This is a genomic window from Dolichospermum sp. UHCC 0260 (genome assembly GCF_009711985.1).
Lineage (GTDB): Bacteria > Cyanobacteriota > Cyanobacteriia > Cyanobacteriales > Nostocaceae > Dolichospermum > Dolichospermum lemmermannii.
In genome coordinates, this window is sequence record NZ_VIKZ01000017.1 from 1 (window position 1) to 57,671 (window position 57,671).

The following is a 57,671-nucleotide window of genomic DNA, read 5'->3' on the forward strand; positions in this document are numbered from 1 at the left end:
GTTAGTTTTATGACTATCGGTTAAGTAATTGCTTAACCCTTAAACAAACTATCATCTAATTTTCATGATGTAAAGTAAAATTCTGTCAAGAAATGTAAAGTTTATGAGTCACAGAAAATGAGAGAAAAATGAAATTAAGTGAAAATATACATCATGCTAAATCATCAATACGTACAAAATCTGGATAGCATAATATTTTTTCAAACTTAGAGACTGCTAAGAAAGTTACACAATAATGAGTTTATAGAATAACGCTTGTTTATTGCATATGATTATTATTATTATTATTTAATATCCGTAAAATTATTACTGTGTAAGGGTTTCATGTATAACATTTAACGCCACTCTAGGATCTATTAGCAAATCCTAAGTGGTAAAATTATCCATTAAAAATTACCTTGAAATATCTAAAAAGCACATTATATATTTTGTCTATATGACTACTATTGTATTTTTTCTATGACTACTATTGTATTTTCCATAGGATTACTATTGTATTTTCCATATGATTACTATTGTATTTTTCATAGCATACGTGGCCATACAAAACTAAGTATTTTAGCGTGATCAGATGGAATCTTGAATGCATAAAATCTTTGATAATGGTGCTTTGGAATGTCGCTAACACACCCTACGTATCCTTTCCTTTTAAAGATCAAACTGGATCTTTATATATACAGCCTAAATTACGTGAACTTTTACAAATTGTTTTAATGAAAAAAAGCTACACAAATAAGTATTAATACTCAATAATAGACGGGCAGGAAAAAACGCAGTATCTTATGTAACGAAAAGTAAACTAGTTCGTGATGGCTACTCCAATCAAATTCCTATAGATATAAGTAATGAGACAAAATTAATTACACAAATATTTGGACTGAAATCCTTAATGGACTGAAATCCTTAATGGACAAAGGATTGGTAAATAAATAATAGTAATTAATTCTATCCAGGTACTTACCTCATCCATCTTGAAACCTAAAGTGAAGTTTTTGTCAGTTTAAAACCCCTTCCCTCAATCCCCTCTCCTTAGGTAAGGGGAGGGTAGGTTTTGCTTTAGCAAAACCGGGGTGGGGTAATTCGATAAACTACAGGTTTCATCTTGAACGTGGTTTAAATTAAAATGGCCTGTGAATTTTATTTTTTTCAGAAATTATGTCTACAGAAGGGACTCCTGTTAATATTCCACAGACAGCTTTAGCCGCTTTGGTGGATGTTTTTGTGCAGCAAGGTCATCCACGTCAATATGCTGAAGCGATGGCGACTTCAATCATTTTTCAGACTGATTTAGATTTACGGAATGCTCAGATTGCCAATCTCTTAGCCTGGCTGAAACAGGAGCATAATGATATCTATCCCTCAGCCTTAGATGTAGTTGGCAAAACTTCCGAAGAATTTGAACGTCGAGTTCAAGAAGGTTAAGTGTCTAGACTCGATTTGGTGAATTTCAAAAAATAGGGTCAAAAATTAGCTGTTTCAGCTAATTTTTTCCTCAAAGGTTTCCCACTTACCAGGTATTCTTATGACTAATTTCAAAATTATTTCTCCTCTATCTGCGATACCTACTACCAGCGAAGCTATCGCTCAACAAACCCGTCAAGCTGCTAGTAAGCTGGCAGTTCTCTCCTCTGAGGCCAAAAATCAAACTATTGAAGCGATCGCTCAAGCTTTAGAATTGGCAAAAGATGATATTCTGCAAGCAAACCTGGCTGATTGTCACGCAGCAACAGCGGCAGGAATCGCTAAACCCCTTTATAAACGGTTGCAGTTAGATGAACATAAATTAAGGGATGCGATCGCTGGTGTGCGAGATGTTGGTAAACTAGAAGATCCTATTGGTAAAGTCCAAATTCATCGAGAAATTGACACTGGTTTAATTCTCAAACGCATTACCTGTCCTTTAGGCGTTTTAGGCATCATTTTTGAAGCCCGTCCCGAAGCCGCAATTCAAATAGTTTCCTTAGCAATTAAATCCGGTAATGGTGTCATTCTCAAAGGTGGTAAAGAAGCAATACATTCTTGTACAGCCATAGTTAAAGCCATTAAACAAGGATTATCTCACACAGCAGTTAATCCTGATGTGGTGCAATTGTTAACCACGAGAGAAGAAATATTAGAACTTTTGCAATTAGATAAATATGTAGATTTAATTATTCCCAGAGGTTCTAATGCTTTTGTGAAATTTGTCCAAGATAATACCCGCATTCCCGTATTAGGTCATGCTGATGGCATTTGTCATCTTTATGTAGATCAAGCCGCTGATATTGCCAAAGCTATTAGTATTACTGTAGATTCTAAAATTCAATATCCCGCTGCTTGTAATGCCATTGAAACTTTGCTAGTTCATAGTAGCATTGCTGCCGAATTTCTCCCCCAAGTTGCCACAGCTTTACAAGCACAAAATGTAGAATTAAAAGGTGATGAACGGACTATACAAATTTTATCTGATATTGCCACAGCCACAGAAATAGACTGGCAAACAGAATACAGCGATTTAATTTTAGCCATTAAAATTGTTGATTCTTTAAATGAAGCAATATCCCATATTGAAAATTATGGTTCTCGGCACACAGAAGCAATCATTACTGAAGATATTACAGCCGCAGAAACATTTCAAGGCTTAGTCAATGCAGCAGGAGTTTATCATAATTGTTCTACTCGTTTTGCTGATGGTTTCCGTTATGGATTTGGTGCTGAAGTGGGAATTAGTACCCAACAAATGCCACCTCGTGGACCAGTTGGGTTAGAAGGTTTAATCACATATAAATATCAAATGTCTGGGAATGGACATATTGTCAAAAGCTACACAGGTGCAAATGCAAAATCATTTAGTCACCGTGATTTGTAATCATATTATTAATCTCGTTCCCAGTCTCTGACTGGGAATGCTGAATTGCGGCTCTGCCGCTAGTGATAGAGGAGGCAGAGCCTCATAGCTGGCATTCCTAGTCGGAGTACAAGGAAATATATTTGACGGGAGGCAGAGCCTCATAGCTGGCATTCCTAGCCGGAGTCTAGGAACGAGGGAAAGTCTTTAAACTAAGGCTTTTAATAAAGCTTGTAGTTTAAGTTGCACTTCGGCAAATTCCTTTTGAGGATCTGAACCAGCAACAATACCCGCACCTGCATACAGTCTGGCATAATTACCATCAATTAAAGCCGAACGAATCCCCACAATAAATTCACAATTTCCTTCTCCGTCTACCCAACCTAAAGGGGCTGCATATAAACCCCTTTCAAAACTTTCATAACGGCGAATTTCTGCACAAGCAATATCTCGTGCTGCCCCGGCAACTGCTGGAGTAGGATGCAGTTTAGCGACGATTTGTAAAGGGTGAATATTATTGGGAACTACTGCACTAATTGGTGTCCATAAATGTTGGATATTAGATAATTGTCGCAGTCTGGGGGCTAAAACTTGGGGGAATAAACCCAGTTGAGATAAATGTTGAGTAATAAAATCTAGAACCAGTTTATGTTCGTGTTTTTCTTTGGTACTATTAACTAAATTGTTAGCATTTGTAGCATCTTCTGTGGGTGTTTTTCCCCTTGGTGCAGAACCTGCCAAAGCATCAGTAATTAACTGTCGTTTGTGAATACTAATTAATCGTTCTGGACTAGCACCAATAAAGTTTTGTCCTTGACCATTACTGGTGGAAAATACATTGCAATTAGGATGTATTTGGCGGAGATTATTTAAAGATTGTAATAAGTTAAAATCATGATTAGCACTGACATCTAAGATATCAGCTAAAACAATTTTTCTTAACTGGTTAGCATGAATTATTTCTAAAACTGAGGAAACAGAAGTTTTAAATTTTTCACCGTTATTAGTGATTTTTTTATATAAGTTTAAGGGAAATTTATCAATATTTAGAGAATGGGTATGCAAAGATCTAATAATTTCTAAATGGCGTTGTAAATTATCCAATATTCTGCTAATCTTAATCCTAGAATTGATAATTGTATTCATTACTAATGTGCAGCGATTATTTTTTAAAGCTATTTGCCAACAAGGTAGGAAAACCGTAGCAGAAGGAAATGGACAATCTACTTTTTTATGCTGATCAAAAAAACTGAAAGTACAAAAAAATCGAGGTAGGGAAAAAGTCTGATTTTCGTGAGAAATAGGAATTATATTTTTCAGACAATTTTTAATAAATTCTTCTGATTCTGTAAACCTATCTTTACCAGAAATTTCTATTTTATCTAAAGTATCAATTGCTGCTATTGCTTCACCATTACTTTTATTTTCAAAATAAAAGTTTATGGTATTTTTCTGATTAAATTGATCAAAAACCAGCAAAGGATCAACTAAGCCAATTTCTAGGGGAATACTCACAATTTTACTATAATTATGGCGACGGCAATTTTCCTGAATCTCTAATAGTAATTGATTAAGGTATTTGTAGTCTACAAAGGTGTGGCTGCGACATGGTGAAATTGTCATGGATGTATAAGTTAATTTTTATTAAGTTATCTTCCTAAAATGTAATAAATCATGGTGGTATTTTTATAGGTAACATAATTCAGTCACCATTAACCAGCATAAACTTAGCTTGATTATGGGGTTTATCCTGTTTTGGCGGCAAGATAGCAGGTTTCATGGCAGGATATTCGCCTATAATCATAAAACTAGCATTTTTTGGTAATTTACCAAAGTTAAACAATTTTAGATTGATTGTACCCATAAGTGATCAACAATCCTAAATCTAAAATAGCTAGTACCGCAGTGCGGAATTAAAAATTAAAAATTAAAAATTAAAAAAGCAGATTACACAAGCTTTTGTCAAATTTTTAATGGTTGATTAACTTACGCCGTTGTGTACTAGTCAAGTATCATGCAAAATTATAAAATTTAACTGATAACTAAAGTTCTGGTAATTTAATTAATCACAACTGATGACTTCAACTCAGATTTCACCACCTCAAGCTAAACTATGGATGGCGGCTATTAAACCGCCAATGTACAGTGTTGCTATTATGCCGATTTGGGTAGGTTCGGCGGTAGCATTTAGGGAAATAAAGATTTTTAATCCCATAATATTCTCCTTGTTTATTGCTGCGGCAATTTTGATTTTAGCTTGGGAAAATATTAGTAATGATGTCTTTGATGCCGAAACAGGAATTGATCAGAATAAACATCATTCATTGGTGAATTTAACTGGTAACAAAACCTTAATGTTTTGGATAGGAAACCTGTGTTTAGGTTTGGGTTTGTTGGGAATAATAGCGATCGCTATTTTGCAAAAAGACCCCACAGTTATTGCTATAATCCTCTTATGCTGCTGTTTGGGCTATATGTACCAAGGTCCCCCTTTCCGTCTAGGATACCAAGGTTTAGGGGAAATTCTCTGCTTTTTTGCCTTTGGTCCTTTGGGTATGAGTGCGGCTTATTATAGTCAAACTCAAACCTGGTCTATGACCAATTTAGCAGCTTCGGTAATTTTGGGCATTGTTACCAGTTTAGTGTTATTTTGTTCCCATTTTCATCAAGTTGTAGATGACATAGCCGCAGGAAAGAAATCTCCTATTGTGCGTCTAGGAACTCACACTGGTGCAAAGGTTTTAGTGGGTTTTACTGCGAGTATTTATCCTCTAATTTTGTTATTTGTGATTTTGAATATTTTCCCAATTTGGACATTACTTAGTTTTCTGAGTTTACCTTTTGCGGTGAAATTATGTCGTCATGTTTTAGAAAATCACAACCAACCAGATAAAGTCAGCAATTCTAAATTCATCGCTATCAGAGTTCAGTTTGTGAGTTGCTTATTTTTGGGTTTAGGATTTATGCTTGGTTAAGTTACATTAAGAATAAACGAACCACAGAGGCACAGAGGACACAGAGGAATGAGAGTTTGAATGTTTTTTATTTGGAAGTCCTTCATGGTTTATCAATTTTCCTTCCGTTACTTTAGTCAAAAATTCACAAATCCCATTATTACTAATCATGGGGTTTGGGAAACCCGCGAATGTATCATTATTCGCTTGATTGATGCAAAAAATAATGTTAGTTGGGGGGAGATTTCTCCCATTTCTTGGTTTGGTTCAGAAACTATCAAACAAGCTTTAGATTTTTGTTATCAACTTCCAAAAGCAATTACTCAAGAGATAATTTTAGCGATTCCAGATAATTTACCAGCCTGTCAATTTGCTTTTGAATCTGCTTTGGTTATGGAAAAAGCTACTAATTTTAATCTCACCTACAGCGGCTTATTATCAGCGGGAAAATTAGCTTTAAATCAATGGGGTAATTTATGGGAACAAGGATATAAAACATTTAAATGGAAAATTGCTGTTGATGATATAAATCAAGAATTAGAAATATTTGATTTACTAATTTCTAGTTTACCAATATCAGCAAAATTACGTTTAGATGCTAATGGGGGACTTACTTATCAAGAAGCTGAATTATGGTTACAAAAATGTGATCAATTCTTACCGAAAATTGAATTTATCGAACAACCTTTACCTGTAGATAAATTTACAGAAATGCAAGAATTAAGTAATTCATATTTTACAACAATAGCCTTAGATGAATCTATCGCCAATCTTCACCAATTAGAATTATGTTTTCAGAAAGGTTGGCGGGAAATTTTTGTGATTAAACCGGGAATAGTCGGTTCACCATTTCGGTTAAGGGAGTTTTGGAAAAAACATCAAATTGATGTTGTATTTTCATCGGTATTTGAAACCGAAATTGGGAGACAAGCTGCATTACAATTAGCAGCAGAATTATCTGGTAATAACCGCGCTGTTGGTTTTGGAATTAACCACTTTTTTCAACTACAAGAATCAAACTGGCTAGAAAGTCTATGGAAAACCTTTTAGATAATATACAAAATTATGATTGGCTAATTTGTGATCATAGTCAAGAATTACCACAAATAGCCACAGAATTATATTTAAAATTAACTCAGTTATCAACCCCAAAAATTATTATTGCAGAAAGATCACCAGTGAGATTTTTAGCCAGTTTTATTGCAGCTTGTGCGGCTAAATGTCCGGTTTTTCTCTGTAACCCAGATTGGAGTCAAGCTGAATGGGAACAAGTCTTTAATTTAGTGCAACCAGATATAGTTTTAGGAATAGATTATCACTTTTCAAAATCACCAATTATCAATTATGAATTACCAATTACTAATACTATCATGATTCCTACGGGTGGTTCATCAGGAAAGATAAAATTTGCTATCCATACATGGCAAACATTAACTACTTCAGTGCAAGGATTTACAGAATATTTTCAAATCAATGCAGTTAATTCATTTTGTGTATTGCCATTATATCATGTGAGTGGGTTAATGCAATTTATGCGTTCCTTCACAACAGGAGGTAAATTAGTCATAACCTCATCTAAAACCTTAGAAAATTCTCAATTACCAAATATTAATCCCCACGATTTCTTTATATCTTTAGTTCCTACCCAATTACAAAAATTCCTCCAAAATCCCGAATTAACCCAATGGCTATCAAAATTTTCTACAGTTCTGTTAGGAGGTGCGCCACCGTGGGATGAACTATTAGAAAAAGCGAGATTTCATCAGATTAGATTAGCACCTACCTATGGAATGACAGAAACCGCTTCTCAAATAGCAACTCTTAAACCTGATGAATTTTTACAAGGTAAATTTAATAGTGGAAAAATTCTTCCCCATGCTAAAATCATCATTGATAATCAACCAGGAAATATAAATATTCAAAGTCAATCTTTAGCATTAGGTTATTATCCCCAAATGTGGGAAAATAGAGATAACTTTGTAGTTGATGATATTGGTTTTTTAGACAATTACGGCTACTTACATATTATTGGCCGCAACAGTGACAAAATCATTACAGGTGGTGAAAACGTTTACCCAACAGAAATAGAATCAGCGATTAGAAAAACAAACATGGTCATAGATGTCTGTGTAATTGGTATAACTGATAAACATTGGGGACAAGCATTAACAGCCATTTATATTCCCAAAGATAGAAATATCTCCCCCAGAGAAATTCAAACCCAAATAAAAAATCAACTGAGTAAATTCAAAATTCCCAAACATTGGATTTCCCTACCAAACCTACCCCGTAACGCCCAAGGTAAAATCAACCGTCAACAACTCCAACAAATCGCCGCAGATTTTCTAATCAGATCCCCGACTTCTTTAAGAAGTCGGGGATCTATATCCTCTATATCCTGAAATCACATAACCTCCTCCCTCGACCTTCTTCTCTCTGCGCCCTCTGCGTCTCTGTGGTTCGTTTCTAACCAATGATTCATATAATCTGGTAATTCCTGCTTAATTTTACTACTGGCATCAATACAAACGTGCCTAGTAATTGCCTTAGCAATCATTACTTCATCTCCTGTCATTTCATAGGTAATTTCAAACTTATCCGAACCTATTTTTTCCGGTAACAAACTAATTACTAAATTGTCACCACAATACATAGGACGAAAAAAATCTACATTAGCATGAACAATAGGAAAACCTACAGATGGATTAGTAAAAAATGATTTAAGATTAATACCAGAAGCTGCTAATGAAACCTCATAAGCTTCATGACAAATTCTGAAAATATTGGCGAAATAAACGACTCCAGCCGCATCAGTATCTTGAAATCGGACAGTGTAGTAATATGTAAAAGCCATGTTGAAAATTTCCTCAATTCAAATTTACTATCACACATCATTTTATTTCATATTAACTATTAATAATTAATAAAAACTAACCTATGGTTATTCGATATCTTTTGTAACAGCAAGTTTTTTATGCAATAATCACTAATGCAGTGTGATTTTGCACACTTGTTTTTTCAGCAACATAATACAACAATAATTACAGCAAATAGTTGACTATGAATATGATACAGCTTGGTTCATTGGTGCATTCTCAGACAAATAATTTAGGAGTAGCAAAGGTAGTTGATATATCTGATACAAAAGCAACAGTTGAGTATTTCTGTTCTGTTAGTCAACGCATATCCGAAACTTTCCTATTAAATGCCCTATCTCAAACCAAGCTACAACGTCAAACTCGATGCTATATCTGGCTAGAAAGCCAAGCTGTCTGGATAATAGGTAGAGTCTGGGCTTGGGATGAAGAAATTGAAGAATATGAAGTTCACTTACCTGATAAGAAAGTGATTTTTGTCAGCGAAGAGGAAATTTATGTGCGCTGCAATATTCCTCAAGCAAACCCCATGGAAACTTTGTCCATCAAAGCTCATGAAACACCCTACTTTTATCATAGACGATTGACTTTTGTGCAAGCCCTGATTTCCCAACGTGCTGTTTGTCGCGGAATGACAGGATTAATATCTGCAAATATTCAGCTTTATCCTCATCAAGTTGAAGTTGTGCGGCGGGTGCTAGAAGACCCTATACAACGCTATTTGTTAGCAGATGAGGTGGGACTGGGAAAAACCATTGAAGCTGGTGTAATTCTGCGCCAATACCTGTTAGATGAACCAAAAGGGCGGGCAGTAATTATAGTTCCCCAATATTTAGTAGCGCAATGGCGACAAGAATTAGAACAAAAATTTTATCTTTCCCATTTTCCTAAGCGAGTAGCCATCATTACTATTGATGAACTTCAGAAAATTAATCCCAGAGTAAAAGTTGATTTTGTGATTATAGATGAAGCTCATCATATTGCAGCTTTGGCAAATTCTCAAAATTCTGGAGAACGTCAAATATTTGAACTTTGTAAACATATTGCCCATAAAAGCGATCGCTTACTTTTATTATCTGCAACTCCTGTACTCAGTAATGAGAGAGATTTTTTGGCAATGTTACATCTACTTGATCCTGACACCTATCACCTCAATGATTTAGTTGGGTTTCGCGCCAGAGTGGAAAATCGTCAACAGATTGGTAAACTTCTTTTCTCTTTTAAAGAAGGTGTAAATCCTTTTGTGATCAAATCTAATATTAAGCTGCTGCGTAGCCTATTTGCAGAAGATAAATATTTATTAAGTTTGGCGAATGATTTGGAAAATTGTTTACAAACAAAAGCCACGGAAACAGATGCAATTATTCAGTCTATTCGCATCCATATCAGCGAAACCTATCGTTTACATCGGCGAATGTTACGTAACCGTCGGGCTTCGGTAGAAGATGTTATTTTTGACAGAAATATTGTTCCTCAAGAAGAATATGATTTAGACGAGCGAGCAATTGATATTCACGAACTTCTTGATCAATGGCGTTCTCTTGCACCTCATCAACAGGAATATCAGCGGATTTATCTACTATTTTTCCTAGCATCTGGGACTTGGTTAGGAATCTTAGAACAGGTAATTACAGCACGTCAAGGTAATAAGAACCAGTTACAAAAACTTGTGCAGGAGTTTGGAGAAAAAGATATCAATATCTTGATGCAGACACAAAAGTTTGCAGGTGAAGAGGAGATTTTAACATCCTTACTGAAAACGATTCAACAACGTGCAGAAGAAGGAGAAAGGATCGATCATTTACAAACAATGCTGTTAAATCAGTTGGGTATTTATTTCAAACTACCGCCATCTGTGCGTCGAAATAAGCAAGATCTACTCACAAAAATACAGCAGAGAATTCGTAGACCTGTTTCTGATGATATTCTCCCTAAATTTGTTATCTTTACAAGTTTTGGACAAACCTGTACAGAAATTGTTCGCTATTTAATTCAGACCTTTGGAGAAACAGCAGTAGTTAGTCATCAAATTGGGGAATCAAGAGCAAAGCTAGAGAAGAATTTAACTGATTTCCAGAATAACCCAAATTGCTTTATTCTTGTATGCGATCGCTCTGGGGAAGAAGGACATAATCTTCAGTTTGCAGACTGGTTAATTCACTTTGATATTCCCTTATCAACTAACCGTTTAGAACAAAGAATCGGCAGACTTGATCGCATTGGGAGTAAAATCAATTTCCAATCTTGTGTATTTCTGGGTATTTATTCAGAAGACAGTCCTCATAATGCTTGGTTTCAACTATTAAAAAATGGTTTTAATATCTTTCAGCAATCAATTGCGAGTTTGCAGTTTTATATAGATAAAAAACTGCCAGAATTAGAAACAACCTTGTTTGAATTGAGTGCTGCGGGAATATTAGCAATGGTTGAGCCACTCCAGGAACAAATCCAAGGAGAATTATTGAAGATTAATGAACAATATGCAATTGATGAAATTGATGCCCTTGATGATAATGCAACAGAATATTTTCAAACATTAGATGATGATGATGCTTGTCATCAACGAATGCAGCAAGCAACTGAAGCTTGGATTTGCCAAACCATCAACTTTCGGCGGAGTTTAGATGTGAATAAAGAAGGAGTAATTAGCTATTATCCTGATAAAAATACCTTGATATCATTAGATGAACTAAAAACTCATTTCGCAGCTTGTACAAATAATATCGGCACTTTCAACCGCAGAGTTGCTAACAGAAGTACCGAAGTTAATCTTTATCGAATTGGTGAAAGATTTATTGACTCCCTATCATCTTATATTCATTGGGATGATCGAGGACAATGCTTTGCAATGTGGAGATTTGCACCATCTTGGGATGCTAGTCCAGGGAGGGAATGGTTTGGTTTTCAATTCAACTATGTCATCGAAACCAACTTAGCCAAATGTGTTAAAAACCCCGCTCAATTAAAAACCATCCAAAGATTAGCAGACGGACTATTTGCACCCAGTTTAGAAACCATATTTATTGATGCTCGTCATGAACCTATGAGCATTGTCGAAGACGTAGAACTACTGGAAATATTACAAACTCCTTATCAAGCTAAAGGTAGTCCCTATCGAGATTACAACTTAGCTAAAAATCGCCTATCTATTCTTGATGATTTTGTTGAATCTAGTCAATGGGCTGATTTTTGTTGTCGTGCTAGTAATTCCAGTTTAAATCTCTTATCTCAACGTCCAGATTTTCAAGAATTGTGCGAAAAAAGTGCTAAACGTGCCGAAGAAAAGCTTGGTAAAAGATTAGAACAACTTCGTTTAAGGATTAATAGATTTAATCAAGAACAGCAAATTAATGATCCACTATTACAGCAAGAACTTTTGCAAGAAACAGCATTAAACCAAGAAATTATTGCCGGAATTAGACAACCACATATTCGCTTAGATTCTGTGGGTTTTATCATTGTTTCTGGACAAAATTTACAGCTAAATCAGGAAGGTGAATAATGACAGATTGATTTGTGATAACTTAAATACTCCATTGGTTAATAACCCTTTTCTGTCACTCTCCGAGTATAATGAATAAAAGGATCAGCAAATAAAACTCTACAAGGCAGGTGGAGCAATGGATGTAGAATTACAAATCTTAAAGCATTTGGCAAGAGATGCCCAGCCAACAGTGAGAGTTATAGATGAATATTGTGCAGAGTATAAGGACCTTTACTGCTTGGATTTAATCAGCTTATTGATGCAATGAATGGATTTCTTCCCTTTTATTCTTCTGGATAATTTAGTTCATTTACTACTTGTTTAATTCGGAGAGTGACAGAAGAGGGTTAGTCAGTCTTTCGCAATTCTCAATCTAAAATGCTATAATCTTTCAGCGATCGCCTTAGGAGCTTGGCAAACCTAAATTTTGTAAATATTCCTAATTGGCACACTTTCCGGTTAGGATAGTATATCCGTTCTATTAAAACTCCCGTCCCAGTAATTTTGAAAAATCCTATACTTAGAGGCAAGAATGGCAGCTAATACCGAGACTTCTGGCAAGCAAAAAGCGTTAAATATCGTCCTGGGACAAATTGAGCGCAGCTTCGGGAAAGGAGCAATTATGCGCCTGGGTGATGCCACCCGCATGAAGGTAGAAACAATATCCACCGGGGCGCTCACCCTAGATTTAGCTTTAGGTGGTGGTTTACCTAAAGGACGGGTAATCGAAATCTACGGACCAGAAAGTTCTGGGAAAACTACCGTCGCCCTTCATGCCCTCGCAGAAGTGCAGCGAAATGGCGGTATTGCCGCATTTGTAGATGCTGAACACGCCCTAGATCCTACCTATGCCGCTGCGTTGGGTGTAGATATTGACAACTTACTTGTTTCCCAACCAGACAATGGCGAATCAGCATTAGAAATAGTTGACCAACTTGTGCGTTCTGCGGCTGTTGATATTGTTGTTATTGACTCCGTTGCCGCTTTAGTTCCCCGCGCTGAAATTGAAGGGGATATGGGGGATATTCACGTAGGTTTACAAGCTCGGTTAATGAGTCAAGCCCTACGGAAAATTACTGGTAATATTGGTAAATCTGGATGCACAGTTATTTTTATTAACCAGTTGCGGCAAAAAATCGGTGTCACCTATGGTAGTCCAGAAACTACAACGGGTGGTAATGCGCTGAAATTTTACGCTTCCGTGCGCTTGGATATTCGCAGAATTCAAACTTTAAAAAAAGGAACTGATGAATTTGGCAACCGGGTCAAAGTCAAAGTAGCGAAAAATAAAGTTGCACCACCTTTTAGAATTGCCGAATTTGACATTATCTTTGGCAAAGGAGTTTCTACCATTGGTTGTTTAGTGGATATAGCCGAAGAAACTGGTGTTCTTCTTCGTAAAGGTGCTTGGTATAGCTACAGTGGTGAAAATATTTCCCAAGGTCGAGATAACGCGATTAAATATTTAGAAGAAAAACCCGAATTTGCGGCCAAAGTTAAGGAACAAGTTCTGGAAAAACTCGATAAGGGGGCGGTAGTTTCTGCTAATTCTGTAGTTCAACCTCATGACGTTGAAGAGGAAGAAGAAACTGATTTAGAAGAAGAATAAACATAGGAGAATTCAGGAGTCAGGAGAAAAAGTAGAGACGTTCCATGGAACATCTCTACAATAATATGATCTAAAAAGATCCTCTTAACAGCTTTTAATTACATCCAATAATTCACGAGGATGATGAATTAAGAAATCTGGGTTTTGCTTACCTAGGGCTTCGGAAGAATTAAACCCCCAACTGACTGCAACCACTTTGATATTAGCTTTTTTGGCAGATTCTACATCTCTAGTTTCATCTCCTACATAAATTACTACTTCTGGTTTGAACTGTTTTTGCCGTAACACATTATTAATAATTGTGGCTTTACCAAAAATAGTTACTCCTGAATAAATAAAGTCAAACAAATAATCTAAATTATGGCACTTGAGAAATTGATTGACATTTTCTTGAGAGTTAGAAGTAATGATTCCCAGGTGATAACCTTGATTATGGAGTTCTATTAATGCGGCATTAATTCCCTCAATAGGTGTTAATTCTGGGATTTTATGTTTTAATTCTCCTTTGACTTTTTTAACCATAAAAGGAATTTTGAATAGGGAAACACCAGAATATTTAATAATTTCTCTGGCTGTTAAATTTCTCAGGAGAACTAGTTCTTGCGAATTAATTGGCACATATCCAAATTCCAGGGCTAAACGATTGGCAATAGTTACAAGAGCATCTACTGTATCCGCAATCGTCCCATCAAAATCAAAAATTATTACTTTCTGGGTCATTATTATGCCTGGATTTGTCAAGATTAGCGCGAGCATTACGTCGTAACATTTCTGGTTTAATGCGTCGCAAGGCTGATGCGGTGAATCTTTTATCCCACTCCTCGTTTGATATTTGGGCTAATTCTACCAGCTTGGGGGCTAAATTGCCAGGATAGGGTTGAAAATCAGTGACATCAGTTGCTTGAGCAAATCGCTGATTCCAAGGACAAACATCTTGACAAATATCACAACCTGCTACCCATCCTTGTAAATGAGGTGTAATGTTTGCGGGTAATTCCTCTGCCCGGTTTTCAATTGTATGATAGGCAATACAGCGATTAGCATCTACTACAAATGGTTCAGTAATTGCACCTGTAGGACAAGCTTGCAAACAACGAGTACAAGTTCCGCAATGTTGGGTAGATGGGCGATCGCATTCTAGTGCCAAATTGGTTAATATTTCTGCCAAAAACACCCAAGAGCCATATTTCCTGGTAATAACGTTCCCATTTTTAGCAATCCAACCAATGCCGGCTTTTTGCGCCCAAACTTTATCTTGGACTGGCCCTGTATCTGCATAATAACGGGCTTTGACATTTTCGCCCAGGGATTCTAGCCAAATAGCCAATTCCTTCAGCTTTTTGTGCATCACTCGATGATAATCCCGTCCCCAGGCATAACGGGAAATTTTCCCGTATTCATCCCCCTGAGGCCGTTCCTGGGGAGTATAATAATTCAATGCTACAGATATGAGCGATCGCACTTCTGGCATAACTAAACTAATATCCTCACGTTTGGGATTTTTCATCCATTCCATGTCAGCGTGATAACCCATTTTTAGCCAAGCTTGCAATTTTTCTGTCTCTGTTCTCTCTAAATTACCGACAGCAGCAATACCCACTTCGTGAAATCCCAACTCTTTGGCTTTTGCTTTCACTACTGCGCTGCTAATTGATGTACATTCATTCATTTTTTTAGGGGAAATTTAGCTCAAACTCCAGAAATTGCCAACACATTGTTTGGTAACACATTTCTCAATATGGGACAGGACAATTGGTAATTTATTTGTGGCTACACATAAAATTTTAATTGATTGGGGATTAAAAAATCCCTAAACCAATCAATTTTGTAGGGGGACAACCCCCTGTGGTTGCCCCAAATACTGGGGTAGGCACAGGGGCGCTACCCCTACTGAGTCGGAAATTTCACAACCACACCACCAATTTGCTCAACTTTGTATTTAATGGTGCTGCGTAACATTCCCGAACCGATATCAAGAATTGACTTGTTGATGATCCTGATCTTGACGCTGACGGAAAAACCTGTAACCTTTAGTGCATTAGTGGTGATATAACTATAATAAATCAGGCAAAAATGTTGGATTTATTGCTAATAATGGAGGAATCAGCACTGTGTCAAACAACTCAGGGTTGTATATTTTACTCGTCAGCGTTCATGGTTTAATTCGCGGTAATAATCTAGAGTTAGGCAAAGATGCTGATACTGGTGGGCAAACCAAATACGCAGTTGAACTTGCTTGCACATTAGCTAAAAATCCCCAAGTAGCAAGAGTTGACTTAGTAACGCGGTTGGTAAATGACCCAAAAGTTAGCCCTGATTATGCTCAACCAGTAGAAATTCTCGCAGATAAAGTCCAAATTGTTCGTATTGCCTGTGGTCCCAAACGCTACCTCCGCAAAGAAGTTCTCTGGCCACATTTAGATACCTTTGCAGATGAATTGCTCAGACATATTCGCAAAGTTGGCAAAATTCCCCATATTATTCATACACATTATGCTGATGCCGGATACGTGGGTTCTAGAGTTGCCGGTTGGCTAGGCATCCCTCTAGTCCATACAGGTCACTCTCTGGGACGCATCAAGCAACAAAGATTATTAGAACATGGTACTAAACAGAAAACTATTGAAGATAATTTTCATATTAGTACCAGAATTGAAGCTGAAGAAATTACCCTTGGTAGTGCAGCTTTAGTTATAGCCAGCACTCATCAAGAGGTTGAAGAACAATACAGCGTTTACGATCACTATCAACCAGAACGGATGGTCGTTATCCCCCCAGGTGTCACCTTAGAGCGTTTTTACCCAGCCCCGGATAATTGGCAAAATCCACCTATTCAAAAGGAATTAGAAAAGTTTCTCAAAGACCTGCAAAAGCCGATAATTATGGCGATTTCTCGCCCGGCTATCCGGAAAAATGTCAGTAGTCTCATTAAGGCTTATGGCGAAGATCCCGAATTGCGCCAATTAGCCAATCTGGTACTAATACTAGGCAAACGAGAGGATATTTTGGCGATGGAATCGGGTCCGCGTCAGGTATTTGTGGAGATATTACAGTTAATAGATCGCTACGATCTTTATGGTCATATTGCTTATCCTAAACACCATAATGCTGATGATGTGCCAGATTTATACCGGCTCACGGCAAAAACCCAGGGAGTATTTATCAACCCAGCCCTGACAGAGCCATTTGGACTGACATTAATTGAGGCTAGTGCCTGTGGTGTTCCCATAATTGCTACGGCTGATGGTGGTCCGCGGGATATTCTCGCTGCTTGTCAGAATGGATTATTGATTGATCCTTTGAATATTCAAGATATCCAAAATGCTTTGCGAGCATCTCTCACCAATCCAGAACAATGGCAACAATGGTCTAAAAATGGCATGATTAATGTTTGTCAACATTTCTCTTGGGATAGTCACGTAGAGCAGTATTTAGAGCAAGTCCGTCAATTATTGCCCCAAAAACGCATTCAATCTCTGTTGAGTCCTCTGGTTAAATCTCCCGCAGATGAACATCCAGATTGGAATGTACCGGATACCAATCATTTACCAACGGCTGATCGGTTTCTAGTTTGCGAAATTGACCATACTCTATTAGGTGATGAGGAAGCTTTAGAAAAGTTAATTCAGAGAATTCGTGATCAAGGGAATACAACTGGAGTGGGTATTGCCACCGGGCGCAGTCTCAAAAGTACATTAAGTATGTTAGAGGAATGGCGTTTCCCTCTGCCAGATTTGTTGATTACATCAGCGGGAAGTGAGATTTACTACGGTCCCCAGATAGTCACAGATACAAGTTGGCAAAGGCACATTGCCTATAATTGGCGACGGTCAGATATTCGCAAAGTCATGCAGGATATACCTGGGGTGGAATTGCAACCTCCTGATGCTCAGGGTAAGTTTAAGATTAGCTATTTTGTGGATGAGACGAAATCACCTAGTTTTCGAGAAATTACCCGCCGTCTGCGCCAACATCGCCTCCATGTCAAAGGATTTTATAGCCATAATATGTATCTAGACTTAGTACCTATTCGCGCTTCTAAAGGAGATGCTATCCGTTATGCTGCTTTGAAATGGGGTTTACCTGTTCACCGTTTCTTGGTTGCCGGGGCTTCAGGTAATGATGAATCAATGTTAGCTGGTAATACTCTGGCTGTTGTGGTGGGAAATCACAGCCAAGAAATTGAGAAGCTGCGAGGTTTGCCACAAATTTACTTTGCTGGGGGAAATTATGCTTGGGGGATTTTAGAAGCTTTAGATCATTATGACTTTTTCGGTAACTTATCACCAACACCATAACCGTCTTGGTACTTATTTCATCCATATTTATCGGCGTTTATCGGCGTTTATCAGCGTTCGATAATTCTGAAAATCTAATTAATTTGGATCCCACGGTTTTTTTGTGAAAATAAAATTTCCCGTAGCAATACAATATAAAATCTAAAATTTAAAATCGAAATAGCACCATGACAAATCTTACTCCTAATTCTAGTTTTAGTGTTACCCTGCGGTTACAGATTCCCAATCGAGTGGGGATGTTAGCATCTGTTACCCAAGCGATCGCTGCCACTGGTGGTAATCTCGGACAAATTGATTTAATTGAACAAAGCCGTCAAGAATCTACCCGTGATATTACAGTTGATGCCGCGAGTACGGAACACGCGGAAACCATTGTCCAAGCGGTAAAGGAATTACCAGATATTCAGGTAATTGATGTTTATGACCGCACCTTTAATTTACATCGCGGTGGTAAAATCAGTATTGTCAGTAGAATTCCGCTCAAAAGTGTTTCTGATTTAGCAATGGCTTACACTCCAGGAGTGGGGCGGATTTGTAAAGCGATCGCTGAAAATCCCGAAGAAGTGTACAATCTAACAATCAAACAGAACACGGTGGCGATCGTCACTGATGGCAGTGCAGTCCTCGGTTTGGGCAATTTGGGACCAGCAGCCGCTTTACCAGTCATGGAAGGAAAAGCCATGCTGTTTAAGGAGTTTGCTGGACTGGATGCTTTTCCCATCTGTTTAGATACTCAAAATACAGATGAGATTGTCAAAGCAGTTAAAAATATTGCCCCCGTATTTGGTGGTGTGAATTTAGAAGATATCGCTGCACCGCGCTGTTTTGAAATTGAAAAAAGACTGCGAGCCGAATTAAATATCCCCATTTTTCACGATGACCAACATGGGACAGCCATTGTCACCTTAGCAGCATTATTTAATTCTCTCAAACTTATCCAAAAATCCATTGCAGATATCCGCATTGTGATTAATGGTGCTGGTGCGGCGGGGATTGCGATCGCTCGGTTACTCCGCAAAGCCGGTGCAGAAACCATTTTAATGTGCGATTCTCAGGGGATTATTTCCACCAATCGTCCTGATTTGACCGCTGAAAAACTGGAATTTGCTGTTAAAGCCCAAGGAACTTTAGCCGGTGCAGTCCAAGGTGCAGATGTCTTCATTGGTGTCAGCGCACCGGGAGTTTTAACACCAGAAATGGTTCAGGGAATGACGAAGGATGCAATTGTGTTTGCAATGGCTAATCCCATTCCCGAAATTCAGCCAGAATTAGTGCCTAAAAACGTCACTGTTATGGCTACGGGTCGAAGTGACTACCCCAACCAAATCAATAACGTCCTGGCGTTTCCTGGGGTGTTTCGTGGGGCTTTAGATTGTCGGGCTAGGACGATTACTACTAATATGTGTTTACAAGCTGCCAGTGCGATCGCTTCTTTAGTTAAACCTGCGGATTTGAATCGAGAGCATATTATCCCTTCTGTCTTTGATAAGCGGGTGGCTACTGCTGTGGCTGCTGCTGTCCAACAAGCCGCACGGGAAGAAGGTATTGCTCAAAATTAATTAATTTGTGGAATGGCCAGCGTTCGACGGTTCGACTCAGACTGCGACATCATCTAAGTTGAACGCTTCACCGAACGCCTGACGGTTCTAGGAATGTAATAAAACGCGCCTAACTAGGGATTGCTGAAAAAGTCTTTTCGTGAGGGCTAGGAGTCAGGAGTCACCGAGTCAGGAGTCACCGAGTCAGGAGTCACCGAGTCAGGAGGAAGAATTAGAAGGAGAGAAGAATAGTCTCAAATTTCAGAAAGTGATAGGTTTTTAATGGTTTCAATCCTTATTCCTTGCACCTAATTCACTTTTTTAACCGGGAAACTCTTAATCTATCTAGGTTTTCGGTTTATTCAGCAAGCCTTAACTATTACCTATTGCTATGGAAGCACAGTTAGTTTTGTTTTATCGTGCTGACATTAGTTCAACAAACAAGAATAGGAAGACTCAGGAGTATATAACCAGCGATGATAGTTTTTCCGTTTCGCTAATTCCTTACCTTGACGGCCAAGTTTTTCCCGTAACTGTGAATCTTGGCACATCCGATTGAAAGTTTGCAAAACTTCATAACCAGAATCTTGATTTACTAATAAGCCATTTTCTTCATGATGAACCGCATCTAAAACACTACCCAAGCGGGAAGCAATGACAGGTTTACCAAAGTAACCAGCTTCTAAATAAACTACACCAAAGTTATCTGTGGTTGCATCTTCATAATTATCGGAATTCAACATCGCAAAAATATCACAGGCTGCATAATAACCAGCTAAATCGCGTTCTCGTACATAACCAGCGAAATGTACCCGTTTATCTATTCGTAACCTTTCCGCTTGAGATTTTAGCTGAGTTTCACAATTTCCTTCACCACAAATAATGCAATGAACATCCACACCAATAGTTAGTAATACGGGAATATTGTCTATTACTCGATCAAAGTTTTTATATTTAACCAAGTTACCAACAGAAAGAATTACAATTGCTGTTTCCGAAATATTGTAAGTCTGACGGATGCGGTTACGTAAATCATTAATATGACTAAGACTAGTAGGATTACCAAATCTTTCTGGCCTCACTACCGGATTAATTACATGAGTAGGTGTATCTAAACGAAAAGTATTTCTTAAAGAATTCCGAATATAAGAACTATTACAAACAATTCCATCAGCACGTGTGAGAGTTAATTTTAACAGCCATCTCCACAACGGGTTATTAACTGTACGTGATAAATCATTACCATGTAAATAGATAAAAAAGCGAATTGGTAAAATATAACTGAGTACCAACACCGCTGGGAAATCATAACCATGACACCATTCAATGTAGCGGTAATGATAGCGAAAATATAATTTAATAGCTAGTAGCAAAGAGCAAATAATATTGAAACCAGATTGACAAATATCTCCTAACCAGTTATCACACCAAGCCGGAAAATGAAACCAACGATAAACTGGAAATTGCTGAGATTTATCAAATTTTTTATCTCCATTACAACCACCAGCTAAGACAATTACCCGATCTGGATCTTGTAAACAACGATTATAGACATATTCACCAATTACAGCCTCTTCTGGGCGGAATATTCGGGAAATAACGAGAATATCTGGGTAAGCTGTTTTATCTCTAACTTGTGACCCTAGTTGTGATATATTTTCCATAATTAAGCTTGATAAATTAACTGGAATTAGGGCATTATCTTAAATTCAATAAAAGGCTTTTACTTCTGTATGGGTTTAGCACTGGTAAATCCCCACTGGATTCTGCTGTATATAGAAATAGGATTTTTAGATTCTGTTGATTCAAAAAAAATCTCATCCCTCTCTTAAATATTAAATTTGTGAGCATTCAGATTTGTCAGAATAATCACGGATTTTAGAGTTAGCTTGAGTTATTTTTCTAAAATCTCACTTCTCTCTATTCTTGATTTAATAAGTATTCTGAGTTCTTCTAGAAATGATCCAACACATGGTTAACAAAACTATCAAATTATCACTTATTTTGCTGCCAATTATCGGTTAATTTTCTGGAATTTATCAGTGATAGATGAGTTATCTACATAATCAAATATAGTCATAATTTATCAATTATCTTCCCAAGAGATTACTCAGAAACTACTCGGAAAATTGTTAAATCTAACTATTCTCTCTAGAATACTCTAAATATGGGCTATTTTTGTGCCAAATCGCCAGAAAATATGAGTAATTTGGGAATCTGAGTCATAGCATTTATTTCCATTATTTTCACCGTTGTTACTGACATATTTTTTATCATTTGTTAAGGTATCAATTATTGCATTTACTTCATGTTAAATTTGAATACCTCTAACTGGTAATCATAGATATATAGAATCTTTCAGCTATCAGTAAAAAGTAAAACCCCCTAAGAGGATGTTTGAAAAGTTTTGGATAGACTGACCCCTCTCCAAACCTCTCCCCTGCAAGGGGAGAGGCTTTAAAACCCCCATTCCCTTGCAGGGAAGGGGGGTAGGGGGGTTAGGTTTTTGGAGATTACGGGTTTGATATAATACTTTTCAAACAACCTCTAAAATATAGGTGCTAAATATTCCAACTCTATCCGGAAAAATCTGTTAGCAACAAAATTATTCATAGAAAAAATTTGGATTGGTTCAAACAATCTTGTTTAGATGATTATCAACTGTTTAGGTAGGTAACAGGGAGATAAAAAATATTCAGGGTGCGTCAGGAAAACCCAACACACCCATGACTAATTAGCAACTTCAGCCATTTCAATGACGCGCCCTTCATAATCCTTAACTAAAAAATTCAAAGGCTTTTGGTTGCGAATTTTAAACTTTAAACCCCTGACTTCTACCCGCATTAAAATTAATTCTAGACAATCATGATCAAAGCAAACATGACGATGCTGATCTTTTTTGCCTAAACTTGCACCAGTGATAATATGTAATTGAGTATTTTTCTTGAGTTGATACCACAGCCCGTCATTACCATTATTCATGGTGTTATTAGACCAACTGGGACTAGCAGACATATATAGCGGATCAATACCTGTTGCACCGATAGTTTGCTCGTAGTTGTAATAATAGTGCAAAGGGACTTCCGCCACTGGCAAATCTAGCAAACCTGCATATAACTGTCGGGCAACTTCTAAATCTGATACCATGACAGTATAAACTTTAGGTGCGCTACTCAAAAACATCCACATAGCGCCCGCGTAAGCTGCCAGCAGCATAATCATAATCCCCTGGGTGGAGAACAGGCTATCCAAGGGCAGGGAAGGCAAAAACGAGCCGAAAGTTAGTGGACTTGGCAGGAACATTAGGGAACTAGCTTCTATAACCATGAACAAACAAGATCACAATAAAGGAGACGCTTTTAGTTGTCAGTTAAGACTAACATTAAGTCCTAGTTTCTAGTTTATCAATAGTCTGGTTGTCTGACATTGACAAATTAACTGACTTGCAAATATTGTTAGCTATCACATCACCATTCCCTGGTATATTTTAACTTACCTTTGGGGGTTAAAGTCCCCTGCTTCTACAAGCAGCGGGTTTTGCGTCGGGGTAAAATCCCCGTTGCAAAACGTAATTCTAAATTCTAAATTCTGCATTCTTTTAACAGTTATCTAGTCCAGAGATTGTGCAAATTCCCCACTTTCCCGAAGCTAATCACCCATTAGTGAAGTCGCTATTTCACCACAGTGATCAAGAACTACTGAGTCTATTTCAGCAATATCCTGATTATGGCAAGTATTTTACGGTGATTTTCTGCCGTTATAGCCCCATAGTTTACACCTTAATTCGGCATTCAGCGCGATCGCCTGTGCAAGCTAATTATTTGTTTGCTCTGATTTGGCGCAATATATATTATGAACTAGGTGGACTGAATTTAAACCAAGCAGCGACAGAGACGGAATCCTTAACCTTACAAAATTGGTTAATTAATATCACGGCATTCCATATTAACGAGATTAAACTACCACCCACAGAAGCTATTCATTATTCTCTCAAGGATACATCACCACCGCTATGGTGCTATGTAGAACGGGCATTAGATCAACTCCCACCAATATCACGATTAATCGTCTTAATGGCACAAACTTTCCACTGGAGTGAAACCAGAATTGCTGCATATTTGCAAGCTGAAGGAGAACAAATTTCCCCCGCTGAAGTAGCAAATTCTCTCCAAGAAGGTTATCTGATGCTAGAAGATAAATTACCTGCTGATATTCGGGCTATTTACTTAGGCGAGGCTGGGATTTAGTCCTAACTTTAGCTATAATAATTACAATAGCTCATCTACTGTCCAAAACCAAAGGGAAAATGCTAGGGCTGAATTTCTTAGATAATGTTACAAAACCGTGTCGCAATTACAGAAGTAAATAGAAATCCCGCAGAAGATTTAAAATATTTAGTCGTCTCTGGGGAAATCTCTGAAAACATGGATAACTTTACCAAAGCCAAGGCTTTATATAAACAAGCTATTTCCATAGCCCAGAAATTAGAAGATAGCAAGCAACAAAGTTTATTAGTTTATAAAATTAATAGTCAAAATCCCAGATACCCGACTTCTTGAAGAAGTGGGGGAGCTAGAAGTCGGGGAATTAAATTAAAAAATAGGAAATAAGTCATGATCACGAATCAAAGAGAAATATGATAGTATAACTAGGAGAGAGATAGAAATTTATAAAATAGAAATTGAAAATTCACGTAATCAGGTGATGAATTAGATAAATCAAATGATTATCATAGATTCTCAACTATAGAATATTCTTGCTAACTTCTATTCCTAACCTTTTTTGATCATGATTTTTTACATAGAAATTCCCTTTATTGGCAAAAAAGTTAAATATCCATTCCGTTGGTTAATGGGTTTAATAGCTAGTGGTGTTTTAATTGTGGGAACAACAGCCACTATTCAAACCATCCAGCAAAAAAATAAACCGCTAGATGTGACTAAATTAACTGTTCCTGTAGAGGCAAAAAGTGTAACTGTCCGCATTACTGCTAGTGGTAAAGTTCAACCAGTTCAAAGTGTAAATATTAGTCCTAAAAGTCCAGGACTTTTGGCAGATTTAAATGTGGAACAGGGAGATACTGTCAAGCAAGGACAAATAATTGCTCGCATGGATAATTCGGAAATTAAAATGCGAATTCTCCAGTACCAAGCTAATTTAGCACAAGCAAAGGCACAATTAGCAGAAAGCGAAGCCGGCAGTCGTCCCGAAGAAATTGCCCAAGCAAAAGCCCGTGTAGACCAAGCACAGGCACAATTAGCGATTATTCGAGATGGTAATCGGTTACAAGAAATTCAACAAGCACAGGCTCAAGTTGACTCGGCAAAAGCTTCTGTAGCACTTACCCAATCCAGAGTTAAACGTTATCAAGATTTAGCTAAAGATGGGGCTATTTCCCAAGATAGTTTAGAACAATATGTCAGTGAAAATAGTAAGGCCAAGGCTAATTTAGAAGAAGCACAACGCCGATTATCTTTACTGAAAGTGGGCAACCGCAACCAAGATATTCAAAAGCAAGCAGCAATTGTTAATCAGGAAAAGGAAGGATTACGAAAATTAGAAAATGGTAATCGTCCCCAAGAAATTGCTAGATTAAAAGCAGCAGTAGCTAGTGCGGAAGCTCAGTTAAAACAACAACAAGTTCAATTAGAAGATACCATTATTCGCGCTCCTTTTTCGGGAATTGTCACTCAGAGATATGCGACGGTGGGAGGTTATGTTAGTCCAGCAATTTCCGCTTCTAGTAATGCTTCTGCCACTTCAACTTCTATAGTAGCTTTGGCAAAAGGTTTAGAAGTTTTAGCAAATGTTCCTGAAGTAGATATATCCCAAATTAAACAGCAACAAAAAGTGGAAATTACCATTGATGCCTATCCTGAAGAAGTTTTTCAGGGACAGGTACGTTTGATTGCTCCCGAAGCGGTAGTTGATCAAAATGTCACATCATTTCAGGTGCGCGTGGCGATTAACACGGGGGCTGAAAAACTGCGTTCAGGGATGAATGTCAGTGAAGTCACATTTCTTGGCAATAATATCAAAGATGCGCTGCTAATACCCCAGGAATTAATTGTTACCCAAAAGGGAAAAACTGGCGTGTGGTTATTAGGTGAAAAAAATAAACCTCAATTTCGTCTTGTGACAATTGGCGCGAATATTGATAACCAAATTCAGGTTTTAGATGGTCTTAAAGCCGGAGATCGGGTATTTATTGATCTGCCTAAAACGAAGGAAAAAGAGAAAATAGAACAGGGAAAAGAAAATAAAAAGTAAGCACAAATTATGGACATTTTAGAAAGTGTAAAAATGGCAACTACTACCTTATTAGCTAATAAGTTGCGAAGTAGTTTAACTATGTTGGGAATTATTATTGGCAATGCTTCAGTAATTGCCATGATTGGCATTGGAGAAGGCGCACAAACACTGGCAACTAAGCAATTTGCATCATTAGGACCGAATACCTTATTTATTATCCCTGGGAGTCCAGGTAGTCGGGGAAGGGTGACAACAATGCCCAGAACTTTAGTTTTACAAGATGCTAAAGCGATCGCTAAACAAGTCCGTGCAGTTAAAGAAGTTGCCCCAGAAATTAATAACAGAACTACAATTACTTATAGAAATAGAAATACAACTAGTACAGTTATTGGCACTACTCCTAATTATATAACAGTTCGTAGTTTGGAAATTAAAGAAGGCAGGTTTTTTAATGACTTCGATATTAAACGTAATAAGAGAGTAGCAGTATTAGCTCCAGATTTAGCCAACAAACTCTTTGATAATCAAAATCCTGTTGGTCAAAAAATCCGCATTCAAAATACTACTTTTCAGGTGATTGGCTTAACAGTAGCTAAAGGTTCTTCCTTTGGCACTAACAGTGATGATACAGTTTTTATTCCTATTAATACCATGTTTAGTCGGTTAGTAGGGAGAACATCCCCATTTGGTATTAATGTTTCTGTAATTTCTGTATCTGCTCAAGATGAAAATAGCATCTCAGCAGCAGAATTTCAAATGACAAATTTACTCCGTCGTCGGCACAAAATTGTCCGTGAAGATGATTTTACCATTCAAACCCAAAAGAACCTTTTAGAAATCACCAATACAATTACTGGAGCATTGACAATCATGTTAGCTGCAATTGCCAGTATTTCCTTATTTGTGGGTGGGATTGGGATTATGAATATTATGCTAGTTTCTGTAACTGAACGTACTCAAGAAATTGGACTGCGTAAAGCTATTGGTGCAACTCAAGAAGATATTCTTTTGCAATTCATGATTGAAGCCGTGATATTATCAGTAGCTGGTGGTGTAATCGGCATTGCTTTAGGCGGTGGTAGTATTATTTTAGTGGGTATCCTTACCCCATTACAGGCGGCAATTTCACCAACTGCAGTTTTATTAGCTGCTAGTGTTTCTGGTGGGATTGGTTTATTTTTTGGTGTAGTTCCTGCCCGTCGTGCCGCTCAACTTGACCCAATGGTGGCACTGAGAACCGCGTAAAAAAATTTAAAATTAATGAACATTCGCTACAATTATACTTTGACATGAGGATAAATTTCCGTGGATAATACTTTTACGATAACTGACACAAGTATTCCCCAATCTGCATCGCCATCAGGAATTATTCGGCTGGAAAATATTTTCAAAGTTTATGGAATTGGAGAAATAGAAGTTAAAGCACTGAATAATGTAAATTTAGTCATAGAAGTAGGTGAATACTGTTCGATCATGGGTCCTTCTGGTTCGGGTAAATCCACAGCCATGAATATTATCGGTTGTTTGGATCGTCCCAGTGACGGAAATTATTATTTAGATAATTTGAATGTCGCCCAAATGAGTGATACTGAATTGGCGCATATTCGTAATAAAAAACTAGGTTTTGTCTTTCAACAATTCCATTTATTAAATCAATTAACGGCTCTAGAAAATGTCATGTTACCAATGGTGTATGCTGGCGTTAAACCTGGGGAAAGAAAAGATCGCGCGACATCTGCATTAATCAAAGTTGGGTTAGAAAAACGCCTCAATAACAAACCTACCCAATTATCAGGAGGACAACAACAAAGAGTAGCAATTGCCCGCGCCATTGTCAACAATCCCGTCGTTCTCCTCGCAGATGAACCCACCGGCGCACTTGATTCTCACACCACCCAGGAAGTATTAGACTTGTTTAATGAACTTAATAGCAGTGGTATCACCGTTGTTATTGTCACCCATGAATCAGAGGTTGCGCGTCAAACTAAGCGGATTGTTTGGTTTCGTGATGGTGAAGTGGTTCATTCTCACCTTACCCCCAATGAATTACATCAAGTTGTTATATCTTAATTTCTCAAGTTGCTATAGCAATCCTATTTGATTTGTGTATCCTTGAGGGTATTTTTTTAATGAACCACAGAGGCACAGAGATCACAGAGGAAGAGAAAAAGAGATTTTCTCCTCTTATTTAGAATCGCTATAATTATTTAAAATTACACTGGTAATGGGTAAAATTTTTCTCTATTCCCTATTCGCTGTTCCCTAATCCTAATGAATACTATACCCGAATCCATCCCCAATTGGGAAAAAGAACTAGATAACGTCATTTTTACCTTTGATGATATTCAAGCCGAACTTAACTATAAACAAGCCAAAACCGCACTCAAAAACTTAGTGAATAATCTGGATCTTTCTGCTGCGGAAAAATCAGGTTTAGAAGCAGAAATTAATGATTTAGAAATCATGCTAGATAAACTGGAAAGCATGGTAGTACAAATTGCAGCTTTTGGGATGGTAGGACGGGGTAAATCTTCCCTTCTTAATGCTTTGGTTGGTCAAGAAGTCTTTATTACTGGTCCCTTACATGGTGTTACTCGTGATGCACAAACAGTAAATTGGAGTATTAGTGAAGAAGCTTTAGGAACTTTAAAAGCCACATTACCCAGCAATGGCCAATCCCAAGTCGAATTAATTGATACTCCTGGATTAGATGAAGTAGACGGTGAAACTCGCGCAGCTTTAGCTGAACAAATCGCTAAACAAGCCGATTTAATTCTCTTTGTTATTTCTGGAGACATGACCAAGATTGAAAAAATAGCTTTATCGCAATTACGAGAAGTCGGTAAACCGATAATTTTAGTATTTAATAAAGTTGACCAATATCCCGAAACTGACCGCATGACAATTTACGAAAAAATTCGAGATGATAGAGTGCGGGAATTACTTTCACCCGCAGAAATAGTCATGTCCGCAGCTTCACCATTGGTCAAAATTGCTGAACAAAATCCTGATGGTTCTAGGAGTGTGAAATTGCAAAAAGGTAAATCCCAAGTTGATGAATTAAAATTGAAAATATTGGAAATTCTCCACCATGAAGGGAAGGCTTTAGTGGCTTTGAATACGATGCTTTATGCTGATAATGTCAATCAGCAGTTGGTACAGCGTAAACTAATAATTAGGGAAGAAAATGCTAATCAGTTAATTTGGAAAGCAGTCATCACAAAAGCATTGGCGATCGCTCTCAATCCTGTTACAGTAGTTGATATATTAAGTGCCGTAATTATAGATATCTCCTTAATCTTAGGTTTATCCAAACTTTACGGTATCCCTATGACCGAAACCGGTGCTGTGAAATTACTCCAAAAAATCGCCCTGAGTATGGGTGGTATCGGTGCTAGTGAACTATTAGCAAATTTGGGTTTAAGTGGTTTAAAAACCCTCCTTGGTGTCTCTACAACAGCAACAGCAGGAATGACAATTGGACCCTATTTATCCATAGCCATAACTCAAGCAGGAGTAGCTGGTGTCTCTTCCTACAGTATTGGCCAAGTTACCAAAGCCTATTTAGCCAATGGTGCAACCTGGGGACCAGATGGACCAAAAGCAGTAGTTAGTCAAATTTTATCAACTTTAAATGAAACTTCTATTTTAAACCGCATTAAAGATGAATTACTGATTAAAGTTAGACGCAGAAAAAAATCTGAAATCTGATTAAATTTTTAGTAACATACCATCTTCATCTATACTCTAGACTTAGGGCATAAAATCTGCATTGAGAACCTGAATTAAAGAAAAAGATGGCTGTTCAGGGAATAAAGTTGAAGGAAGTTGATATTTATTTATTGTATCATTTCTAGCATCTGTATAACAATCTAGAAATACATCATTTAAAATACCTTTTAAACTAGGACTATCTGCTAGAGTATAGGCTATTTGTCGTCTTTGTTCAACAACAGTATTACGCCAGCCCCTAGCATTATAATCTTTTTCTTGGGTCCAATATTGTAGTTTTAATAAGTGTTCAATTAAGACAACTAGACGAGTTTTTAGTTCTTTCTTTTCACTCCTTCCCATACTATCAATTTCTTCAATTAAATTCTCAATATCTAATTGTTCTAATTTTCTTTCTCTCAAGATTGCAAGTGTAGTTTGTATCCACAGATAAAAATCTTGCTCATATAATGTTTTATTAGTATCAATGGTCAGCATAACAACTTCTCCTCACTCGATAGACTCTTGATAAGATTATACAACTAACTAATTTAACTTAGCAAGTAATTGACGAATAACATCGGCATCTTTAGCATCAGGAACTTTAATTAAATAAATTTGTAAATCTTCCATAGCTTGAGAAAACTGCCCCAGTTGATAATACAACAAACCCCTATCTCTTAATTCAAAACTTGCTTCTGGAAATAACATTAAAACTCGTTCTACTATTGCCAAACTTCTTTCTAAATCCTGCTGCTGAAGATAAATATATTTTAAATTAGTCAACATTCTAGCTAAAAATTGCCGATTACTCACAACTGCTAAAAATTCAGGTTTTAGCATTACCTCTTGTTGATAAATTTGTGAAAGCCTTTCTTGACAGTCTTGGGCAAACATCACCTCTCCACCATTAAAAGCATCCACAAAAATGCCTATATCTTCCACATCTGGACGAATCAGGAAATGTCCCGGCATTCCTACCCCTACCATGGGAAAATCAATCCGTTTTGCCACCTCTATATAAACTAATGCCAAAGTAATGGGAATTCCCATTTTCCGTTCAATGACATCATTAAAAAAACTATTGCGCGGGTCGTAATAATCAATTTTATTACCATAAAAACCCAATTCTTCGTATAAATATTGATTAATACTTTGAATAATCCGCAGGGGATAGCGAGAAGAAGGCAAACGTTCCTCTAACTCCATTGCCATTGTATCAAGAGCATTTAAATATTCTTCAGGATCAATATCTGGATATTCTTCCTGGGCAATATATAAAGCTGCCTTTGCGAGATTGATATCCTCGTCAGGTTGTTGAATCTCCTGGTAAAAATACTGTCGTGCTAACGAGAAATTCATAAGCAATAAGGATGAAGCGACTGGAGGGAAAGTACAGAGTTTTTTGTACCTGCTCTTATTTTAGAGTATTCAGGCGTTTTATGGAACATGGTCTGGATCTATTCTCTCTTTTCCAATTCCTCGTTTCTCGTTTTCTCGTTCCCAGTCTCCAGATTGGGAATGTTATCTTAGAGGTTTTCTCGTTCCCAGTCTCCAGACTGGTAATGTTATCTTAGAGGTTCTTTCTAGTAGTTTGTCAAGATAAAAATGATGGACTGTAGTGTGAGCGTCTCGCTCACGCGGGCAAGACTTGTACTGAGCAAGCGATGCCCTGAGCCTGTCGAAGGGTCGAAGTATGCCCGCACTACCAAAAACCCGTCAAAATAAATTTGACAGACTACTAGTACCGCAGTGCGGAATTAAAAATTAAAAATTAAAAATTAAAAAAGCAGATTACACAAGCTTTTGTCAAATTTTTAATGGTTGATTGACTTACGCCGTTGTGTACTAGTTCCCAGTCTCCAGACTGGGAATGTTATCTTAGAGGTTCTACCTCCAATAAAAAACAAGAGAAAAAAGAATTATGAAATTACCTGACTTAGATGCTGAAAGCATAGATCGTATTATCGAAATGGCTTGGGAAGATCGGACACCATTTGATGTGATAGAAAAACAATTTGGACTCTTAGAAAAACAGGTAATTGCTCTCATGAGAAGAGAAATGAAATCATCGAGTTTCCGAATGTGGAGAGAAAGAGTTACCAAACGCCAAACCAAACATTTAGAAAAGAGAGAATTTATTGCCGGTAGATTTAAATCCCAAAATCAGAAAACATAAATTCACATAAAATTGAAAATTATCTATGATGGGAATTTGGATATTAGGATATCAACTGTCGCTACGACAAGCTACCTGACAAAGCTTTCATCATCACCTGCAAACGTTTGTAAGCAGGATTGAGTCCTAGATAGCGTTTTTGCATCTGATACCAGAAATTTCCAACTGCTTTTAAAAAATCAAGGATCTGGTCTTAATAATGAATTTAAGGCGAAGGTGGAGTCGTTAAGTGCTAACCTAAAAGATGATATCGCTTGATCTGGGGTCTTAAACGACCCACTTGTGAAAACTAGCTTCAATCATTTAGGCGCAGCATGGTCACCACCGCAGAAAAAACAAACATAGGTTACATTACCCAAGTAATTGGTCCGGTTGTAGACGTTAAGTTCCCCGGCGGTAAATTACCCCAAATCTACAACGCTTTAACCATCACAGGCACAAATGAAGCTGGACAAAACATCAGCTTAACCGTTGAAGTACAGCAACTTCTAGGCGACAACCAAGTACGGGCGGTGGCTATGAGTACCACCGACGGTTTAGTTCGTGGGTTAGAAGTAGTTGATACTGGCGCTCCGATTACAGTACCCGTTGGTAAAGCCACACTGGGACGGATTTTCAATGTTTTAGGCGAACCTGTAGATCAGCAAGGTCCCGTAAACGCCGAAGCATATCTACCTATTCACCGTGACGCTCCTAAATTCACAGATTTAGAAACCAAACCTTCTGTGTTTGAAACTGGGATTAAAGTTGTTGACTTGCTCACTCCCTACAAACGCGGTGGTAAAATCGGTCTGTTCGGCGGGGCTGGTGTTGGTAAAACCGTGATCATGATGGAATTGATCAACAACATCGCTACCCAACACGGTGGTGTGTCTGTATTTGCGGGTGTGGGTGAACGCACACGGGAAGGAAATGACCTCTACAACGAAATGATGGAATCTGGAGTTATCAATAAAGATAACCTCAACGAATCCAAAATTGCTCTAGTTTATGGTCAAATGAACGAGCCACCCGGAGCAAGAATGCGGGTTGGTTTGTCTGGTTTGACAATGGCTGAGTACTTCCGTGATGTCAACAAGCAAGACGTATTACTGTTTGTTGATAACATCTTCCGGTTCGTACAAGCTGGTTCTGAAGTATCCGCGCTATTGGGTCGGATGCCTTCTGCGGTAGGATATCAGCCTACTCTGGGTACTGACGTGGGTGCTTTGCAAGAACGGATTACTTCCACCACCGAAGGTTCTATTACTTCTATTCAAGCTGTATATGTACCTGCCGATGACTTGACCGACCCCGCACCTGCAACCACATTTGCTCACTTAGACGGTACAACAGTATTGTCTCGTGGTTTGGCTTCTAAAGGTATCTATCCTGCGGTTGATCCTTTGGGTTCTACTTCCACCATGTTGCAACCCAACATTGTTGGTAGTGATCACTACGATACTGCACGGGCTGTACAATCCACCCTGCAACGTTACAAAGAACTTCAAGACATCATCGCCATTTTGGGTTTAGATGAATTGTCTGAAGAAGATCGTTTGATTGTGGCACGGGCGCGGAAAGTTGAGCGGTTCTTGTCTCAGCCTTTCTTTGTAGCTGAAGTATTTACTGGTTCTCCTGGTAAGTATGTGAAGTTGGAAGACACCATTAAAGGATTCCAACAAATTCTTTCTGGTGAATTAGATGCTTTACCTGAGCAAGCTTTCTACTTGGTAGGCGATATCACTGAAGCTAAAGCTAAAGCTGAAAAGCTGAAAGGCTAATGGGTAATGGGTAATGGGTAATGGGTGATGGGTAAGAAATTTCTCCCAATTACCAATTACCAATTACCAATCACCAATCACCAATCACCAATTAAGAATTATGACTCTGACCGTTCGTGTAATTTCTCCAGACAAAACCGTTTGGGATGCTGAAGCTGATGAAGTAGTTTTACCTAGCACTACTGGTCAATTAGGTATCTTGAGTGGACACGCTCCAATGTTGACAGCTTTGGATATAGGTGTCATGCGTGTTCGTGCTTCTAAAAATGCCCCTTGGCAAGCGATCGCTCTTTTAGGTGGTTTTGCTGAAGTTGATGAAAATGAAGTCACAATTTTAGTCAACGGTGCTGAACGTGGAGATAAAATTCAACTTGAAGAAGCCCGCACTGCTTTTAATGCAGCACAGACTAGCCTAAATCAAGTTAAACCAGAAGATCGTCAAGCACAAATCCAGGCAACAAAAGCATTTAAACGCGCTCGCGCTCGTTTTCAAGCTGCCGGCGGTTCGGTATAAATCGTATACTGCATCAAAAACTAATGAGGGTGGGCAAATTGCCTACCCTTATTTTATTGGTATTTTAAATAGCTTTATCTTTTAGCTCCCCTACTTCTTAAAGAAGTCGGAGAGCTGGGATTTGTGGTATTTATTCTTCTATAATTTTTATCTCTTCTGCGGTTAATTCGTAAAGTTGATAAACTAACTGATCTATTTCTGTTTCTAATGCGGTTGTATCTGCTTTTGAATCTGATTTTTTAGCGGTGAGAATTTGATTAACTATTTTTTCTAATAACAATTCTTCAGTTTCCGTAGGTTCTTTAATGGGTAACATTTCAATTTTATACTTTTTCCATCTATTTGTACCCATTCCTGTGGTAGTTGAAATCTGGTTAAAATACCATTCTGATAGTTTTGAATTTAAAATTGCTAACAAATATTTAAGTTTTTCACCAGTCATTAAAAAAGCAGTAGCTTCAACATAATAATTAGAATCATCAAACGCAAATTTAGGTTGATCAGAAATTTCACCCCAAACAATTTTAGGTTTATTAAAATCTTCTAAATAAGCGCAATTTCTAAGATTTGTCCAATCTTTACCTTGATCTTGTCGTTGTTCTATTTGAGGAAGAAAAGAAAGCAGATAATTATAGATAAATGGATAATTTTCTTTAACTTTTATTCTCTCGATGTTATTTTTTGCCACTCCATTATGTGTATTAATTAGATAAAATCCAGAAAATTCATAACTATATTTTTTTAAGTCTCTACCTCTTAAAATTGGCTGAATTATTTCAGCAGAATTAGAACTTTCAGCAATTAATTGATTTTTAGTTTCCTCATTGATAATAAAAGCTGCATTTAGTCCAGTAAGTAAACCTCTATTAATATTAATATCAAATTCTTTTAAAAGCTTAGAAGATTGCTCTATTTTTTGTTTCAAACTTACAGTTTCTTTATTACCTATAATCCATTCTGATGTATTAGGTATTATAAATTGAAAACAATTTTTATCGAAATACTCATCTAATGAAGAACCGACAAGATAATTATTATTGAGACTAGCAACATCAAAAAATTCATTAACTTTATCTTTTTTCAAGATGATAATATTTGATTCTACAGTAGCTTCCTCAAAAATTTGCATATCTTCAATATTTAATAAAGTCTGAGGTTGCAGATTTTCAATTAAATATTTTTTCAGCGAATCACCATAAATAGTTTTTAACCAAGAATTGGAAGTAATGTAAGTTAAAAATCCTGCTTTTCTTAACAAAAAACTTCCTTTTTCGTAAAACAAGCAATAAATATCTGAACCCTTTGTATAAGTTTGATAATTATTTTCAAAATAAGCAGTTTGAGATTTTTCTTTAATTTTAGATAGTGAAATATAAGGAGGATTACCAATCATGACATCAAAACCAATAAAATCACCTTCATTATTCAAAACTTCAGGAAATTCAAACCGCCATTCAAAAGCATTTTGATACAATTTACCACTTTTTTTCTCTTCAATTTCAGCATTGAGTTCATTAATTTGCTGTTCTAACTCTTCCTGCTTTTTTTGACGACTTTTTGCTTCTGCTTTACCTTCTGCAAATAATGACTTTTGATCTCGTAAATGACGAAGTTCTGCAATTTTTTGATTTCGCTTTTCTATATTCGGATCATTGCTACTAATTTCTGTACGTATATTACCTTTAATATCATTAATTAACCTCTCCATTTCCTGTTTTTGATCTTTGTTATCAGGGTGGAGATAGGTTTTTATAGCATTTCGATAACTTTCGATATTCCAATCACTTTTTTTCAAAATTGTCCGTAAATTCCAATTTAAAGGAAAACGACTGATTAAAGAATTTCCAATTTTAATATTAATATCAATATTTGGTAAAGTTTCCAATTCTCCTATATTCCCCTCTCCTGGTAGGGGTGAGACTTTATAATAAGCATTCTTTAAAAGCTCAATCCACAAACGTAACCGACAAATTTTTACTGAATTGGGATTTATATCTACACCAAATAAACAATTTTCAATAATTGTCTGTTTTTCATGGAAAATTGTTTCTTGTATGCGTCTACTTTCTGAGTTGTTAGGATTATATGTGAAAAATTGTCCGTCATCATCTGTAATAATTAACTCATCATTTTCAATTTTTATATCATAATCTCTTAAAGTTTTTCCCTGTCTATCAAGTAAAACTTTCAAATCACTTTTAATAGTAATAATTTCATTTAAAGCTGAAACTAAAAAATGTCCAGAACCTACTGCTGGATCACAAATTTTTAAACTATTAATAATCTGATTAGCTTCTTTTTTATCTGTAATTCTATCATATAATTCGTCAATATTTTCACAGTTCCAACCTTTAATTTCTTTGAACTTCTGTAAAACTGCTCTGCGAATAGTTTCCCGACACATATACATAGTAATAAAACCAGGAGTAAAGAAAGAACCATCTTTATAACCGTTAATTTTCTCAAAAATCAAACCTAAAACAGAAGCATTAATTAAAGTTTTATTTTCTTCTTGGATTTCTTCTGCACCTTCACTGCTAAAATCGTAAGCATCAAGAAATGCAAAAATATATTCTAGTGCTTTTAATTTTCCTGTCCGTATATTACCATTATCTTTAATAACTGTTTTATTGAAAATAGAAAGTTTTTCATCATTGATTAAATTACTAATAACTATTGTTTTATGTTCAATTTCTGATACTTCAAATAAAGAACTATTCAAATAAGGAATATTAGCAACAATATTTTTTATATGTTCGTCTCTTTCATCTGGTTTATGAGATAAAACACCAAAAAATAACCGATTGAGATTACCAAAATCTTGAATTTTTGCTGTATTGAGAAATGCAAAAGATTTATTACCTTGACGATAGTTAATTAGTTGGGATTCTAATAGTTTCAAAAAGAGAATGCGATTAATCCAAGTAATAACTAATTCTAAACTAACATTAAAAAGTTTCTCTTCGGTATTTTCTCCAAATTGTTCGGAATTTGATAATCTATCAATCTTGTGTAATTCTTGCAACCGAGTGATAGTATTTTCAATTAATGAACCCTGTTCCCTTTCATTAATTGGTTTACGCTGAATTAATTTTTTGCCACCTTCTTTGATTTCCGTTAAACCCAGAATGTGTAGTAATTCACTATAAAAGTTTCTATTTAAACTATTGCTATCATTAATAGTAGGTAACTTTAATAAATGTTGTGGTGAAAACAGCTTAAATAAAGGAATCAGTTTTTGATCATTTTCAGGATTTTGATTAATTAAATACTGTTGATAATCTTTAATATCAAAATGTGTAAAAATTAGTTCATTTTGAATTTTATCTATTGCAGGTTGAGCAATTTCTTTATAAAAAAAGTCTGTGCGAGAATTAGATAGACGTTTTTCTTCAAAATCAGTAAATTGCTTGACTAATTGTTTATTCTGAACAAACAGATTCTCAAAAAGTGTTGCATCAAAAATGAACCATTCATAAATATTAGTAGCAATTAAATATTTAATTTCTGAATTTTTATTTGTAATCCGTTCTCGTAAAAAGTATAAAACTAATTGTTGTAGTGCTTTAGTATTTAAATTATCAACCTTGAGCATTTCATTATTATTTACCTTTTTAGCTTCTAAAATCACACCAACATTGCTTTTAGTATCTTTGCCATTATAAATCACCAAGTCATTACTTGCTTTAATATTGATCAAATAATCAGCACCGTAATAGGTATTTTTCAAGAAATCAGTCAGAATATTCTTATGAAATTCCTCTCTTTCGTTTTCATCAATTTGATTAAGTAGTGTAATCAGATTCCTTTTAAATATCTCAAACTCATTTCTAATTGGTTTAATTCTCAGAAATGCTTTGCTTAATGCTTGTCTAGGTTTAATTTTATTGTTAATCATCAAAAATTATAATTTTATTGTTAATATTCGGCATCCCATTCTAGCATCGAATTAAAATTAAGAAATATATTGTAATATTTGTTAACAAAATTTAAACCTTAAAAAAATCGGAAGTCTGGTAAAAAAATTACATTAAGTTTCAGAAAAATCATTCCATCCTGATGAAGTGATACCTTAGATGATTAATCGCCCAAAGAGGCAGATATATGAAAAGCTTTCCATTTTCTCTTGATAAAAGTAAGCAAAATAAATTTGTCAGCTTGGCTACATCTGCAATTGCAGCCTTAGCCTTAGCAGCTGGTGTTAATGCTGTTAATGCCACTCCCATAAAAACACTGACAGCCAAAGAATTAACTTCTGTCTCAATCCCCTCTACCCAAACCCAACAATCAGTTACTCAGTCTGTAACTGGCCAAATCCCCTATCAAGCCATGGGGATTGAACCTTTAATCATTATTCCTGTGATCATTATTGGTGGTTGTTTCTTCTTTGGTGGACTGGTAGTTATCGGTGAACGGGAAGTTGGTATTGTTGTCAAAAAATTCACCCTTTCCGGTAAAGGACTACCTCCTGGTAGATTAATCGCTTTGAATGGTGAAGCGGGTTTACAAGCGGACACCCTCGCCCCTGGTTGGCACTGGGGTTATTGGCCTTGGCAATATGCAGTTAAGAAAGAATCAGTAATTGTTGTCCCCCAAGGTCAAATCGCTCTGATTGTCGCCGCAGATGGCGCTTCTAACCCTCCAGAACGGATTTTGGGCAAAATTGTCGAATGTGATAATTTCCAAGATGCGCGCAAATTCTTGACCAAAGGTGGGGAGAAAGGACGACAGATTGCTTTTATCACCGCAGGTAGTTACCGCATCAATACAGCGCTGTTTAAAGTGATTACAGCCGGAAATGCCAGTCTAGAGGGTATGCGTCCAGAACAGTTGCAAATCTATGAAATAGCCGCAGAAAAAGTTGGGATTGTGACTACTTTGGATGGTTCACCAATTGCTGCCGGTGAAATTGCTGGGCGTGCTATTACTGGACATAATAATTTTCAGAATGGTCAAAAGTTTATTGACGCTGGGGGACAACGGGGTTTACAAGAACAGGTATTATTGTCGGGTTCGTGGAATCTGAATCCTTGGTTGGTCAATATTGAACAAGTACCGATGACTGAAATCCCTATCGGTTATGTAGGTGTGGTGATTTCTTTTGTCGGTGAAGAACAGGAAGATGTGAGCGGGGCATCTTTCACTCACGGAAATTTGGTCAATCAAGGACATAAGGGTGTTTGGGTTGAGCCTTTATATCCTGGGAAGCACCCGCTCAACACTAAAGTGATGAAAGTTGAGTTAGTGCCGACAACGAATATTGTCTTAAACTTTACTGATAGAATTAGTGGTCAGCATGGGTATGATACAAATCTAAAGGCACTGAAACTTCTGTCATTTGATGGTTTTAGCTTTGATTTGGAGATATTCCAAATTATCCACATTGGTGCGTCAGATGCTCCGAAAGTGATTTCCCGCTTGGGTTCGATGCAAAATGTCATTGATCAGGTTTTGCGTCCCATTGTGGGGAATTATTTCCGCAACTCGGCTCAAGAATATACTATCCTGGATTTCTTGATTGCCAGAAGCGAGCGCCAAGTAGAAGCTTCTGAATACGTTAAATCTGCCTTACGTGCTTATGATGTGCAAGCAGTGGATTCGTTGATTGGTTTGATTACCCCACCGAATGAATTAATGCACACGCTGACAGACCGGAAAATTGCTGAGGAACAACGCAAAACTTACGAAGTTCAGCAAATGGCACAAACCCAACGGCAAATGTTGGTCAGGGAAACAGCGATCGCAGATATTCAGCAAGATTTGGTAAAATCGGAACAAGGTGTGACAATTGCCGAGTTACAAGCTAACGCCCAAATTCAGCAAGCAACAGGTGAAGCTGAAGCTATTAAACTCAAAGCCATAGCTGGAGCAGAAGGTATCCGAGCCACAGGTAACGCCAAAGCAGAAACCTACCGGACAGGTGTACAAGCAGTGGGTTTACAAGGTTACACAGCTATGCAGTTGATGGAAATTGTCGGTGATCATCATGTCCGCATTATTCCCGATATCATTGTTGGTGGTAATAATGGTAGTAATAATGGTTTAGCAGATGGTTTGTTGTCTATGATTCTTTGGAATCAAACTAATAGCAAAACCCATCCAGAATCGAAAATCCCTACACCTCCACCTCTTCCTAATCCCATAGTTCCTAAACCTGAATCAACTAATCAAAATAGTTAAGCTTTGGCGACTAGAAGTCGCGGCTACACAAACAAAGTCCGCCGGCGCGGACTAAATAAAAATCAAAGGTTTGAAACCCACGCAGGTGGGTTTTGCCTGTGTAGACGCGGTTTCTCACCGCCGATTTAATTTCTTGGATTTCCATGATTTGACCTTTTATCCGAACTTAAATATTATTCTTTATCGTCAAAATTAACATCTTGATAAATGTCAACTAAACTAATTTCAAAATCAAGATATTGCAATTTAACAATATCATTTTTAGATTTATATTCTCGAAAAATCCATTCTCCCTCATTAGTTTTGCTATAGTGCATGACCTGATATTGATTTTGTTCCACTAAAACATATTCTTTAAATTGCGGAATAGAACGATAAAAAGTAAATTTATCACCTTGGTCGTAATTTTTTTTAGACTTAGATAAAACCTCAATAATTAATAAAGGATTAGTAATAGTAGTATTATTTTTGCCTGTATAACTAGCCTGACCATCAGTTACAATCACATCAGGATAAGTATATTCTTTAAATTGTGGAATCCATAAACGCATATCTCCCATAAAAACTTCATATTTTTTGCGTCTCATGGCATATAGTAAAATCGCCGCAATAGCTAGTGTAATTTTATTATGATTACCAGTTCCCCCAGTCATAGGAATAATTTCTCCATCCCGATATTCGCTTTTATAAAGTGCTTTTTCTTCTAATTCTAAATATTCTTCAGGGGTGTAAATATGTGTGCGGGTTTGTACTTCCATATTGTTTTCCTTAATTCGGTTAATTTCTCATATTAGCAAATCAAGAATACCATCTCCATAATCGTGTGGGAATATATGCTTATGCACTGTTAAACGCTTTATGAACTTCTCCTAATAAGAATGTATGCTAGAATAAGGCTCAGTTTAGTTAAATTCTACCTTAAAAGAAATTGATATTACCACTGGAGGTTGATCAAAAATGCTAAACCAATCTATTACCGAAATGACTTTACAGGATTTAGAATCCTTAATTAATAGACTTGTTGATGAAAAAATTAATCAAATCAATCTTCCTAAACATCACAAAATAGAAAAGTCTGAACTTGTTAAAAAAATACATATCTTGCAAGAAAACCTAAAGCAAAAATATGGAGAGTTTTCTGATTTGACAGAATTATTGCGAGAAGATAGAGACAGATGATCACAGATAAAATTGTCATTGATAGCAGCGTAGCCATTAAATGGTTTATTGCTCAAGATTATTCATTAGAAGCAAATAAAATTCTTGATGCTTATCAAGCACAACAAATTACCTTGATTGCACCAGACTTAATTTATGCAGAAATTGGTAATATTGTTTGGAAAATACAGCGATTTCAAGGTTTAACTAATCAGGAAGCTGAGATGATAGTTGATTTATTTCAGCAAATACAGTTAAAAATATTTCCTGCTGATGAATTATTAAAAGATGCCTATCAGTTTGCAGTCAATTATCAAAGAACTGTCTATGATAGCCTTTACGTAGTTTTAAGCATCAGAGAAAACTGTAAATTTATTACTGCTGATGAGAAATTGTACAATGCCATTTATCGGCATATTCCAAATATTCAACTTATTAAAGATTGGATTTGAGTTAATTGCAGAGAATGAAGGACAAAGCCAAAAACTTCATCCTTCATACTTTCAATTATGCTTCATCCAAAGCTGCAATACCAGGTAAAATCTTACCTTCCAACAACTCCAAACTCGCACCACCACCAGTAGAAATGTGGCTCATTTGATCAGCTAAACCGACCTTTTCCACAGCCGCTACAGAGTCACCACCACCGATAATGGTAGTTGCGCCGGTTTTGCCAATTTCTGCTAAAGTATGAGCGATCGCTTCTGTACCCGCAGCAAATTTATCAAACTCAAACACACCCATTGGACCATTCCAAATCACAGTCTGACAATCAGCCAAAGCCGCTTGGAAAACCTTGATAGAATCAGGACCAATATCTAAACCCATACCATCGGCAGGGATATTTTCAATGCTGACAGTAGTAGCATTAGCATCAGGCGCAAACTTATCAGCAGAAACAATATCTGTAGGTAGCAACAAAGCCACACCACGTTCTTTGGCTTTAGCTTCCAACTCTCTTGCCAATTCTAGCTTATCTTCTTCCACCAAAGACTTACCAACATTCAAACCACGGGCTTTATAGAAGGTGAAAATCATCCCACCGCCAATGATCAACTTATCGCACTTTTCCAACAAAGTTTCAATCACACCGATTTTGCTAGAAACCTTAGAACCGCCAATAATAGCCGCCAAAGGACGCTTAGGTTCTTCAATTGCACTTTGTAAATATTGCAATTCCTTCTCAACCAAATAACCAGCCACAGAAGGGCTTAAAAACTTAGTTACACCCTCAGTAGAAGCGTGAGCGCGGTGTGCAGTTCCAAAAGCATCATTTACATAAAAATCAGCGTTTGCTGCCAATTTTTGAGCAAATTCTGGGTCATTCTTTTCTTCTTCCTTGTAAAAGCGGACATTTTCTAACAATAGCACTTGGCCATTGTCCAAAGCCGCAACTTTAGCAGCAACATCATCACCAATACAGTCATCAGTTTTGATAACTTCCTGTCCTAACAACTCAGCCAGACGTTTAGCAACCGGGGTTAAACGCAATTTTTCATCTACACCCTTGGGACGACCGAAATGGCTTGTTAAAATGACCTTAGCACCCTTTTGGGTCAAATCTTGGATAGTTGGCAGCGCTGCCCGAATCCGGGTATCATCGGTAATGTTTCCTTGATCATCCACAGGCACATTAAAATCAACTCGTACTAAAGCGCGTTTTCCAGATATATCAGCCGCAGATAAACTTGCTAAACTTTTTTTAGACACAGTACAACTCTCCTGATTACTTTTTTGTTATTGTCTTCAAAATATGACCATCAAGATTTTACCGGAGTGAGGGGCGCAGAGGTGAGATATGTTTAAAACAGTTCTATTTCCCATTGATCAAAGTCGAGAAGCCAGAGAGGCCGCTGATATAGTTGCCAATATTGTGCAAACTTATGGCAGTCGCTTAATTTTGCTTTCAGTCGTTGAAGAACCCGATCCAGAAGCACCTGCTACCAGTCCTATGGTATCTCCAGAAGCAGTTGCCAAACTCCTAGAAAATGCCCAAACCTTATTTTCTGGACAAGGAATTATAACCGAATTACTAGAAAGACAAGGTAAACCAGCCTTTACTATCTGTGATGTTGCTGATGAAGTTGAGGCCAGTTTAATTATTATGGGTTGTCGAGGACTAGGTTTAACGGAAGAAGGCGCAACTGATAGCGTCACCATGCGGGTAATTAACCTTTCTCCCTGTCCGGTCTTGATTGTTCCTTAATTAACTACCGGGTGCGTTAATCTGGATTAACCCAGTGTAGCGCACCACCTAAAGTTCTGGATTATGCAGGATTATTAAAATCATTCAGCACTAACACACGCAATTCTGTAATTCGCTTGAAAGTGAGATCATTAGTCAGAAAAGCTTCACATTCTGCGTTTACAGCCACAGCAATTTGCAAAGCATCAGGTAATTCTAAATTATATCTAGCGCGTATTTGAGCAGCATTTATAGCTATATTTGGATTATTAATTGGCACAAAAGTAGTGTTATTTCCATAAACAATTGTCTCAATAAATTCTTGTGCTAATTGAGTCTGTTTTAAACGATAGGGATACACTAAGCATTCTGCTAAAGTAACTGGTGAAGTGACGGCTATTAGCGAACCGTCCCGAATCTGATTAAAAACCTCCCTGACAATTGCTAAGTATTGTAGATTGCGCTCAACAAAATAAATAACTGGTGCAGTATCCAAAAATATGCGCGTTACACCCTGTAAACTTTCCTCAATATTCACGCTAGTTTCCTTGTGTTCATTTCCTCAAGTTCTAAATCTGGAAACTCACCACGTCTCATGCGTGTAACATATTCTTGAGCATCCATACCACCTAATAAATTCGGTGCAATTCCTTCAAGTTCAGTGAGATTACGACGTGGCTTAGGTGATATTTCACAAAGGCTGAGTCTTTGGACGAGGTGTGATATTAAACTTAATTGTTCATCTGGTGTAAGTGTATCCGCTAGTGTCATTAACTCAATCAATCGTTTAGACATTTAATTCTATCCTCTGGACAATTTCTGGTAGAACCTACGCAAGTTACATATTGGCAGGGTGCATTAGCTAAGTATAATCTGTATTTATCTATTTGATAGCATAGCGCAAAAGTTTGAAATGACTAATAGCTAATTTAGGGGATATTTATGATACACTAGGTTGAAAAGTTCCGTAAACCCTCAACAATCCCCAAATTAAGGCATTTAATCCATGCTTTCCCAGATTTTCCAACAAAGATTGACAGATTTACTAGATCATATTACTCAAGATCAAAAATTACTGAAAGAATTTGAGGAAGAATTAACTGTTGAAGACAACCCTCGAACATTAAAAAAATATAAAAAAGAAATTAAACGACAACAGGAATCTATTGATAATTATAGACAAGAATATACAGAATTAGAACAACAGTTAACTGGTATACCTACACCGCAAATCCAGGTAGTAGGAAATCAACTGCAAATAATAGAAAACCAATTACAGCAGATAGACGCAAAATTAAATATTGTTCTTATTAACCAAGATTCACTTTTACTTCGTTATCAAGTTTCTGAACAAGCAATTTTGAGAGTTTTTATTGAACAGCTAAATCAAACTCAATTAGCTTTTACAGAAAATATGTTAAATGCGGTAGCAGCTAATCAAGTATCTGAGTCAGAAATGCTGGAAATGTTGGCGGTTCTAGAATCACGCATACCTTCTCTACCTTCTAGCAGTCAAGCAGAAATTGCCGAAATTATCAAATCTCCTGAATTAGATACTAGACATAAAATTACAGTCACTTTACCAATTGTTCCTTTTTTGATTAATTATGAAGGTGAATTAGAATTGGGAACTGGTTTTAATATCAAGTCTGCTTGGGAGTTCGTGATCAAAAAATTAGGGAGAAAGTAAATTGTGGATTTGCGTCAGCACCTTGAAGAACAATTAAAAAAAGATTTTCAACTTCTTAAAGACTATGAAGATCTGAAGGCGTTTGAAAATGATCCAGGACTTCGTAATAAGTGGGAGAATAAAATTGAGTCAATCAAACAAGACATCGAAAAACGTCTAAAAGAATTAGATAAATTACCTAAAACTTCTCCAAATTCATCTTTAAATCAATCTTTTAGCCAAGATTTGGGTTTTGGTGTAAAATTGGAGATGGTTTATATTCCTGGTGGGACATTTTACATGGGCGCACCAAAAACAGAAGAAGAGAGTTTAGATAGAGAACGTCCCCAACACTATGTAACGGTGAAGCCCTTCTACATGGGAAAATACACTATTACTCAAGAACAATGGGAAAAAGTAGTTTATTCCTGTCCTCCAGTTGCTAGAGAATTAAATTCTCGTCCTGCTTACTTCCCAGGTGATAAACTACCTGTAGAACGAGTATCTTGGAATGATGCCGTTGAGTTTTGTGCTAGACTCTCTCACAAGACAGGACAAAAATACCGTTTACCCAGTGAAGCTGAATGGGAATATGCCTGTCGTGCCGGTTCTGCAAAACCTTTTGCTTTTGGTGATACAATCACCACAAATGTGGTAAACTATAATGGTAACTACACCTATGGTAATGCCCCCAAGGGAGAATATCGAGGAAGAACAACTCCTGTAGGAACTTTTCAGCCCAACGCCTTTGGTTTATATGATATGCACGGCAACGTCTGGGAATGGTGCGCTGATACTTGGCATAATAACTATAAGGGTGCGCCTAATGATGGAAGTGCATGGATAAGCGAAACTAATCAAAACGCTAGGCTGCTGCGCGGTGGTTCGTGGCTCTACTATCCTGCGATTTGCCGTTCTGCTTATCGCAGCAGCAACAATCTCGACTACTACGGCAACAATATTGGTTTTCGGGTTGTATGTAGTGGTGCGGCGAGGACTTAGTAGCCCTTTACACTCTTGCTCTTTTGCCCTCTGCTCTTTTCCTCTTTACCCTTGCCAAGCGTAACGGAGTGGAGCGATCTTTTTTTATTTTGTGACCTTTGAGAAATTCGATCTATTTAATTTAATAGAAACTTTCACAGCCTTGGTTTCATTCACGATAACACACAAATCTGAAACTGTCAACTCGTTCCCAGCCGGAGTCTGGAAGGGTTACACTTGACGGTTTACTAGGGTGGCGCTGGCTTGGTCAACTGGCATAAGTATGACTTCGTTAATATTAACATGACTGGCTCTAGTGGCACAGAAAAAGATCACATCAGCTACATCATCAGGAGTTAGGGGTTTAACTCCCTCCTCCTTCTTTTTAGCCCGTTCTGTGTCACCATGAAAACGCACTTGACTAAATTCTGTTTCTACCATACCAGGGTCAACAGATGTCACTCGCACAGGAGTTCCTAAAAGGTCTTGTTTTAAGCCTTCAGAAATGGCTTTAACGGCGGCTTTTGTTCCACAATAGACATTACCACCAGGATAGGTTTGATGTCCCGCAATAGAACCGATATTAATAACATGACCATGATTCCGTTCTACCATTCCTGGTACAACATAACGGGTAAGGTAAAGTAAACCCTTGATATTAGTATCTATCATTTCTTCCCAGTCTTGAAAGTCGCCTTCATGTAATTTACTCAAACCGCGACTTAAACCAGCATTGTTAATGAGAAGATCAATATTTTTCCAAGATGAGGGTAAGTTAGCAATAGCCGATTCTACCGCCAAGCGCTCGCACACATCAAGTTGTAATAAATGGATTTTGTCCGCTGCGATATCTAAAGAATCAGCTAATTGCTGTAACCGTTCCCAACGTCGTGCAGCTAAAATCAGTTTTGCACCAGCATGAGCAAACATCTTGGCACAAGCAGCACCAATACCGCTACTTGCACCAGTAATAAAAACAATTTGATTTTGCATGAATTTGTCAGTTGTCAGTTGTTCGTTGTCAGTAGGGGCGAAGCATTTGGAAGATAAATTATCGGTCATTGCCAAAAATACTTCTCCAAATGCTTCGCCCGTACAGTTGTCAGTTGTTTTTCTTTGCCACTGACCAATCACCAATCACCAATCACCAATAACTACTTCTTAACAACCTGTAACCGTTGAGTAATAATAGTCATATCTTCACCTCTGCGAATTACTGCGGAAACCCATTGAGGTCCGGGAGTAGAAGGTGCGCGTCCTATTTTGAACAGTCCACCAGAATTGAGAAACTCTAAATTTGCAATTGTGGGGTTGAGAAGTTTATTACCTTGAATGGGTTCTTCTATGGCTGTTCCCAGCAGAAAATCCTCACCTAATGGTTCTTTGACAATGGCATCAAAACTATATTTTTCACCAACTTTTACCTGTTGTGGTAATTTAATTTCTACTTGGGGTGGTTTACTTCCAGAGGTTAGTTGAGTCCGTTCTGATAAAATATCTTGATGAACGATTTTTGAGCCTGTGACTTTTTGACGCGATTTAATAGTAGAATTGAGAGTTAAATTATTATTACCAGATGCAGATAAACCGCTAATAGTGGTGACAGTATCCGCAATAATTGTATTGCCTTCCGATTTCCAGGATTCTAGCTTGGTCGTGTAACGCAATTTAGGATATCGTTTCCAAAGTCCTGTTAAAGCCTGTTCCATTGCTTTGCGGTTTAAGCCGTCACCATGAGTAAATGTAGGGCTATAAAATTTCATTACACCATTGACATTACCTTGATTAGCAGCATTATCAATTTGTGTTAATAGATTCGTGAGTGTAGCGGGTGCATTTCCGGTTTGACCTGCTTGAGCCAATTGCCAAGTGCTGGATAAACCAATTGCCAGTAAACTGGAAATTAGGGAAATACTCACAGTTAATGTTTTATTACGTTTCATTAATAAAGGGATAATTTTAGTCATAAGGAAGATTTTACTGATTTGATGAGACAAGATCAGGAATTTGTTTTATCTTAATGAAATTAGGCGATAAATGGTATAGTCGGGAATGGTAAATCCATCAATTAGATTACTTATAGCAGCTAGTGGGACAGGTGGACACTTGTTTCCGGCGATCGCATTGGCTGAAAAACTGCCAGAATACAATATTGAATGGCTGGGTGTGCCAAATCGGCTAGAAACTCAGTTAGTTCCCCAGACATATCCTTTAAATACGGTCGCTGTTGAAGGTTTTCAGCAAGGTTTGAGTCTTGGTTCTATCCGCACCTTGTGGAAATTGATCAGCTCGATTCTCAAAGTCAGACGTATTCTTAAACAAGGAAAGTTCCAAGGAGTTTTCACCACAGGGGGTTATATTGCTGGACCTGCGGTAATTGCAGCGCGTTCTTTGGGTTTACCTGTGGTTTTTCATGAATCCAATGCTTTACCGGGAAAAGTTACCCGCTTTTTTGGTCCTTGGTGTAATGTGGTAGCGATAGGATTTGATGTAACTACTCAATATTTACCTCGGACAAAAACTATCTGTGTGGGTACTCCTGTTCGTTCTCAATTCTTAGATGAAACTGTTAATAACACTTTAGATTTACCTATTCCTAATGGTGTGCCTCTAATTGTGGTGTTTGGTGGTAGTCAGGGGGCTGTAGCCGTAAATAAATTAGTCCGACAGTCCGCGGACGCTTTGTTTCAAGCTGGGGCTTATATAGTGCATTTGACGGGTGATAATGATCCCGATATTAACAGTCTTCAACATCCTCAATATATAGCCTTGGCTTTTTATAATAATATGGCGGCTTTGTTGCGAAGAGCTAATTTAGCTATTAGTCGTTCTGGTGCGGGTAGCTTGACAGAATTGGCAGTTTGTGGTACTCCAGCAATTTTGATTCCCTATCCCTTTGCAGCGGAAGATCATCAGTCTTATAATGCAGAGGTGTTTACTAAAGCTGGTGCGGCTTTATCCTTTAAACAGTCGGATTTGACTCCAGGAATATTTACGACTCAGGTTTTGAATTTGTTGCAATCTCCGACAGAATTAGGGAGAATGGCAGAGAAAGCTGCATCGATCGCTGTTCCTGATAGTGCAGATAAATTGGCAACTTTGGTGAGAGAAGTGATCGAAAATTAATTCCCATTAACTCCAAATAAGTAGGTGAACACAATAAAACCAAACTGTGTAAAGAAATGTAAAATTGCTGAAAACTTCTTTACTCTTGCCTCTTGCCTCTTGCCTCTTGCCTTGCTATGACGACAATTTTCAACGCCAACCTACTTAGTCATTCCTAAATTGTGAGCATTTGGCGATATAGCGCGGTAGGATAGATAATATCTCTCAGACTTGCAACAATAATTTACAAGTATTACAAAAATAAGTAACACTCTAAAAGATTTGTCAGCCGCTATTACGGTGGGTTAATGGCTATATTTACATTGAACAAGGAAAATTGTGAACTTTTGTAGCGATAGTTTGACTTTTTGCCATTAAAGACAGATACAAAAGGCGTTTTTTAACAGTAAGAAGTAGCCTATTGTAAGACACTGACACCTGTTGTCATCAGTTTCTGATATTCGCAATGTGACTAATTTGCTGAAATGGAAAATAATCACAACAGTTTGACGAAGCTAAATAAGGAGAATCGGGGTTTGGGAATGGAAAGGTGGAAACAAGACTTCAAAAATGACCTGATTGCTGGTTTGCTGGTGGTAATTCCCCTCGCAACCACCATCTGGTTAACAATTACCATAGCCACATGGGTAATTAACTTTCTCACCCAAGTTCCTAAACAACTCAATCCCTTTGATGGCTTAAATCCGATTTTAGTAAATATACTTAATTTACTAGTAGGATTAGCCGTGCCATTATTAAGTATTTTGGCTATTGGCTTAATGGCTAGAAACATTGCTGGGCGATGGTTATTGGATTTCGGTGAGCGGCTATTGCAAGCCATTCCTTTAGCTGGACAGGTATATAAAACCCTCAAGCAACTATTAGAAACTCTGTTAAAAGATTCTAATGGTAAATTCCGCCGGGTAGTCTTAGTAGAATACCCTCGTCCGGGCATTTGGGCGATCGCCTTTGTTACTGGAGCAATGAGCAATGAAATCCAAAGTCAAATATCTCGTCCTGTAATTAGCCTGTTTATTCCCACTACACCCAATCCGACCACAGGATGGTATGCGATAGTACCAGAAGAGGATGTACTTAATCTCTCTATATCTGTTGAAGATGCTTTTAAAATCGTTGTGTCTGGTGGTATAGTGTCCCCCAATATCCAGCCTTCTCACCTCCCTGCACTGTCATCTTTGGAAATAAAACAGCAGGAAATTCCAGAAATAGAAACTAAACTCGATACCAACCTAGTAAAGTGAGCAAAAAATAGATAAGCTAATTGTTCATCTGCGCTAGAACTCACATATTTTTCATCATCCCAACTGTATGCAGCATCGTAAACCCCAACAAATAGCCCGCGAATTGGCACTATTAGCCTTGAGCCAATTACCAATCAACCCTAAAAAACTAGAAAGCCTATCAGACGAGCAATTAGTTTCTAAGCTAGTTTTAGGAGCAGTCCGGACTCTCACAGTAGAAGTACAGGACACATTGAACAATGCCGCAGGAGAACTGCAACGGAGTAATGATCGTCTCTTAACCAGCGAAACGAGAGCTGCGGATTTGAATACAGCTAGAACCATGCTGAAAGAGGCAATTTCCTATACCCAAATAGCTATCAATCAATTAGGTACATCTGTTGATTTTCCAGAATTAATTCAGTCGGCCAATCAAAATAAAGAAGTTCGTAATTACGCTAAAGCGATTATTATTACTGTCAGCGAGAACCATCAAGCTATCGAAGAATCTATTTCTAATGCTTTAGTAGATTGGCAAGTTACCCGTCTAGCTCAAATTGATAGAGATATCCTCCAAATAGCCACCGCAGAAATAAAATTCATGCAAGTTCCCGACAGCATTGCTATTAACGAAGCTGTAGAATTAGCTAAACGCTACAGTGGAGAAGATGGCCACCGTTTTATTAATGGTGTTCTCCGTCGAGTTAGTGAACAAAAACAAACTGTTTAAATTGGTCATTGGTCATTGGTCATTGGTCATTGGTAAGACTTTTATTCCTTCTTTCTTTCTTTCTTTCTTAACTCCTGACTCGGTGACTCGGTGACTCGGTGACTCGGTGACTCGGTGACTCGGTGACTCCTGACTCGGTGACTCCTGACTCCTATCCTAATTAAATTTTTATCTAAAATAAACTACAATGGCTTTTAATTGGTTTCGTCGTCCAAATAATGAATCTGCTGATACTCCTGAAAACCAATCTCAGGAAGAAACACCCGCAGTAGAAGCAACTGAACCAGAAACAACCGCACCAGAGACAGCGGATTTGTTGGCTTTTGCTAAAGCTGCTTATAAAAATATTCAAGAAAAACAACAACTAGAAACAGAATTATCTGTAGCGGTTGAAGAAGATACTATCAGTGAAGAAATAGTAGAAACTCAAGTAGGGGAAATAACTGCACCGATAGAAATAGATGCAACCATCGCAGAAATTACTGAAGATGTTGTTAATGAACTACAACCAGAACCAGAATTAGCTAATTTATCTTTTTTAGAACGGGCTGCGGCCGAAAGACAAGCTAAACAAGAGAAATTAATTGCTAGTGCCATAGAAACCGAAACTCCCGAAATACAGATAAGTCCGACAGCACCAGAAATAGAGATTCCAGAACTGGTATTTGATGATGGGTTTAAGTGGTCAGCAAAGGTTTTAGCCGCCCAAGGGAGAAAAGCTGAAGATATTTCCCTGGAAGAAATTACTTGGTTGAAAAAACTCCGTCAAGGTTTAGATAAAACTCGGCGGAATATTCTTAACCAACTAAAATCAATTGTTGGTCAAGGGCCTCTTAATCAAGAGGCTGTCAATGAAATTGAATCATTACTTCTCCAGGCAGATGTGGGGGTAGAGGCAACTGATTATATTATTAGTGCGTTACAAAAGAAATTACTCGCAGAAGTTACTCCCCCAGAACAAGCGATCGCTTATCTCAAAGAAATTCTCCGAGATATCCTAGATGCACCCTTGCAAAATCAAGACAAACCTAGTTTTGCACCGGCAAAAGACACCCTGACCATTTGGTTAATTACCGGAGTTAACGGGGCGGGAAAAACTACCACCATCGGTAAAATTTCTCACCTAGCACATAAATCCGGTTACAAGTGCTTAATTGGTGCGGCGGATACCTTTCGGGCTGCGGCTGTGGAACAGGTCAAAGTTTGGGGAGAGAGAAGCGGTGTTGAAGTTATCGCCAATCCTGGGAAAAACACAGATCCGGCAGCCGTGGTGTTTGATGCGATCGCTGCTGCTCAATCTAGAGAAACCGAACTACTATTAATAGATACCGCTGGGAGACTGCAAAATAAGAAAAATCTCATGGACGAACTCAGCAAAATCCGCAAAATCATTGATAAAAAAGCCCCCAATGCCCGTGTAGAATCGCTGTTAGTTCTTGATTCTACTTTAGGACAAAATGGATTGCGACAAGCTGAAGTATTTTCCCAAGCAGCCCAACTCAGCGGCGTTGTTTTAACCAAATTAGACGGAACAGCCAAAGGAGGTGTCGCCCTCGCTGTTGTTCAGCAATTAGGCTTACCCATTCGTTTTATTGGGGCTGGTGAAGGAATTGAAGATTTGCGTCCATTCTCTAGTCATGAATTTGTAGAAGCATTATTAAGCGATTAATATCGTCGCCGAAAAATAATTGTCCTCAGACTAGTAGTCTGTCAATCCAAAAATGACGGGTAAAGGCAAGTAGGGGAGTGGGGAGAGTAGGGGAGGGAAAAACAGAAGTTTTTTCCTATCATTATCCGTCAAAATAAATTTGACGAACTACTAGAAGTCTGGGGCTAGACAAACAAATTCCAAATTCTGCGCGGAACCTATAAAACCCGCCTTTATATCTCAAGCTATAATCAAAAGTGAAATTATCTTTAGAGAATGAGAAATGACGCTAAATAACTTATTAGAAATTCAAGGAATTATTCACCGCGATTCCGAAATTATGGGTGGAGTTCCTGTTTTTGTGGGAACTCGTGTTCCTTTACAAACATTTTTTGACTATCTCGAAGGGGAGAATGGATTAGCTGAGTTTATTAGTGATTTTCCCTATCTGGAGACTCAAACTATGAAAGTCTTGGAAAATACAGCTAAATTGATCATCGCTCAAGAACGCTGTGCTTGATGATTATATTACTAGATGAAAATCTTTTGAGTAAAAAACTCAAACAACCTTTTTTAAGGAAAGGCGACATAGTTTACAATGTTAATGATATGGGATGGCGTGGGTTGAAAGATCGAGAAATTCTTGATTTAGCTGAAAAATATCCTTTTGATGCCTTTATTACAGCCGATAAAAATCTTCCCTATCAACAAAATTTAACTAATATAATTTTGAGAATTATTGTTTTAGATTCTCGCAGCACTCGTCCTGATCATTTACTACCTTTAATGGAAAAAATTAGTGAAATTATCTCATCTTTATCAGTAGGATCTTCTGTATTGCTCAATGATATGGGTGAGATTGAATCTATTGGTTAATAGTTTATATTAAGATGAATCTGCACAAAATAAGCCTTAAAGAATAATTGAACGCAGATAAACGCAGATAAACGCAGATAAACGCAGGATATTAATGTCCTTTGATCAGCTAAATCCCCAGCAATGTAAAACTTATATTTAATCCCACGCTTTAATTCAAATGCTAGTATAAAAGTATACTGGATTTAGAGCATTAAGCAAAAATAAGCGAAATTTTTCCATAAAAGAAATCTATCTAAGGAAACATTTCGAGAATTTATGGTATATAGGTTAAATGTTTGTAGTCCATAATTGAACAAGTTTTGATTAAAAGCATGATGACAACTATGTTTTAACCAAAATTCCACCAACGCAAAAACCATGAATTAAAAGAATGCAGAATTTAGAATTTAGAATTACGTTTTGCAACGGGGATTTTACCCCGACGCAAAACCCGCTGCTTGTAGAAGCAGGGGACTTTAACCCCCAAAGGTAAGTTAACTCACTGAAAATCTATCTGGTTTTTTAGTTTGATGATTCTTAATATATATTCTCTCAGGAATAGAGGTAATTTTGCTAATCGCAAACTTTTATTTCTCAAGATATATGAAGGGTTGATTCAGTTGTGAAAGAATTAGGGGCTGTTAATTAATCATAAAAATTACCGATTCCCAAAGATTTATTTTTGACAAATTAGAAAATTTATCATCATGGAAAATTAACCATCAAAAATGTCCTCAGCATTAACCAAGACTTAAAAAATTACCTTCAACATTTCTTCTACTCTTGCTAAAATCACGAATTTCGTTGAATATGATCTCACAATTTATCAAGAAAGAGTATTTATAAAGAATCACACATTTGCTATTCTCAACTGCAATATTAACCTGTGTCACAATTTCCCCCCCATCCTACTGATAGTAATAGCAGCACCACCACAGATGTCACTCCTGTGGTGGCACTCAAAGAACTTGTGTCCAGGCTGCATCGAGAACAAAATAAAATTCAAGACTTGCTGAGTTCCTTAGGATTTGCCCTCAGAAGCTTTAATAATTTAAATCAGTTTTTGGAACTGATTCCCCTCATGGCTACCAGAGTGACAGATGCGGAAGGTAGCGCACTTTTTCTTTATAAACCCAATGGACAAATTAGATTAGAACAACTACATTGGCAAGATACTCAGCAACGAAAAAATATTAGAAAAGCCCTAGAAACTGCCAGTAGTCAAATTACTCTTTTAACTAATTCTGGTCCTGCTGCCATTTCCACAGGCATTCTAGATGACCAAATGCACGCCGTTTTAGGTCCAGATGTCCAAATCTTTGGGACAGCTATTTTAGTTAAGCATACAGAACGGGGTTGGCTGTATGTTTTGAGTCGTGATCCAGAATATAGTTGGACAGAAACTAGACAAAAATTAGTGCGGTTAGTGGCAGACCAAACCGCAGTTGCGATTGACAATGATGAATTATCTGTAGAATTAAGAAAAAAAGCACGTTTAGATCAAGAATTAGAAATTGGTGCAGAAATTCAACGCCGACTTTTACCGCGTCAATGTCCAAATATTCCTGGTTTGTCTCTAGCAGCCCGTTGTAAACCGGCTAATCATGTTGGTGGTGACTACTATGATTTTATTCCCACTAATCAAAACCAGTTAAAGCCCAAACCACAAGCATCTCCAGAAAATGCCAGTTGGGGTTTGGTAATTGGGGATGTGATGGGTAAAGGTGTTCCCGCAGGTTTGATTATGACGATGTTGCGGGGAATGCTACGAGGTGAAGTATTGCATGGTAATTCCCCAGCGGGAATTTTGCAAAATTTGAATCGGGTTATGTATGCGGATTTGGAAAATTCCCACCGCTTTGTGACGATGTTTTATTCAGAATATGACCCGCAAACGCGAATTTTATCTTATAGTAATGCCGCCCATAATCCGCCTTTATGGTGGCACGCAGCGACAAAAACTGTGAGCCGTTTGGATACGTTCGGGATGTTAATTGGTTTAGATGCCAATAGCGAATATCAAGATGCTCAGGTTCAGTTAGAATCTGGGGACACAGTTATTTATTATACTGATGGTTTGACTGATGCAGCGGCGGCTGGTGGCGATCGCTTTGATGAAGATAATTTTGTTACATCTTTCAGAACGGCTTGTAAGTATTGCAATAGTCCCCAGGAAATTGTGGAATATCTATTTGATCAAGTTCAGCAATTTATCGGTGCTGATAGGCAAAATACCGATGATATGACGTTGGTGGTTTTGCAGATTGTGTGATTAGTTATGGTAAAAATTCTATGTCCAGAATTTGATTCACAGTGTCAGGTAAATCCGCTGGGAGAGCGATCGCTACCAATACTTATGCAAAGACTACATAACACAAGATCCCCGACTTCTTTAAGAAGTCGGGGATCTGACTTTTACAATGTCCACAAATCAAATATAAATTCTATTCTTCAGGGATTGAATTTACTCCTGCTTTTACCATTTTTCCGCCCAATAGATAATTTCTGAAGATGCAACATCAATTGCGACTCCATGACTATTACCATGATTCCATTTTGCACCAGGTTGGCTTTTATCTTCGGCTTTTAATACTAATATTTCATAACTGCTAGGAAAGGTTTCTGTTTCTGAATCGCTAGTATAAAAGAATGTTGTCGGTACGCCGTTGGGTTGGTTACTATGAGTATTTGTATTCCCACCCTGGTATTGATGCTGAGAGATTTTTTTGTACTGTGTCAGCAGGTTTTTAATCTTTGCTTGTGGTTCTTTGATCCGCAGTTGTAAAGAATTACTTCCGGGAGTTAATCCCGAAGCATAAGCCATTTGTAAAACTTGAGAATCACTAGGAATTTGTCCGGGAAAATGTTGAATTTGTTGAATATCAGCCCATTGGTGGTTACGGATTTCTTGATATTGTGATGTATCAGTAATTAACTGTAATTGTTTGGTTTTACTAGCAGCTTTACTCATCCAGAAACTGCCAATAACTAGACCAAAACTACCCAGGGACAGTAAAATTATTGGAGCGAGTTTAACTAAAATAGATCGCTTCATTCCGTTGGTTGCATCTAGCTTGTAGATTAATATCCCAACCTTTAAAACAGTAGTCCTGATAGTTTTGAATCTAGCTTGAGTTAGATTGACAGAAAAATTTTGATTTGGTTAAATTGATGACAAATTCACAAAGAACCAAGAATCATTCCCGCTAACATTAAAAAACCAATCCAGACATTTTGGCGAAACATTTCTCCATAAGCAGGATGAGGGATTTCAGGCTGTTGTAAGCGGATAATTTGCCAAATCCAGCCCATACTAGCCAAAATTAAACTGATCCAAAATGCTGTGTTTAAATTAACTAATAAACCGACTCCAGCTAAGAGAATAACCGTACCAATCAAGAAAACAGCGATCGCTGTAGGGGCATATTTACCAAAGAATAAAGCGCTAGAATTAATGCCAATGCGTTGATCATCTTGGCGATCGCTCATGGCATAAATGGTATCAAATCCTAATGTCCATAGTACCGTCGCTCCCCAAAGCAACCAAGTCGGTGCTGTAATATTAGCTGTAACAGCACTCCAACTAATTAAAACCGCAAAACCCCAAGCAATCGAAAGCACCAATTGGGGAACAGGAAAGACCCGTTTCGCACCGGGATAAAGGACAATTACCGGAACTGCGGCCACAGACAACCAGAAGCTTAAAGGGTTAAGATAGAAAGCGACAACTGCGGCACAGACGAGGGAGACTATCCCCACCACAATGCCAATTTTAACGGAAAGGGCGCGAGATGCAAGGGGGCGATCGCGTGTTCTCTCAACTTGGGGATCAATATCTCTATCCCATAAATCATTAACTACGCATCCAGCCGCACTGGTGGCAATACTACCAAAAATAATCACTCCCACCA

At 37.5% G+C, this 57,671-nt stretch carries 52 protein-coding genes (1 of these 52 running past the window's edge); 33 read left to right on the forward strand and 19 right to left on the reverse strand.

Annotated elements, in window-relative coordinates; genetic code table 11:
* Positions 1 to 1,155: 1,155 nt before the first annotated feature.
* A complete protein-coding gene (locus tag FJR08_RS08590; protein WP_168632871.1) occupies positions 1,156 to 1,422 on the forward strand; it encodes a hypothetical protein in 267 nt (88 codons plus the stop codon).
* 100 nt (positions 1,423 to 1,522) lie between these two features.
* A complete protein-coding gene (locus FJR08_RS08595; RefSeq protein ID WP_168632872.1) occupies positions 1,523 to 2,848 on the forward strand; it encodes a glutamate-5-semialdehyde dehydrogenase in 1,326 nt (441 codons plus the stop codon).
* A gap of 186 nt (positions 2,849 to 3,034) precedes the next feature.
* On the opposite strand, the gene FJR08_RS08600 is transcribed toward FJR08_RS08595, so the two are convergent.
* Positions 3,035 to 4,450 (reverse strand): isochorismate synthase MenF, encoded by a 1,416-nt coding sequence (locus FJR08_RS08600; protein WP_168632873.1) that lies wholly within the window; start codon positions 4,448 to 4,450, stop codon positions 3,035 to 3,037.
* 79 nt (positions 4,451 to 4,529) lie between these two features.
* On the reverse strand, positions 4,530 to 4,691 hold the full coding sequence (locus tag FJR08_RS08605; protein WP_168204480.1) for a hypothetical protein: 162 nt from the start codon (positions 4,689 to 4,691) through the stop codon (positions 4,530 to 4,532).
* Positions 4,692 to 4,902: 211 nt separating this feature from the next.
* Here FJR08_RS08605 and menA point away from each other — a divergent pair, with 211 nt between their 5' ends.
* The 3 genes from menA to FJR08_RS08620 all read left to right on the forward strand — a co-directional run bounded on the left by menA (position 4,903) and on the right by FJR08_RS08620 (position 8,183).
* Complete coding sequence (gene menA, locus FJR08_RS08610) at positions 4,903 to 5,802, forward strand: 2-carboxy-1,4-naphthoquinone phytyltransferase (protein ID WP_168632874.1); 900 nt, start codon at positions 4,903 to 4,905, stop codon at positions 5,800 to 5,802.
* An 84-nt stretch (positions 5,803 to 5,886) separates the two neighbouring features.
* The gene (locus tag FJR08_RS08615) at positions 5,887 to 6,831 is read left to right on the forward strand and encodes an o-succinylbenzoate synthase (protein ID WP_168632875.1); all 945 of its coding nucleotides are present in this window, start codon (positions 5,887 to 5,889) and stop codon (positions 6,829 to 6,831) included.
* On the forward strand, positions 6,816 to 8,183 hold the full coding sequence (locus FJR08_RS08620; protein WP_168632876.1) for a 2-succinylbenzoate--CoA ligase: 1,368 nt from the start codon (positions 6,816 to 6,818) through the stop codon (positions 8,181 to 8,183). Before FJR08_RS08615 ends, FJR08_RS08620 begins: the two co-directional genes overlap by 16 nt.
* 2 nt (positions 8,184 to 8,185) lie before the next feature.
* On the opposite strand, the gene FJR08_RS08625 is transcribed toward FJR08_RS08620, so the two are convergent.
* Positions 8,186 to 8,635 carry a thioesterase family protein gene (locus FJR08_RS08625; RefSeq protein ID WP_168632877.1) on the reverse strand — a complete coding sequence of 150 codons (450 nt, stop codon included), beginning with the start codon at positions 8,633 to 8,635 and terminating at the stop codon, positions 8,186 to 8,188.
* Between the two features lie 206 nt (positions 8,636 to 8,841).
* On the opposite strand from FJR08_RS08625, the gene dpdE reads away from it, so the two are divergent.
* The gene (dpdE, locus tag FJR08_RS08630) at positions 8,842 to 12,159 is read left to right on the forward strand and encodes a protein DpdE (RefSeq protein WP_323294465.1); all 3,318 of its coding nucleotides are present in this window, start codon (positions 8,842 to 8,844) and stop codon (positions 12,157 to 12,159) included.
* A 514-nt stretch (positions 12,160 to 12,673) separates the two neighbouring features.
* On the forward strand, positions 12,674 to 13,750 hold the full coding sequence (gene recA, locus FJR08_RS08635) for a recombinase RecA (protein WP_168632878.1): 1,077 nt from the start codon (positions 12,674 to 12,676) through the stop codon (positions 13,748 to 13,750).
* A gap of 84 nt (positions 13,751 to 13,834) precedes the next feature.
* Here recA and FJR08_RS08640 read toward each other — a convergent pair whose 3' ends face one another.
* Positions 13,835 to 14,470, reverse strand: coding sequence for an HAD-IA family hydrolase (locus FJR08_RS08640; protein WP_168632879.1), 636 nt, complete (start codon positions 14,468 to 14,470; stop codon positions 13,835 to 13,837).
* Complete coding sequence (gene queG / locus FJR08_RS08645) at positions 14,445 to 15,419, reverse strand: tRNA epoxyqueuosine(34) reductase QueG (RefSeq protein WP_168632880.1); 975 nt, start codon at positions 15,417 to 15,419, stop codon at positions 14,445 to 14,447. Before queG ends, FJR08_RS08640 begins: the two co-directional genes overlap by 26 nt.
* Positions 15,420 to 15,861: 442 nt before the next feature.
* Between queG and FJR08_RS08650 the strand changes: the two genes are divergently transcribed.
* The 3 genes from FJR08_RS08650 to FJR08_RS23975 all read left to right on the forward strand — a co-directional run bounded on the left by FJR08_RS08650 (position 15,862) and on the right by FJR08_RS23975 (position 19,869).
* Entirely contained in the window at positions 15,862 to 18,048 is a 2,187-nt protein-coding gene (locus FJR08_RS08650) for an HAD-IIB family hydrolase (protein ID WP_168632881.1), read from the forward strand.
* A 167-nt stretch (positions 18,049 to 18,215) separates the two neighbouring features.
* Positions 18,216 to 19,607: a malic enzyme-like NAD(P)-binding protein gene (locus FJR08_RS08655; RefSeq protein ID WP_168632882.1), complete on the forward strand. Its 1,392-nt coding sequence runs from the start codon at positions 18,216 to 18,218 to the stop codon at positions 19,605 to 19,607.
* Between the two features lie 139 nt (positions 19,608 to 19,746).
* Positions 19,747 to 19,869, forward strand: coding sequence for a hypothetical protein (locus tag FJR08_RS23975; protein ID WP_256369714.1), 123 nt, complete (start codon positions 19,747 to 19,749; stop codon positions 19,867 to 19,869).
* A gap of 145 nt (positions 19,870 to 20,014) precedes the next feature.
* Here the strand turns inward: FJR08_RS23975 and FJR08_RS08660 are convergent, their stop codons facing one another.
* Complete coding sequence (locus tag FJR08_RS08660; protein WP_168632883.1) at positions 20,015 to 21,250, reverse strand: glycosyltransferase family 4 protein; 1,236 nt, start codon at positions 21,248 to 21,250, stop codon at positions 20,015 to 20,017.
* 1,066 nt (positions 21,251 to 22,316) lie between these two features.
* Positions 22,317 to 22,913 (reverse strand): glyoxalase-like domain protein, encoded by a 597-nt coding sequence (locus tag FJR08_RS08665; protein ID WP_148765565.1) that lies wholly within the window; start codon positions 22,911 to 22,913, stop codon positions 22,317 to 22,319.
* 296 nt (positions 22,914 to 23,209) lie between these two features.
* Between FJR08_RS08665 and FJR08_RS08670 the strand changes: the two genes are divergently transcribed.
* From FJR08_RS08670 to FJR08_RS08695, 6 genes are all read left to right on the forward strand, one after another.
* On the forward strand, positions 23,210 to 23,833 hold the full coding sequence (locus tag FJR08_RS08670; protein ID WP_168632884.1) for a sigma factor-like helix-turn-helix DNA-binding protein: 624 nt from the start codon (positions 23,210 to 23,212) through the stop codon (positions 23,831 to 23,833).
* Between the two features lie 84 nt (positions 23,834 to 23,917).
* Positions 23,918 to 24,145, forward strand: a complete 228-nt coding sequence (locus FJR08_RS08675) for a hypothetical protein (RefSeq protein WP_168632885.1) — start codon at positions 23,918 to 23,920, stop codon at positions 24,143 to 24,145.
* 229 nt (positions 24,146 to 24,374) lie between these two features.
* Positions 24,375 to 25,856, forward strand: a complete 1,482-nt coding sequence (locus FJR08_RS08680; RefSeq protein ID WP_168632886.1) for an efflux RND transporter periplasmic adaptor subunit — start codon at positions 24,375 to 24,377, stop codon at positions 25,854 to 25,856.
* A gap of 9 nt (positions 25,857 to 25,865) precedes the next feature.
* Positions 25,866 to 27,083, forward strand: coding sequence for an ABC transporter permease (locus tag FJR08_RS08685; RefSeq protein ID WP_168632887.1), 1,218 nt, complete (start codon positions 25,866 to 25,868; stop codon positions 27,081 to 27,083).
* A 60-nt stretch (positions 27,084 to 27,143) separates the two neighbouring features.
* Entirely contained in the window at positions 27,144 to 27,908 is a 765-nt protein-coding gene (locus tag FJR08_RS08690; protein ID WP_148765555.1) for an ABC transporter ATP-binding protein, read from the forward strand.
* 201 nt (positions 27,909 to 28,109) lie between these two features.
* Entirely contained in the window at positions 28,110 to 29,549 is a 1,440-nt protein-coding gene (locus tag FJR08_RS08695; protein ID WP_168632888.1) for a GTP-binding protein, read from the forward strand.
* Between the two features lie 42 nt (positions 29,550 to 29,591).
* Here FJR08_RS08695 and FJR08_RS08700 read toward each other — a convergent pair whose 3' ends face one another.
* Positions 29,592 to 30,047: a DUF29 domain-containing protein gene (locus tag FJR08_RS08700; RefSeq protein ID WP_168632889.1), complete on the reverse strand. Its 456-nt coding sequence runs from the start codon at positions 30,045 to 30,047 to the stop codon at positions 29,592 to 29,594.
* A gap of 48 nt (positions 30,048 to 30,095) precedes the next feature.
* The gene (locus tag FJR08_RS08705; protein ID WP_168632890.1) at positions 30,096 to 30,911 is read right to left on the reverse strand and encodes a SirB1 family protein; all 816 of its coding nucleotides are present in this window, start codon (positions 30,909 to 30,911) and stop codon (positions 30,096 to 30,098) included.
* Positions 30,912 to 31,473: 562 nt separating this feature from the next.
* On the opposite strand from FJR08_RS08705, the gene FJR08_RS08710 reads away from it, so the two are divergent.
* The 3 genes from FJR08_RS08710 (at position 31,474) to atpC (ending at position 34,005) form a co-directional block, all read left to right on the forward strand.
* On the forward strand, positions 31,474 to 31,728 hold the full coding sequence (locus tag FJR08_RS08710) for a TIGR03643 family protein (RefSeq protein ID WP_148765537.1): 255 nt from the start codon (positions 31,474 to 31,476) through the stop codon (positions 31,726 to 31,728).
* 314 nt (positions 31,729 to 32,042) lie between these two features.
* Positions 32,043 to 33,491: a F0F1 ATP synthase subunit beta gene (gene atpD, locus FJR08_RS08715; RefSeq protein ID WP_015080725.1), complete on the forward strand. Its 1,449-nt coding sequence runs from the start codon at positions 32,043 to 32,045 to the stop codon at positions 33,489 to 33,491.
* Between the two features lie 100 nt (positions 33,492 to 33,591).
* Complete coding sequence (gene atpC / locus FJR08_RS08720) at positions 33,592 to 34,005, forward strand: ATP synthase F1 subunit epsilon (RefSeq protein ID WP_168632891.1); 414 nt, start codon at positions 33,592 to 33,594, stop codon at positions 34,003 to 34,005.
* Positions 34,006 to 34,135: 130 nt separating this feature from the next.
* Here atpC and FJR08_RS08725 read toward each other — a convergent pair whose 3' ends face one another.
* Positions 34,136 to 37,903, reverse strand: a complete 3,768-nt coding sequence (locus FJR08_RS08725; protein WP_168632892.1) for an Eco57I restriction-modification methylase domain-containing protein — start codon at positions 37,901 to 37,903, stop codon at positions 34,136 to 34,138.
* A gap of 206 nt (positions 37,904 to 38,109) precedes the next feature.
* On the opposite strand from FJR08_RS08725, the gene FJR08_RS08730 reads away from it, so the two are divergent.
* Positions 38,110 to 40,185 (forward strand): SPFH domain-containing protein, encoded by a 2,076-nt coding sequence (locus FJR08_RS08730; protein WP_168632893.1) that lies wholly within the window; start codon positions 38,110 to 38,112, stop codon positions 40,183 to 40,185.
* A gap of 10 nt (positions 40,186 to 40,195) precedes the next feature.
* On the opposite strand, the gene FJR08_RS23980 is transcribed toward FJR08_RS08730, so the two are convergent.
* Both FJR08_RS23980 and FJR08_RS08735 read right to left on the reverse strand, forming a co-directional pair.
* The gene (locus tag FJR08_RS23980; protein WP_256369715.1) at positions 40,196 to 40,330 is read right to left on the reverse strand and encodes a hypothetical protein; all 135 of its coding nucleotides are present in this window, start codon (positions 40,328 to 40,330) and stop codon (positions 40,196 to 40,198) included.
* Positions 40,331 to 40,358: 28 nt separating this feature from the next.
* Entirely contained in the window at positions 40,359 to 40,943 is a 585-nt protein-coding gene (locus FJR08_RS08735) for a Uma2 family endonuclease (protein ID WP_168632894.1), read from the reverse strand.
* Positions 40,944 to 41,142: 199 nt separating this feature from the next.
* Here FJR08_RS08735 and FJR08_RS08740 point away from each other — a divergent pair, with 199 nt between their 5' ends.
* Both FJR08_RS08740 and FJR08_RS08745 read left to right on the forward strand, forming a co-directional pair.
* Positions 41,143 to 41,364 (forward strand): hypothetical protein, encoded by a 222-nt coding sequence (locus FJR08_RS08740; RefSeq protein WP_168632895.1) that lies wholly within the window; start codon positions 41,143 to 41,145, stop codon positions 41,362 to 41,364.
* Complete coding sequence (locus FJR08_RS08745) at positions 41,361 to 41,795, forward strand: type II toxin-antitoxin system VapC family toxin (protein WP_168632896.1); 435 nt, start codon at positions 41,361 to 41,363, stop codon at positions 41,793 to 41,795. Before FJR08_RS08740 ends, FJR08_RS08745 begins: the two co-directional genes overlap by 4 nt.
* 55 nt (positions 41,796 to 41,850) lie before the next feature.
* Here FJR08_RS08745 and pgk read toward each other — a convergent pair whose 3' ends face one another.
* Positions 41,851 to 43,053: a phosphoglycerate kinase gene (gene pgk, locus FJR08_RS08750; protein WP_168632897.1), complete on the reverse strand. Its 1,203-nt coding sequence runs from the start codon at positions 43,051 to 43,053 to the stop codon at positions 41,851 to 41,853.
* Positions 43,054 to 43,141: 88 nt separating this feature from the next.
* On the opposite strand from pgk, the gene FJR08_RS08755 reads away from it, so the two are divergent.
* Positions 43,142 to 43,549 carry a universal stress protein gene (locus FJR08_RS08755; RefSeq protein ID WP_015080709.1) on the forward strand — a complete coding sequence of 136 codons (408 nt, stop codon included), beginning with the start codon at positions 43,142 to 43,144 and terminating at the stop codon, positions 43,547 to 43,549.
* Between the two features lie 61 nt (positions 43,550 to 43,610).
* Here the strand turns inward: FJR08_RS08755 and FJR08_RS08760 are convergent, their stop codons facing one another.
* Positions 43,611 to 44,066: a PIN domain-containing protein gene (locus tag FJR08_RS08760; protein ID WP_168632898.1), complete on the reverse strand. Its 456-nt coding sequence runs from the start codon at positions 44,064 to 44,066 to the stop codon at positions 43,611 to 43,613.
* The gene (locus FJR08_RS08765; protein WP_168632899.1) at positions 44,063 to 44,323 is read right to left on the reverse strand and encodes a hypothetical protein; all 261 of its coding nucleotides are present in this window, start codon (positions 44,321 to 44,323) and stop codon (positions 44,063 to 44,065) included. Before FJR08_RS08765 ends, FJR08_RS08760 begins: the two co-directional genes overlap by 4 nt.
* Before the next feature lie 211 nt (positions 44,324 to 44,534).
* On the opposite strand from FJR08_RS08765, the gene FJR08_RS08770 reads away from it, so the two are divergent.
* A complete protein-coding gene (locus FJR08_RS08770) occupies positions 44,535 to 45,218 on the forward strand; it encodes a hypothetical protein (RefSeq protein ID WP_168632900.1) in 684 nt (227 codons plus the stop codon).
* A gap of 3 nt (positions 45,219 to 45,221) precedes the next feature.
* A complete protein-coding gene (locus FJR08_RS08775; RefSeq protein ID WP_168632901.1) occupies positions 45,222 to 46,199 on the forward strand; it encodes an SUMF1/EgtB/PvdO family nonheme iron enzyme in 978 nt (325 codons plus the stop codon).
* A 210-nt stretch (positions 46,200 to 46,409) separates the two neighbouring features.
* On the opposite strand, the gene FJR08_RS08780 is transcribed toward FJR08_RS08775, so the two are convergent.
* Positions 46,410 to 47,171 (reverse strand): SDR family oxidoreductase, encoded by a 762-nt coding sequence (locus FJR08_RS08780; protein ID WP_148765516.1) that lies wholly within the window; start codon positions 47,169 to 47,171, stop codon positions 46,410 to 46,412.
* On the opposite strand from FJR08_RS08780, the gene FJR08_RS23985 reads away from it, so the two are divergent.
* Positions 47,170 to 47,304 carry a hypothetical protein gene (locus tag FJR08_RS23985; RefSeq protein ID WP_256369716.1) on the forward strand — a complete coding sequence of 45 codons (135 nt, stop codon included), beginning with the start codon at positions 47,170 to 47,172 and terminating at the stop codon, positions 47,302 to 47,304. The two genes, FJR08_RS08780 and FJR08_RS23985, sit on opposite strands and share 2 nt — an antisense overlap.
* 28 nt (positions 47,305 to 47,332) lie before the next feature.
* On the opposite strand, the gene FJR08_RS08785 is transcribed toward FJR08_RS23985, so the two are convergent.
* A complete protein-coding gene (locus tag FJR08_RS08785) occupies positions 47,333 to 48,145 on the reverse strand; it encodes a nuclear transport factor 2 family protein (RefSeq protein ID WP_148765512.1) in 813 nt (270 codons plus the stop codon).
* An 85-nt stretch (positions 48,146 to 48,230) separates the two neighbouring features.
* Here FJR08_RS08785 and murG point away from each other — a divergent pair, with 85 nt between their 5' ends.
* The 7 genes from murG to FJR08_RS08820 all read left to right on the forward strand — a co-directional run bounded on the left by murG (position 48,231) and on the right by FJR08_RS08820 (position 56,032).
* Positions 48,231 to 49,304: an undecaprenyldiphospho-muramoylpentapeptide beta-N-acetylglucosaminyltransferase gene (gene murG, locus FJR08_RS08790; protein WP_168632902.1), complete on the forward strand. Its 1,074-nt coding sequence runs from the start codon at positions 48,231 to 48,233 to the stop codon at positions 49,302 to 49,304.
* A gap of 464 nt (positions 49,305 to 49,768) precedes the next feature.
* Positions 49,769 to 50,545, forward strand: coding sequence for a DUF502 domain-containing protein (locus tag FJR08_RS08795; protein WP_168632903.1), 777 nt, complete (start codon positions 49,769 to 49,771; stop codon positions 50,543 to 50,545).
* A 67-nt stretch (positions 50,546 to 50,612) separates the two neighbouring features.
* Positions 50,613 to 51,254: a transcription antitermination factor NusB gene (gene nusB / locus FJR08_RS08800; RefSeq protein ID WP_015080701.1), complete on the forward strand. Its 642-nt coding sequence runs from the start codon at positions 50,613 to 50,615 to the stop codon at positions 51,252 to 51,254.
* Positions 51,255 to 51,441: 187 nt separating this feature from the next.
* Positions 51,442 to 52,923 (forward strand): signal recognition particle-docking protein FtsY, encoded by a 1,482-nt coding sequence (gene ftsY / locus FJR08_RS08805; protein WP_168632904.1) that lies wholly within the window; start codon positions 51,442 to 51,444, stop codon positions 52,921 to 52,923.
* A gap of 262 nt (positions 52,924 to 53,185) precedes the next feature.
* Complete coding sequence (locus FJR08_RS08810) at positions 53,186 to 53,422, forward strand: DUF433 domain-containing protein (RefSeq protein WP_015080699.1); 237 nt, start codon at positions 53,186 to 53,188, stop codon at positions 53,420 to 53,422.
* Entirely contained in the window at positions 53,422 to 53,778 is a 357-nt protein-coding gene (locus tag FJR08_RS08815) for a hypothetical protein (RefSeq protein ID WP_015080698.1), read from the forward strand. Before FJR08_RS08810 ends, FJR08_RS08815 begins: the two co-directional genes overlap by 1 nt.
* Positions 53,779 to 54,646: 868 nt before the next feature.
* Positions 54,647 to 56,032 (forward strand): PP2C family protein-serine/threonine phosphatase, encoded by a 1,386-nt coding sequence (locus tag FJR08_RS08820; RefSeq protein WP_015080697.1) that lies wholly within the window; start codon positions 54,647 to 54,649, stop codon positions 56,030 to 56,032.
* Positions 56,033 to 56,236: 204 nt separating this feature from the next.
* Here FJR08_RS08820 and FJR08_RS08825 read toward each other — a convergent pair whose 3' ends face one another.
* Both FJR08_RS08825 and FJR08_RS08830 read right to left on the reverse strand, forming a co-directional pair.
* The gene (locus FJR08_RS08825; RefSeq protein ID WP_168632905.1) at positions 56,237 to 56,815 is read right to left on the reverse strand and encodes a hypothetical protein; all 579 of its coding nucleotides are present in this window, start codon (positions 56,813 to 56,815) and stop codon (positions 56,237 to 56,239) included.
* A gap of 125 nt (positions 56,816 to 56,940) precedes the next feature.
* A protein-coding gene (locus tag FJR08_RS08830; RefSeq protein WP_168632906.1) for a 4-hydroxybenzoate solanesyltransferase crosses the window boundary here: on the reverse strand, positions 56,941 to 57,671 show its 3' portion. The gene runs 151 nt beyond the window's last position; only the last 731 of its 882 coding nucleotides appear in the window; its start codon lies off the right edge, out of view; its stop codon occupies positions 56,941 to 56,943.

Excerpts from the sequence above, each read along its gene's own strand:
- FJR08_RS08725 (WP_168632892.1), bottom strand. The coding sequence starts at position 37,903 with ATGATTAACAATAAAATTAAACCTAGACAAGCATTAAGCAAAGCATTT.
- FJR08_RS08705 (WP_168632890.1), bottom strand. The coding sequence starts at position 30,911 with ATGAATTTCTCGTTAGCACGACAGTATTTTTACCAGGAGATTCAACAA.
- recA (WP_168632878.1), top strand. The coding sequence starts at position 12,674 with ATGGCAGCTAATACCGAGACTTCTGGCAAGCAAAAAGCGTTAAATATC.
- FJR08_RS08755 (WP_015080709.1), top strand. The coding sequence starts at position 43,142 with ATGTTTAAAACAGTTCTATTTCCCATTGATCAAAGTCGAGAAGCCAGA.
- FJR08_RS08825 (WP_168632905.1), bottom strand. The coding sequence starts at position 56,815 with ATGAAGCGATCTATTTTAGTTAAACTCGCTCCAATAATTTTACTGTCC.
- FJR08_RS08740 (WP_168632895.1), top strand. The coding sequence starts at position 41,143 with ATGCTAAACCAATCTATTACCGAAATGACTTTACAGGATTTAGAATCC.
- FJR08_RS08815 (WP_015080698.1), top strand. The coding sequence starts at position 53,422 with ATGATTATATTACTAGATGAAAATCTTTTGAGTAAAAAACTCAAACAA.
- FJR08_RS08615 (WP_168632875.1), top strand. The coding sequence starts at position 5,887 with ATGGTTTATCAATTTTCCTTCCGTTACTTTAGTCAAAAATTCACAAAT.
- FJR08_RS08745 (WP_168632896.1), top strand. The coding sequence starts at position 41,361 with ATGATCACAGATAAAATTGTCATTGATAGCAGCGTAGCCATTAAATGG.
- FJR08_RS08710 (WP_148765537.1), top strand. The coding sequence starts at position 31,474 with ATGAAATTACCTGACTTAGATGCTGAAAGCATAGATCGTATTATCGAA.
- menA (WP_168632874.1), top strand. The coding sequence starts at position 4,903 with ATGACTTCAACTCAGATTTCACCACCTCAAGCTAAACTATGGATGGCG.
- FJR08_RS08655 (WP_168632882.1), top strand. The coding sequence starts at position 18,216 with ATGACAAATCTTACTCCTAATTCTAGTTTTAGTGTTACCCTGCGGTTA.
- FJR08_RS23980 (WP_256369715.1), bottom strand. The coding sequence starts at position 40,330 with ATGGAAATCCAAGAAATTAAATCGGCGGTGAGAAACCGCGTCTACACA.
- atpD (WP_015080725.1), top strand. The coding sequence starts at position 32,043 with ATGGTCACCACCGCAGAAAAAACAAACATAGGTTACATTACCCAAGTA.
- FJR08_RS08605 (WP_168204480.1), bottom strand. The coding sequence starts at position 4,691 with ATGGGTACAATCAATCTAAAATTGTTTAACTTTGGTAAATTACCAAAA.
- FJR08_RS08620 (WP_168632876.1), top strand. The coding sequence starts at position 6,816 with ATGGAAAACCTTTTAGATAATATACAAAATTATGATTGGCTAATTTGT.
- FJR08_RS08780 (WP_148765516.1), bottom strand. The coding sequence starts at position 47,171 with ATGCAAAATCAAATTGTTTTTATTACTGGTGCAAGTAGCGGTATTGGT.
- FJR08_RS08695 (WP_168632888.1), top strand. The coding sequence starts at position 28,110 with ATGAATACTATACCCGAATCCATCCCCAATTGGGAAAAAGAACTAGAT.
- FJR08_RS08665 (WP_148765565.1), bottom strand. The coding sequence starts at position 22,913 with ATGGTTATAGAAGCTAGTTCCCTAATGTTCCTGCCAAGTCCACTAACT.
- FJR08_RS08730 (WP_168632893.1), top strand. The coding sequence starts at position 38,110 with ATGAAAAGCTTTCCATTTTCTCTTGATAAAAGTAAGCAAAATAAATTT.
- FJR08_RS08680 (WP_168632886.1), top strand. The coding sequence starts at position 24,375 with ATGATTTTTTACATAGAAATTCCCTTTATTGGCAAAAAAGTTAAATAT.
- FJR08_RS08595 (WP_168632872.1), top strand. The coding sequence starts at position 1,523 with ATGACTAATTTCAAAATTATTTCTCCTCTATCTGCGATACCTACTACC.
- FJR08_RS08735 (WP_168632894.1), bottom strand. The coding sequence starts at position 40,943 with ATGGAAGTACAAACCCGCACACATATTTACACCCCTGAAGAATATTTA.
- FJR08_RS23985 (WP_256369716.1), top strand. The coding sequence starts at position 47,170 with ATGAATTTGTCAGTTGTCAGTTGTTCGTTGTCAGTAGGGGCGAAGCAT.
- ftsY (WP_168632904.1), top strand. The coding sequence starts at position 51,442 with ATGGCTTTTAATTGGTTTCGTCGTCCAAATAATGAATCTGCTGATACT.
- FJR08_RS08625 (WP_168632877.1), bottom strand. The coding sequence starts at position 8,635 with ATGGCTTTTACATATTACTACACTGTCCGATTTCAAGATACTGATGCG.
- FJR08_RS08795 (WP_168632903.1), top strand. The coding sequence starts at position 49,769 with ATGGAAAATAATCACAACAGTTTGACGAAGCTAAATAAGGAGAATCGG.
- atpC (WP_168632891.1), top strand. The coding sequence starts at position 33,592 with ATGACTCTGACCGTTCGTGTAATTTCTCCAGACAAAACCGTTTGGGAT.
- FJR08_RS08700 (WP_168632889.1), bottom strand. The coding sequence starts at position 30,047 with ATGCTGACCATTGATACTAATAAAACATTATATGAGCAAGATTTTTAT.
- FJR08_RS08675 (WP_168632885.1), top strand. The coding sequence starts at position 23,918 with ATGTTACAAAACCGTGTCGCAATTACAGAAGTAAATAGAAATCCCGCA.
- FJR08_RS08640 (WP_168632879.1), bottom strand. The coding sequence starts at position 14,470 with ATGACCCAGAAAGTAATAATTTTTGATTTTGATGGGACGATTGCGGAT.
- FJR08_RS08785 (WP_148765512.1), bottom strand. The coding sequence starts at position 48,145 with ATGACTAAAATTATCCCTTTATTAATGAAACGTAATAAAACATTAACT.
- dpdE (WP_323294465.1), top strand. The coding sequence starts at position 8,842 with ATGAATATGATACAGCTTGGTTCATTGGTGCATTCTCAGACAAATAAT.
- FJR08_RS08590 (WP_168632871.1), top strand. The coding sequence starts at position 1,156 with ATGTCTACAGAAGGGACTCCTGTTAATATTCCACAGACAGCTTTAGCC.
- FJR08_RS08685 (WP_168632887.1), top strand. The coding sequence starts at position 25,866 with ATGGACATTTTAGAAAGTGTAAAAATGGCAACTACTACCTTATTAGCT.
- FJR08_RS08770 (WP_168632900.1), top strand. The coding sequence starts at position 44,535 with ATGCTTTCCCAGATTTTCCAACAAAGATTGACAGATTTACTAGATCAT.
- queG (WP_168632880.1), bottom strand. The coding sequence starts at position 15,419 with ATGAATGAATGTACATCAATTAGCAGCGCAGTAGTGAAAGCAAAAGCC.
- FJR08_RS08660 (WP_168632883.1), bottom strand. The coding sequence starts at position 21,250 with ATGGAAAATATATCACAACTAGGGTCACAAGTTAGAGATAAAACAGCT.
- FJR08_RS08600 (WP_168632873.1), bottom strand. The coding sequence starts at position 4,450 with ATGACAATTTCACCATGTCGCAGCCACACCTTTGTAGACTACAAATAC.
- FJR08_RS08765 (WP_168632899.1), bottom strand. The coding sequence starts at position 44,323 with ATGTCTAAACGATTGATTGAGTTAATGACACTAGCGGATACACTTACA.
- nusB (WP_015080701.1), top strand. The coding sequence starts at position 50,613 with ATGCAGCATCGTAAACCCCAACAAATAGCCCGCGAATTGGCACTATTA.
- FJR08_RS08810 (WP_015080699.1), top strand. The coding sequence starts at position 53,186 with ATGACGCTAAATAACTTATTAGAAATTCAAGGAATTATTCACCGCGAT.
- murG (WP_168632902.1), top strand. The coding sequence starts at position 48,231 with ATGGTAAATCCATCAATTAGATTACTTATAGCAGCTAGTGGGACAGGT.